Annotated in this window: 56 protein-coding genes, 2 tRNA genes and 1 pseudogene; 42 read left to right on the forward strand and 17 right to left on the reverse strand. The window is 68.2% G+C overall.

The annotated features are described in order from the left end of the window. The 8 genes and pseudogenes from B4M62_RS07300 to B4M62_RS07335 all read left to right on the forward strand — a co-directional run. A pseudogene (locus B4M62_RS07300) lies at positions 1–405 on the forward strand (hypothetical protein); the annotation flags it as partial. Continuing rightward, a complete protein-coding gene (locus B4M62_RS07305) occupies positions 402–1,298 on the forward strand; it encodes a sugar phosphate isomerase/epimerase family protein (RefSeq protein ID WP_290706314.1) in 897 nt (298 codons plus the stop codon). The pseudogene B4M62_RS07300 and the gene B4M62_RS07305, both read left to right, overlap by 4 nt. Further along, positions 1,295–2,167 (forward strand): thioesterase family protein, encoded by an 873-nt coding sequence (locus tag B4M62_RS07310; protein WP_290706315.1) that lies wholly within the window; start codon positions 1,295–1,297, stop codon positions 2,165–2,167. Before B4M62_RS07305 ends, B4M62_RS07310 begins: the two co-directional genes overlap by 4 nt. A gap of 35 nt (positions 2,168–2,202) precedes the next feature. Beyond that, positions 2,203–3,060: a pyrroline-5-carboxylate reductase gene (proC, locus tag B4M62_RS07315; RefSeq protein ID WP_290706316.1), complete on the forward strand. Its 858-nt coding sequence runs from the start codon at positions 2,203–2,205 to the stop codon at positions 3,058–3,060. Positions 3,061–3,262: 202 nt separating this feature from the next. Beyond that, positions 3,263–3,487, forward strand: a complete 225-nt coding sequence (locus B4M62_RS07320) for a helix-turn-helix domain-containing protein (RefSeq protein WP_290706317.1) — start codon at positions 3,263–3,265, stop codon at positions 3,485–3,487. A 179-nt stretch (positions 3,488–3,666) separates the two neighbouring features. After that, positions 3,667–3,768: a 30S ribosomal protein bS22 gene (locus B4M62_RS07325; protein ID WP_003402602.1), complete on the forward strand. Its 102-nt coding sequence runs from the start codon at positions 3,667–3,669 to the stop codon at positions 3,766–3,768. A gap of 37 nt (positions 3,769–3,805) precedes the next feature. Next, a complete protein-coding gene (locus tag B4M62_RS07330; protein WP_290706318.1) occupies positions 3,806–4,864 on the forward strand; it encodes an NAD-dependent epimerase/dehydratase family protein in 1,059 nt (352 codons plus the stop codon). Positions 4,865–4,982: 118 nt separating this feature from the next. After that, a complete protein-coding gene (locus B4M62_RS07335) occupies positions 4,983–6,113 on the forward strand; it encodes a lysophospholipid acyltransferase family protein (protein ID WP_290706319.1) in 1,131 nt (376 codons plus the stop codon). Between the two features lie 15 nt (positions 6,114–6,128). On the opposite strand, the gene B4M62_RS07340 is transcribed toward B4M62_RS07335, so the two are convergent. Next, complete coding sequence (locus B4M62_RS07340) at positions 6,129–7,271, reverse strand: HAD family hydrolase (RefSeq protein ID WP_290706413.1); 1,143 nt, start codon at positions 7,269–7,271, stop codon at positions 6,129–6,131. 80 nt (positions 7,272–7,351) lie between these two features. Between B4M62_RS07340 and B4M62_RS07345 the strand changes: the two genes are divergently transcribed. The 8 genes from B4M62_RS07345 to B4M62_RS07380 are packed head-to-tail and all read left to right on the forward strand — an operon-like array spanning position 7,352 to position 14,667. Beyond that, positions 7,352–7,600 (forward strand): glutaredoxin family protein, encoded by a 249-nt coding sequence (locus B4M62_RS07345; protein WP_290706320.1) that lies wholly within the window; start codon positions 7,352–7,354, stop codon positions 7,598–7,600. Between the two features lie 51 nt (positions 7,601–7,651). Beyond that, entirely contained in the window at positions 7,652–8,308 is a 657-nt protein-coding gene (locus B4M62_RS07350) for a redox-sensing transcriptional repressor Rex (RefSeq protein ID WP_290706321.1), read from the forward strand. Between the two features lie 7 nt (positions 8,309–8,315). Beyond that, a complete protein-coding gene (locus tag B4M62_RS07355) occupies positions 8,316–9,692 on the forward strand; it encodes a glutamyl-tRNA reductase (protein WP_290706322.1) in 1,377 nt (458 codons plus the stop codon). Then, a complete protein-coding gene (gene hemC / locus B4M62_RS07360; protein ID WP_290706323.1) occupies positions 9,686–10,618 on the forward strand; it encodes a hydroxymethylbilane synthase in 933 nt (310 codons plus the stop codon). Before B4M62_RS07355 ends, hemC begins: the two co-directional genes overlap by 7 nt. A gap of 43 nt (positions 10,619–10,661) precedes the next feature. Continuing rightward, entirely contained in the window at positions 10,662–12,305 is a 1,644-nt protein-coding gene (locus B4M62_RS07365) for a bifunctional uroporphyrinogen-III C-methyltransferase/uroporphyrinogen-III synthase (protein WP_290706324.1), read from the forward strand. Between the two features lie 42 nt (positions 12,306–12,347). Continuing rightward, positions 12,348–13,346, forward strand: coding sequence for a porphobilinogen synthase (hemB, locus tag B4M62_RS07370; RefSeq protein ID WP_290706414.1), 999 nt, complete (start codon positions 12,348–12,350; stop codon positions 13,344–13,346). 24 nt (positions 13,347–13,370) lie between these two features. Then, a complete protein-coding gene (locus B4M62_RS07375; RefSeq protein ID WP_290706325.1) occupies positions 13,371–14,090 on the forward strand; it encodes a hypothetical protein in 720 nt (239 codons plus the stop codon). Then, positions 14,083–14,667, forward strand: a complete 585-nt coding sequence (locus B4M62_RS07380; protein ID WP_290706326.1) for a DUF3093 domain-containing protein — start codon at positions 14,083–14,085, stop codon at positions 14,665–14,667. Before B4M62_RS07375 ends, B4M62_RS07380 begins: the two co-directional genes overlap by 8 nt. On the opposite strand, the gene B4M62_RS07385 is transcribed toward B4M62_RS07380, so the two are convergent. Beyond that, positions 14,664–16,631: an acyl-CoA dehydrogenase gene (locus B4M62_RS07385; RefSeq protein ID WP_290706327.1), complete on the reverse strand. Its 1,968-nt coding sequence runs from the start codon at positions 16,629–16,631 to the stop codon at positions 14,664–14,666. The genes B4M62_RS07380 and B4M62_RS07385 overlap by 4 nt on opposite strands. A 59-nt stretch (positions 16,632–16,690) precedes the next feature. Between B4M62_RS07385 and B4M62_RS07390 the strand changes: the two genes are divergently transcribed. The 7 genes from B4M62_RS07390 to ccsB all read left to right on the forward strand — a co-directional run bounded on the left by B4M62_RS07390 (position 16,691) and on the right by ccsB (position 23,692). Then, entirely contained in the window at positions 16,691–17,596 is a 906-nt protein-coding gene (locus tag B4M62_RS07390) for an SGNH/GDSL hydrolase family protein (RefSeq protein ID WP_290706328.1), read from the forward strand. Positions 17,597–17,668: 72 nt separating this feature from the next. Further along, complete coding sequence (gene hemL, locus B4M62_RS07395; protein WP_290706329.1) at positions 17,669–19,006, forward strand: glutamate-1-semialdehyde 2,1-aminomutase; 1,338 nt, start codon at positions 17,669–17,671, stop codon at positions 19,004–19,006. Positions 19,007–19,018: 12 nt separating this feature from the next. After that, complete coding sequence (locus B4M62_RS07400; RefSeq protein ID WP_290706330.1) at positions 19,019–19,687, forward strand: histidine phosphatase family protein; 669 nt, start codon at positions 19,019–19,021, stop codon at positions 19,685–19,687. 3 nt (positions 19,688–19,690) lie between these two features. Further along, the gene (locus B4M62_RS07405; RefSeq protein ID WP_290706331.1) at positions 19,691–20,287 is read left to right on the forward strand and encodes a TlpA family protein disulfide reductase; all 597 of its coding nucleotides are present in this window, start codon (positions 19,691–19,693) and stop codon (positions 20,285–20,287) included. After that, positions 20,284–21,093, forward strand: coding sequence for a cytochrome c biogenesis CcdA family protein (locus B4M62_RS07410; protein ID WP_290706332.1), 810 nt, complete (start codon positions 20,284–20,286; stop codon positions 21,091–21,093). Before B4M62_RS07405 ends, B4M62_RS07410 begins: the two co-directional genes overlap by 4 nt. Further along, positions 21,048–22,709 (forward strand): cytochrome c biogenesis protein ResB, encoded by a 1,662-nt coding sequence (gene resB / locus B4M62_RS07415; RefSeq protein ID WP_414651805.1) that lies wholly within the window; start codon positions 21,048–21,050, stop codon positions 22,707–22,709. The genes B4M62_RS07410 and resB overlap by 46 nt, the downstream gene beginning before the upstream one ends. Before the next feature lie 5 nt (positions 22,710–22,714). Further along, positions 22,715–23,692, forward strand: a complete 978-nt coding sequence (gene ccsB, locus B4M62_RS07420; protein ID WP_290706416.1) for a c-type cytochrome biogenesis protein CcsB — start codon at positions 22,715–22,717, stop codon at positions 23,690–23,692. Between the two features lie 72 nt (positions 23,693–23,764). Here the strand turns inward: ccsB and B4M62_RS07425 are convergent, their stop codons facing one another. Then, on the reverse strand, positions 23,765–23,944 hold the full coding sequence (locus tag B4M62_RS07425; RefSeq protein ID WP_290706333.1) for a hypothetical protein: 180 nt from the start codon (positions 23,942–23,944) through the stop codon (positions 23,765–23,767). An 89-nt stretch (positions 23,945–24,033) separates the two neighbouring features. Then, the gene (locus B4M62_RS07430) at positions 24,034–24,273 is read right to left on the reverse strand and encodes a BldC family transcriptional regulator (RefSeq protein WP_290706334.1); all 240 of its coding nucleotides are present in this window, start codon (positions 24,271–24,273) and stop codon (positions 24,034–24,036) included. A 194-nt stretch (positions 24,274–24,467) separates the two neighbouring features. On the opposite strand from B4M62_RS07430, the gene B4M62_RS07435 reads away from it, so the two are divergent. From B4M62_RS07435 to B4M62_RS07450, 4 genes are read left to right on the forward strand one after another with little or no spacing between them, the layout of a single operon-like run. Beyond that, complete coding sequence (locus B4M62_RS07435; RefSeq protein ID WP_290706335.1) at positions 24,468–24,806, forward strand: DUF4229 domain-containing protein; 339 nt, start codon at positions 24,468–24,470, stop codon at positions 24,804–24,806. 12 nt (positions 24,807–24,818) lie between these two features. Beyond that, complete coding sequence (locus B4M62_RS07440) at positions 24,819–25,952, forward strand: PLP-dependent cysteine synthase family protein (protein WP_290706336.1); 1,134 nt, start codon at positions 24,819–24,821, stop codon at positions 25,950–25,952. After that, on the forward strand, positions 25,949–26,656 hold the full coding sequence (locus B4M62_RS07445) for an ABC transporter ATP-binding protein (protein ID WP_290706337.1): 708 nt from the start codon (positions 25,949–25,951) through the stop codon (positions 26,654–26,656). The genes B4M62_RS07440 and B4M62_RS07445 overlap by 4 nt, the downstream gene beginning before the upstream one ends. After that, a complete protein-coding gene (locus B4M62_RS07450) occupies positions 26,656–29,205 on the forward strand; it encodes an ABC transporter permease (protein WP_290706338.1) in 2,550 nt (849 codons plus the stop codon). The genes B4M62_RS07445 and B4M62_RS07450 overlap by 1 nt, the downstream gene beginning before the upstream one ends. Positions 29,206–29,302: 97 nt before the next feature. Here B4M62_RS07450 and B4M62_RS07455 read toward each other — a convergent pair whose 3' ends face one another. Continuing rightward, a complete protein-coding gene (locus tag B4M62_RS07455; protein ID WP_290706339.1) occupies positions 29,303–30,094 on the reverse strand; it encodes a YggS family pyridoxal phosphate-dependent enzyme in 792 nt (263 codons plus the stop codon). Between the two features lie 33 nt (positions 30,095–30,127). On the opposite strand from B4M62_RS07455, the gene B4M62_RS07460 reads away from it, so the two are divergent. From B4M62_RS07460 to B4M62_RS07470, 3 genes are all read left to right on the forward strand, one after another. Next, the gene (locus B4M62_RS07460) at positions 30,128–31,195 is read left to right on the forward strand and encodes an HNH endonuclease domain-containing protein (RefSeq protein WP_290706340.1); all 1,068 of its coding nucleotides are present in this window, start codon (positions 30,128–30,130) and stop codon (positions 31,193–31,195) included. Positions 31,196–31,275: 80 nt separating this feature from the next. Next, complete coding sequence (locus B4M62_RS07465) at positions 31,276–31,512, forward strand: helix-turn-helix domain-containing protein (RefSeq protein WP_414651806.1); 237 nt, start codon at positions 31,276–31,278, stop codon at positions 31,510–31,512. A 38-nt stretch (positions 31,513–31,550) separates the two neighbouring features. Next, positions 31,551–32,366 (forward strand): Clp protease N-terminal domain-containing protein, encoded by an 816-nt coding sequence (locus B4M62_RS07470; protein WP_290706342.1) that lies wholly within the window; start codon positions 31,551–31,553, stop codon positions 32,364–32,366. A gap of 33 nt (positions 32,367–32,399) precedes the next feature. On the opposite strand, the gene B4M62_RS07475 is transcribed toward B4M62_RS07470, so the two are convergent. Genes B4M62_RS07475 through B4M62_RS07500 form a run of 6 tightly spaced genes read right to left on the reverse strand, consistent with a single transcriptional unit; the run spans position 32,400 to position 36,838 of the window. After that, positions 32,400–33,326, reverse strand: a complete 927-nt coding sequence (locus tag B4M62_RS07475; protein ID WP_290706343.1) for a 1,4-dihydroxy-2-naphthoate polyprenyltransferase — start codon at positions 33,324–33,326, stop codon at positions 32,400–32,402. Positions 33,327–33,355: 29 nt separating this feature from the next. After that, positions 33,356–34,537 (reverse strand): o-succinylbenzoate--CoA ligase, encoded by a 1,182-nt coding sequence (gene menE, locus B4M62_RS07480; RefSeq protein ID WP_290706344.1) that lies wholly within the window; start codon positions 34,535–34,537, stop codon positions 33,356–33,358. A gap of 5 nt (positions 34,538–34,542) precedes the next feature. After that, a complete protein-coding gene (locus B4M62_RS07485; RefSeq protein WP_290706345.1) occupies positions 34,543–34,920 on the reverse strand; it encodes a DUF3349 domain-containing protein in 378 nt (125 codons plus the stop codon). Positions 34,921–34,978: 58 nt separating this feature from the next. Further along, complete coding sequence (locus B4M62_RS07490; RefSeq protein WP_290706346.1) at positions 34,979–35,278, reverse strand: DUF3349 domain-containing protein; 300 nt, start codon at positions 35,276–35,278, stop codon at positions 34,979–34,981. Positions 35,279–35,296: 18 nt separating this feature from the next. Beyond that, the gene (locus tag B4M62_RS07495; protein WP_290706347.1) at positions 35,297–35,569 is read right to left on the reverse strand and encodes a hypothetical protein; all 273 of its coding nucleotides are present in this window, start codon (positions 35,567–35,569) and stop codon (positions 35,297–35,299) included. Between the two features lie 27 nt (positions 35,570–35,596). Next, entirely contained in the window at positions 35,597–36,838 is a 1,242-nt protein-coding gene (locus B4M62_RS07500) for an inorganic phosphate transporter (protein WP_290706348.1), read from the reverse strand. A gap of 215 nt (positions 36,839–37,053) precedes the next feature. On the opposite strand from B4M62_RS07500, the gene B4M62_RS07505 reads away from it, so the two are divergent. Further along, entirely contained in the window at positions 37,054–38,115 is a 1,062-nt protein-coding gene (locus tag B4M62_RS07505) for an LLM class F420-dependent oxidoreductase (RefSeq protein ID WP_290706349.1), read from the forward strand. 24 nt (positions 38,116–38,139) lie between these two features. On the opposite strand, the gene B4M62_RS07510 is transcribed toward B4M62_RS07505, so the two are convergent. Next, positions 38,140–39,306, reverse strand: a complete 1,167-nt coding sequence (locus B4M62_RS07510) for a YncE family protein (protein WP_290706350.1) — start codon at positions 39,304–39,306, stop codon at positions 38,140–38,142. A 67-nt stretch (positions 39,307–39,373) separates the two neighbouring features. Then, the gene (locus B4M62_RS07515) at positions 39,374–40,324 is read right to left on the reverse strand and encodes a 1,4-dihydroxy-2-naphthoyl-CoA synthase (protein ID WP_290706351.1); all 951 of its coding nucleotides are present in this window, start codon (positions 40,322–40,324) and stop codon (positions 39,374–39,376) included. Between the two features lie 72 nt (positions 40,325–40,396). Between B4M62_RS07515 and B4M62_RS07520 the strand changes: the two genes are divergently transcribed. Next, complete coding sequence (locus B4M62_RS07520) at positions 40,397–41,032, forward strand: PaaI family thioesterase (RefSeq protein WP_290706352.1); 636 nt, start codon at positions 40,397–40,399, stop codon at positions 41,030–41,032. Positions 41,033–41,038: 6 nt separating this feature from the next. Here B4M62_RS07520 and B4M62_RS07525 read toward each other — a convergent pair whose 3' ends face one another. Together B4M62_RS07525 and B4M62_RS07530 are read right to left on the reverse strand one after the other, a co-directional pair. Continuing rightward, positions 41,039–42,277, reverse strand: a complete 1,239-nt coding sequence (locus tag B4M62_RS07525; RefSeq protein ID WP_290706353.1) for a saccharopine dehydrogenase family protein — start codon at positions 42,275–42,277, stop codon at positions 41,039–41,041. Positions 42,278–42,306: 29 nt separating this feature from the next. Beyond that, positions 42,307–42,924, reverse strand: coding sequence for a class I SAM-dependent methyltransferase (locus B4M62_RS07530; protein WP_290706354.1), 618 nt, complete (start codon positions 42,922–42,924; stop codon positions 42,307–42,309). Positions 42,925–43,050: 126 nt separating this feature from the next. Between B4M62_RS07530 and menD the strand changes: the two genes are divergently transcribed. The 5 genes from menD (at position 43,051) to B4M62_RS07555 (ending at position 48,612) form a co-directional block, all read left to right on the forward strand. Beyond that, entirely contained in the window at positions 43,051–44,694 is a 1,644-nt protein-coding gene (menD, locus tag B4M62_RS07535; RefSeq protein WP_290706355.1) for a 2-succinyl-5-enolpyruvyl-6-hydroxy-3-cyclohexene-1-carboxylic-acid synthase, read from the forward strand. 23 nt (positions 44,695–44,717) lie between these two features. Beyond that, on the forward strand, positions 44,718–45,179 hold the full coding sequence (locus tag B4M62_RS07540) for a hypothetical protein (protein WP_290706356.1): 462 nt from the start codon (positions 44,718–44,720) through the stop codon (positions 45,177–45,179). Between the two features lie 95 nt (positions 45,180–45,274). After that, entirely contained in the window at positions 45,275–46,450 is a 1,176-nt protein-coding gene (locus B4M62_RS07545; protein WP_290706357.1) for a glycosyltransferase family 4 protein, read from the forward strand. Positions 46,451–46,511: 61 nt separating this feature from the next. Further along, the gene (locus B4M62_RS07550) at positions 46,512–47,201 is read left to right on the forward strand and encodes a demethylmenaquinone methyltransferase (RefSeq protein WP_290706358.1); all 690 of its coding nucleotides are present in this window, start codon (positions 46,512–46,514) and stop codon (positions 47,199–47,201) included. A 10-nt stretch (positions 47,202–47,211) separates the two neighbouring features. Beyond that, complete coding sequence (locus tag B4M62_RS07555) at positions 47,212–48,612, forward strand: YibE/F family protein (RefSeq protein ID WP_414651807.1); 1,401 nt, start codon at positions 47,212–47,214, stop codon at positions 48,610–48,612. A gap of 59 nt (positions 48,613–48,671) precedes the next feature. Here B4M62_RS07555 and B4M62_RS07560 read toward each other — a convergent pair whose 3' ends face one another. Continuing rightward, positions 48,672–49,943, reverse strand: a complete 1,272-nt coding sequence (locus B4M62_RS07560) for a geranylgeranyl reductase family protein (RefSeq protein WP_290706359.1) — start codon at positions 49,941–49,943, stop codon at positions 48,672–48,674. A gap of 91 nt (positions 49,944–50,034) precedes the next feature. On the opposite strand from B4M62_RS07560, the gene B4M62_RS07565 reads away from it, so the two are divergent. The 3 genes from B4M62_RS07565 (at position 50,035) to B4M62_RS07575 (ending at position 52,264) form a co-directional block, all read left to right on the forward strand. Continuing rightward, entirely contained in the window at positions 50,035–51,054 is a 1,020-nt protein-coding gene (locus B4M62_RS07565) for a polyprenyl synthetase family protein (RefSeq protein ID WP_290706418.1), read from the forward strand. A 96-nt stretch (positions 51,055–51,150) separates the two neighbouring features. Further along, positions 51,151–52,005 (forward strand): zinc metalloprotease HtpX, encoded by an 855-nt coding sequence (gene htpX, locus B4M62_RS07570; protein ID WP_290706360.1) that lies wholly within the window; start codon positions 51,151–51,153, stop codon positions 52,003–52,005. 109 nt (positions 52,006–52,114) lie between these two features. Then, positions 52,115–52,264, forward strand: a complete 150-nt coding sequence (locus B4M62_RS07575) for a hypothetical protein (protein ID WP_290706361.1) — start codon at positions 52,115–52,117, stop codon at positions 52,262–52,264. Between the two features lie 36 nt (positions 52,265–52,300). Here B4M62_RS07575 and B4M62_RS07580 read toward each other — a convergent pair whose 3' ends face one another. Then, positions 52,301–52,792: a YajQ family cyclic di-GMP-binding protein gene (locus B4M62_RS07580; RefSeq protein ID WP_290706362.1), complete on the reverse strand. Its 492-nt coding sequence runs from the start codon at positions 52,790–52,792 to the stop codon at positions 52,301–52,303. Positions 52,793–52,897: 105 nt separating this feature from the next. Between B4M62_RS07580 and B4M62_RS07585 the strand changes: the two genes are divergently transcribed. Both B4M62_RS07585 and B4M62_RS07590 read left to right on the forward strand, forming a co-directional pair. Continuing rightward, positions 52,898–52,978: transfer RNA gene (locus tag B4M62_RS07585), tRNA-Tyr, on the forward strand. Positions 52,979–53,099: 121 nt separating this feature from the next. After that, positions 53,100–53,172 (forward strand) — tRNA-Thr (locus B4M62_RS07590). Positions 53,173–53,257: the final 85 nt, after the last annotated feature.

The following is a 53,257-nucleotide window of genomic DNA, read 5'->3' on the forward strand; positions in this document are numbered from 1 at the left end:
GCCGCGCAGGTGCAGCGCGCCAGTTCCCCGGCTGCTGAGCCGGCGCCGGAGTCCGGCCGTCCGAAGAAGCCGCGGCGCGCCCGGATCACCGGCGAGTCGTCCGATACGGCCGTCGTCGACGAGGCCCCGCTGGCATCGAGGTACTCGCCGGCGATGCAGTGGCTCATCATCGTGGGACAGGCGATCGCGGGTCTCATTCTGGGGGCGGCCGGATTCTGGGGATTCGTCCAGCTGTGGCGGTGGAACGTCTATTTCGCCCTGGTGCTGTCTGCTGTCGTCATCTTCGGCATCGTGACGCTCGTGCACCTCGTGCGGCGCCGCCACGACCTGCCCACCACGTTGCTCGCACTGGGGGTCGGCCTGTTCCTCACCCTGGGACCACTCATCTTCCTGGCCACCTCGTGATCCTCGAAGAGGTTCCGGTCGGGCTGTCGACGGCGTCGGTCTACCCGCAGAACATTGAAGCCGCATTCGCCTACGCCGCCGACCTGGGGTACGACGGTGTCGAAGTAATGGTGTGGGGCGACCCGGTCAGCCAGGACATTGGGCGGGTCGAGGCGCTGTCGCACGCGTACCAGATGCCGGTCCTGTCCGTGCATGCGCCATGTCTGGTGATCTCGCAGCGTGTGTGGGGCCGTGATCCGATCGTGAAACTCGCCCGATCAGTCGAGGCAGCCGAAGGACTGGGTGCGCCGACCGTCGTCGTGCACCCACCGTTCCGCTGGCAGCGTTCATACGTCGCGGCATTTGAGGACCTCGTCGGCGAACTCGAATCCGACAGCGACGTCGCCGTCGCCGTGGAGAACATGTTCCCGCTGCGCGCGGACCGCTTCTTCGGCGCGGGGGAGCGCTCGGTGAAGCGGCTACAGGCCCGCGGGGGCACCGCCGGACTCGCCGCGTCGGCGTACGGAAAGTCCATCGACCCGACAGACGACGGGTACGCGAACTACACCCTAGACCTGTCGCACACCGCCACCGCCGGGATGGACGCACTGGCGATGTTTGAGCGGATGGCGTCGGGGATGCGTCATCTGCATCTCACCGACGGCGAGGGCGCCGCTCACGATGAGCATCTGATTCCGGGCGACGGCAGCCAGCCCTGCAGCGAGATCTGCCGGCGGATCGCCGCGAGCGAGTTCGACGGGGCGGTGGTCCTGGAGGTAACGACGAGCAGCGCGCGCAACAAGATCGAGCGTGCCGCGATGCTGGCCCGGTCGCTCGATTTCGCCCGCACGCATCTGCGTCGCCCGGGACTGTCCGATGACGTCGTCGAGGTCACCTGGGAGCGACAGCCGTGACGCAGATCGATGATGTGCTGGCCCTGGCGGTCATCGGGCGCGACGAGGCGATGATCACCTATGCCGCGACTATCGACCCGGTGTACACGATTGGGCCGAAGGTGCACGGTGGCAGCGCGCAGATGCTCGCCGCCAACGCGGCGCACGCGGCGTTCCTGGAGTGGACCGGGTCGTCGGCGCCGCCGCTGATCCGTGCCGGCGCCGGCGACCCGGTGCCGGTTGCGCTGACCAGTACGTACCTCAGTGCGCCGAGACCTGACCGGGTCGAGTTGTGCGCCCGGCTGATCAAACGCGGTCGCACGGTATCGGTCGTCGAGGTGGATCTGGTGCAGGAGGGGCGCACCATGATCGCTACGACAGTGGTGTTCGGTGTGCTCGATCAGGGGAAGCCGCATCGGTCGGCGCCGATCCCGCTGCGCGATCTGCCACCCGCGCCGACAGCGGATGCCATTTACCTCGATCACTCGCCGATGAGCGAGATCATGCACCTCGGTCCGGTCCTCGACTACGCCATCGACCCGGAGACTTTTCCGGCGGCGATCGGCGGTCGGGGCGAGCCGGTCATCCGCGGGTGGGTGCGTCCGAAGGCCGGTGCGGCGCACCTGCCGTTCGTCACGACGGTTTGCGATGTCTCGCCGCCGGTCGTGATGAATCTGGGCATCTTCGGCTGGGCGCCCACTGTGACGCTCTCGACCTACCTGCGACGGGTCCCGGCCGGGGCGCCCGGTTCGTGGCTGCGGGTCGCGAATTCCAGCATCGAGGTTGGCCAGGGGATGTTCGAGTCCGACCACACTGTGATTGACTCAACCGGCGTCATCGTGGGGCAATCACGCCAGTTGGCACTCATTCCGGCCCCGGCCTTCGGCTGATTCCGAGCGCCAGCCAGTTCAGAATGGAGATACCCATGTCCGAGCGCGTAGCAATCATCGGCGCAGGCAAGATCGGCGAGGCACTGCTTGCCGGACTGCTGGCGTCGGGCAAGCCGACCCGCGACCTCGCGATCGTCGAACACTCGGCGGTTCGGGCTGCGGAGATCGCCGACGAGTACAAGGTGCTGGTCACCGACCTCGCCACCGCGGTGGAGCATGCCCGGATCGTCGTGGTCGCCGTCAAACCCGACGGGGTCGACGGTGTGTTGGCGGCATTGGGCAAGCTCGAGGACAACAACGATGTCGAGCGGGTGACGGTGACGCTGGTGGCGGGGATCCCCGCTGCGAAGTTCGAGAACGCGCTACCGGCCGGTTCGCCGGTGATCCGCGTGATGTCGAATATGCCGCTGTTGGTCAACGAGGCGATGAGTGTGTTGTCGACCGGACGGTATGCGACTGCCGAGCAGGTCCAGACGGTCAGCGCATTGTTGGCCACCGTGGGCAAGGTCATGGTCGTGCCGGAGAACCTGATGGACGCGGTCACCGCGATCTCCGGTTCGGGTCCGGCCTATGTGTTCCTGCTGGCCGAGACCATGATCGACGCCGGCGTCGCACTGGGCCTGACCCGCGCCCAAGCAGCCGCAATGGCCAAACAGACGATCCGGGGCGCGGGGGTGATGCTCACCGACACCGGTATGACGGCGACGGACCTTCGGGCGGCGGTGACCTCGCCGGCCGGCACTACCGCGGCTGCGATCACCGAGTTGGAGCGCGGGGGGGTGCGGTCGGCGATGTACGCGGCCACCGCGGCGGCCGCGGGGCGGAGCGCTCAACTCAGCCGTCGACCCGAGCTTGAGGGTTCTGCTGGTAACGATGGCGGCTTCCGCGGCTGACCCTATAGCATCACCGGGGGGTGAATGCCCTGGTGACTCGCCGGATTCGGCCACGCTCCGGCAACAAATCACTACCTGGGCGCAACTCCCGTCGCTATTTTCACATCAGCCACGCTAAGCTTGCTTCAGCACGTGCGTGTCAGATGTCCGTCGGAGGGGAAGCCAACGGCCACGACTCGTGCTGTGAGAGGTATGAGTATCAATGGCACCTGCAGATATGTCCGGTGACCGCACCGGCGGAAGCGCGACTGGTTCGCAGTTCCTCACCGTTGCCGAGGTGGCTGCGCTGATGCGCGTCTCCAAGATGACCGTCTACCGCCTGGTTCACAACGGCGAGCTCCCGGCTGTTCGCGTCGGCCGCTCGTTCCGCGTTCACGCCAAGGCGGTACACGACTACCTGGAGACGTCGTACTTCGACGTCGGCTAGGCGACAGCGCTGGTTCAGATTTGGTCAGATCCCCGGCCGAATGGGTTCGGCCGGGGCTTCGTCGTGAGGTTTGCGCGGACGCGATTAGGGTCGGTCCGCGCCAGCCCGGTAAAGTAGCGTCATTCCCGCCGCGGCCGCCTGTCGGTCCGGAGAATGAGCAAAGTAAGGAAAATTCCCTCATGGGTTCTGTCATCAAGAAGCGTCGCAAGCGCATGTCGAAGAAGAAGCACCGCAAGCTGCTCCGTCGCACCCGAGTGCAGCGTCGCAAACTCGGCAAGTAGTCTCCGCACCGGGATCGTCTGAGTAAGGGAGAGGGTCATGGCGCAGGACAGCGGCACCACTGCCACCCCGCGCGTCGTACTCGTCACGGGTGCGTCCACCTTCTTGGGCGGCTATCTGGTGACCCGGCTGGCCGCTAACCCGGAGATCGAGAAGGTCCTTGCGGTCGACTCGCGAGTCCCCGGCAAGGCACTCCTCCGCCGGATGGGGCGGGCCGAGTTCCTGCGCCTCGATATTCGTCGCCCGACAATCGCCAAGACGATTGCCGTGCACGAGGTGGACACCGTGGTACACGCCGCCACATCGATCATGGACCTCTCCCCACATTCGGCGGCGATCAAGGAATTCAACGTCGTGGGCGCGATGCAGGTCTTCGCGGCGTGCCAGCGCAGCCCATCGGTGCGGCGCGTGGTGCTGCGCTCGACGGCGATGGTCTACGGCGCGAGCAGCAAGGACCCCGCGTACTTCAGTGAACGGGATCGTGCGGTGCGCGAGCCGACCAGCGGCTACGGCCGCGACCTCCTCGATATCGAAGGATATGCGCGCGGCCTGGCTCGTCGTCGACCCGACATCGGCGTGACGATCGCGCGTTTCCAAGCCATACTCGGCCCGCGAATCCAGACACGAACGGGCGCCTACCTGTCGACACCGCTGGTGCCGACGGTGTTCGGATTTCAGCCCCGCCTCCAGTTCCTGCATGAAGAGGATGCACTCGGAGCGCTCGAGCACATCACTTTGTCTGCGCCGTCCGGCACCTACAACATCGCCGGGGACGGAGTCGTTTCGCTCACCCAGGCGATCCGCCGCGCCGGGCGCATCGAATTGCCGGTGCCGAGCGGCCTCGTGACGCCGATCTCAGGGGTGTTCTCCGACGTTCGCACCGCCCGATTCCGGTCCAGTCAGATGGACTTCCTGACCTTCGGTCGGGTGCTGGACAATTCGAGGATGCGGACCGACCTCGGGTTCGAGCCCAGATTCACGACGAGCGAAACACTCGACGACTTCATCGAACGGGGAGCCTCGGACATGGTGATCAGTCCGCAGCGCTGGCGTGATCTGGAGCAGCGTCTCGCGTCGGCGGTCCACCAGCTGCGGTAGCGCACCGCTGTGATGTCGGGCACACCTGTGTATCGCGCGCGGCCAGCCCGTAAGCTGAAGCCCAGCGCCTGAGTACGTCAGCAATCCGAACAGCCACACAACGGGGGGGGGGAATCGCATGTCCGGTCGTCGCGCCTCCGATCCACGAACGGCGAAAGTCATCCAGCTCTATTCGACGCCCGGCGGGGCGCAGACCCCCGACGTTGCGGCCCGCCGACAATCGGGCAAGTTGCGCCACCCGTCGCAATCGGGGGCCGACGGCCACCCGAACACCGATGGTTTCGGGACCGGGCCGGCCGCGGTCACCCCGATCAGTGACGACGCGAGGATCCACAACGAGGCGCTCGGCGTCGAGCACGTCGGGCCGCCGAGGCCGAGCCCGCTGCTCAGCCTGAACGGACTGCGCGAGGGAGTGGCCGACGCACTCACCGGCACCGCCGGATATCTGCGTGAGCGTCTGGCCGGCGAATACGAAGTCGACGACTTCGGATTCGACCCGCATTTCACCGAGAACGTCTGGTTCCCCGCCATTCGGCCTGTCTATGAGAAATGGTTCCGTGTTGAGGTTTCCGGGGTGGAGAACCTTCCGGTTGAGGGCGGCGCGTTGCTCGTCGCCAATCACGCCGGCAGCATCCCCATCGACGCACTGATGACCTCGATTGCCGTGCACGACAACCACCCCACTGGGCGCTACCTGCGCGTGCTCGCCGCCGACATGGCCTTTGACTCGCCGATCATCGGCGAAACCGCGCGCCGCATCGGGGCAACGCTGGCGTGCACCAGCGATGCCGAGTACCTCTTGAAGGCCGGCGAACTCACCGCGGTGTGGCCGGAGGGATACAAGGGCATCGGCAAGATGTACAAAGATCGCTACAAGTTGCAGCGCTTCGGCCGCGGCGGCTTCGTGACGACGGCGATCCGCGCCGGTGCTCCGATTATCCCGGTGTCGATTGTCGGGTCCGAAGAGATCTACCCGATGATCGCTGACCTCAAACCCCTTGCGAAGGTCCTCGGACTGCCGTATTTCCCGGTGACGCCGCTGTTCCCGTGGTTCGGTCCGCTGGGCATGATTCCGCTGCCGTCGAAGTGGCACATTCATTTCGGCAAGCCGATCCCCACCGAAGGGTACGACGAGGCCGCGGCCGACGACCCGCTGGTCGTCTTCGACCTGACCGATCACGTGCGCGAGGAGATCCAGCAGACCCTCTTCCGCATGCTCTCCCGCCGCGGCAGCGTCTACCTGGGATAGCGCGCCCGCCGCAGGCTAGTCTTTGCGGCCCCGCCGCAGTGCTGCGGCAGCGCCGCCGCCGACAGCGCCGAGCGCGATCGCCGTCGGCACCCCGTACTTGGCGGCCTTGCGCGCGGTCCGGAAGTCATAGCTCTCCCAGCCGCGCACCTTTGCGATCTCCTTCAAATCCGAATCTGCGTTGATTGCGACCGCGGTGCCCACCAGCGACAGCATGGGAACGTCGTTGTGCGAGTCGGAGTACGCGGTGCAACGCTGCAGGTTCAGCCCTTCACGAATGGCCAGGGAGCGCACGGCCTGGGCTTTGCCGAGGCCGTGCAGCACGTCGCCGACGAGTCGCCCGGTGAAGATGCCGTCCTCGCTCTCAGCAACGGTGCCCAACGCGCCGGTGAGGCCCAGCCGGGTCGCGATGGTCTGCGCCAGTTCGACCGGGGTCGCGGTCACCAGCCAGACCTGCTGGCCGGCGTCGAGATGGCGCTGGGTGAGTGCGCGCGTTCCAGGCCAGATCTTATCGGCGATGTACTCGTCGTAAATCTCTTCGCCGAGTTCGACCAGTTCGGCGGTGGGGCGGCCGGCGATGAACGACAGCGCCTTGTCGCGTCCCTCGGCCACGTCGTCGGCATTCTCGCGGCCGGTGACCCGGAATTTGATCTGGGCCCACAGTGCGCTGATGACATCGTTGTAAGAGAAGTACCGATGGGCGGCGAGACCGCGTGCGAAGTGCACGATCGAGGCGCCCTGGACGAGTGTGTTGTCCACGTCGAAGAACGCTGCCGCGGTCAGGTCCGCGCCATCGGGCCGCGACTCCGACCGGGCGGCCAGCGCGTCCAGGGCGGCCTTCGCCGCCGCCTCACCGGCGAGGCTTTGCCGCAATTCGGCCGCCGTCTGCCGGAACCGCCCGCTGGCCGAGGAGACCCAGACGCGGACGCGGCGGTCGAACTCGACGTCAGCGCCGCTGTCGTCGACGCCGCCCCTCTGCTCGGCGGTCAGTCCGGGTGCGCCCTCCGGACTGGAGGTGTCGTCTGGATCGGCTTCATCGGACGGTGTGTCCGGTTCGAAGTCGGGGTCCGAGTCAGGGTCGTAGTCCGGGTCGGGTTCGGGATCTAGGTCCCGGTCCCGAATGGGGAAATCACCCGGTACCACGTTGGCGTCGTCACTCACGTTGCTCACTCCGGTCTCGCTGCGGCCTGGCAAGTCAAGACTAACCACAATGGCAGACTGTGGGGCGTGAGGAGGGTGACATGCGAATCGTGTTGCTGAGCCGGCGCGGGTGTAGTGCGTGCGCGGCCGCGCGTGCGGACCTGGCCCGGATTCGTGACGAGGTGGGCGAGGGCTTCGACGAGGTCGACGTCGACGAGCGGGCCGGCGCCGGTGACCCCGAACTGCGGGTTGAGTACGGCGACCGGCTGCCCGTGGTCCTCCTCGACGGTGTCGAGCACAGCTACTGGGCCGTCGACGATCGGCGCCTGCGCGCTGATCTGGCTCCGTGAGCGTCGATACCTGCGTCTCGCCGCACGAACCCCGCCAGATACGCTGAGCGCATGACGTCGCTGTCTCCAAGTCGGCCGGCCGCCAGGATTCCTGGCCCGTCGGTCGCGCGTCTGGCGTCGTACCTGACCGCGCTGCGCGACCGCGCCGCCAACGGTGTGACGGTTGTCTCCAGTGCTGAATTGGCCGAAGTTGCGGGCGTCAATCCACTCATCCTGCGCAAGGACCTGTCGTACGTCGGCGGGCACGGTGTGCGCGGTGTCGGCTATCAGGTGCACAAGCTGATCGCGACCGTCGCGATGGCGCTGCACAGCGATTCTGCTCAACTGGTGGCGCTGGCCGGGGTCGGTTCACTCGGACAAGCCCTGATCGCCCACACCGGTCGCGACCGGCGCTTCACCGTCGGCGCCCTCTTCGACGACGAGCCGGGCCTGGTCGGTGCGCGGTTGTCCCCGGACGGTCCGGTGATCGCCCCACTGCACGACATCGGCGGCACCGGCGACGACGGCGAGCCCTTTGATATCGGCGTCATCGCCACCCGCGACGAACTCGCCCAGGAAGTGTGTGATGCGTTCGCGACCGCCGGGGTCCAGCAGATCCTCAACGTCACGCCGGTTTCCCTGACTCCCCGAGACGGCGTATCAATCCGACAGATTGACCTAGCCTTGGAACTACAGTTGCTGTCGTTCGCAGCGGCGGGGAAAAGGTGAACGTGTTGTGAGTGTGCTGTTGTTCGGCGTATCGCATCGCAGCGCTCCGGTGGGAGTGCTGGAACGGTTGGCGATTTCGGAGCATGATCGGCCGAAGATCGTCGATCGTCTCCTTGCGGCGCCCACCATGTCAGAGGCGATGGTCGTCTCCACCTGCAACCGCATCGAGATATACGCCGTGGTCGACGCCTTCCACCCGGCACTCGAAGCCGTGGGCGACGTGCTCGGCGAGCATTCCGGTCTGACCATCAACGAAATGACTGCACACGCCTACGTGCGGTACTCCGAGGCGGCGGCCGAACACCTCTTCACCGTCGCCGCCGGGCTGGACTCCCTGGTCGTCGGCGAGCAGCAGATTCTGGGTCAGATCCGCGGTGCCTATGCCAGCGCCGACGCCAACCGGACAGCCGGCCGGGTTCTACACGAGCTTGCGCAGCAGGCGCTGCGGGTCGGCAAGAGGGTGCACAGCGAGACCGGGATCGACCGCGCGGGCGCCTCGGTCGTGTCGGTGGCGCTGCACCGGGCACGGGGAATCCTGGCGGCCTCGGATGCTGAACTGCGGCGCGGTGTAGTCCTTGGCGCAGGCGCCATGGGAGGCCTGTCGGCGGTGCACCTGGCGCGCGAGGGCGTCGCGGAGATCACCGTGGTCAACCGCAGTGTCGAGAAGGCCCGCCGCCTCGCCGACAACGTCGCCGCCAACCATCCCGATGTGGTGGCGGTGGGGGTCGGCCTCGACGGGATGTCCGAGGCGATGGCCGCCGCCGACGTCATGATGACCTGTTCCGGATCGGTCGGATCGGTGGTCAGCGTCGCCGAGGTGCACCATGCACTCGCCGCGCGCACTGCCGCAACGCCGCTCGTGATTTGCGATCTCGGCCTGCCTCGCAACGTCGATCCGGCGGCCGGCCGCCTACCGGGAGTCGAGCTGATCGACATCGAAGGTTTGCGCGGCGATTCACAGACGCAGGCGGCCGAGACCGACGTCGTGGGGGCGCGTGCGATCGTCGCCGCCGAACTCGCCGACTACCTCGCCGCGCAGCGCCGTGCCGAAGTGACGCCGACGGTGACGGCACTGCGTCAGCGGGCCAGCGAGGTCGTCCAGGCAGAGATGCTGCGCCTGGAGTCGCGGCTGCCGGCGATGTCTGACGCCGAGCGCGACGAAGTCGCCAAGACCGTGCGGCGCGTCGTCGACAAGCTTCTCCATGCCCCGACGGTGCGGGTGAAGCAACTCGCGGCTACGGCCAACGGCGACCAGTACGCGCAGGCGCTGCGCGAGCTGTTCGAACTGCGGCCCGGCGCCGCCGAATCGGTGTCGATATCCGACGTTGAAGCGATGCGGCTGCCCGATCCAACCGTCCGGCGCAGCCAGGAAGGGCAATGGTGACCCCGGCGGTACTCCGGGTCGGAACCCGTGGGTCACTCCTCGCGACCACTCAGGCCGGCCACGTCGCGCAGGCCTTGACCGATGCCGGGCACCCCGCAGAACTGGTAATCATCAAGACCGAGGGAGACCTGTCGGCCGCACCTGTGGCCGAGATCGGTGTCGGTGTCTTCACCACCGCGTTGCGCATCGCGCTGCGAAACGATGAAATCGACGTCGCGGTGCACTCGTACAAAGATCTCCCGACCGCCCCCGAGTCAGATCTCGTAATAGCCGCCGTCCCGCCACGAGAGGATGCCAGAGATGCGCTGGTCAGCGTAGGAAACCGGGTCCTTGGCGAGTTGCCCGTCGGGGCGACGGTGGGCACCTCGGCGCCCCGCCGGATCGCACAGCTTAGAGCATCGGGTCTCGGTTTGGAAATTCGCCCCCTAAGAGGCAACCTTGATTCTCGGTTGGGCAAAGTCGCCAACGGTGAACTCGACGCAGTCGTGGTTGCCCGGGCCGGGTTGGCCCGCATCGGCAGGACCGAGGTCATTGCCGAGGCGTTCGACCCGGTAGTGCTACTACCGGCACCGGCCCAGGGTGCCCTGGCCGTCGAGTGTCGTGCCGACGATGCCCAGCTGGTGAGCACGCTCGCCACGTTGGACGATCCGTCCTCTCGTGCCGCGGTCGATGCCGAGCGCGCACTGCTGGCGGCCCTGGAGGCCGGCTGCACCGCGCCGGTGGGAGCCTACGCCGAGGTCGTCGAGTCACTCGATGACGACGGTCGGGTCTTCCTCGAGCTGTCCCTGCGCGCAGCGGTCGCAGCCGTCGACGGATCAGATGTGATCCGGAGTTCGGCGGTCGGACCGATCGGGCAGGCAGCGGACGTGGGGCGCGCGCTTGCTGCGGAAATGTTGGAGTCGGGAGCCGCATCGCTTCTGGCCTAGCTGACGAACTACCACCCCCGCGGGGGTAGGAGAGTGCGAGTAGATGAGCCGGACGAAAAAGGTCACCCCGGGGCGGATCCTGTTCGTGGGCGCCGGGCCCGGCGACCCCGACCTGTTGACAGTCCGGGCGCGCAGTGTGCTGACCAACGCGACAATCGCCTACATCGATCCCGATGTGCCGCCGGGCGTCGTGGACCTGATCGGTTCAGCCCACCGGCCCGAGGTCGCACCCACGCCCCGTCGGACCAAGGCCGCCGAGGTCGAGCGCGTCCAGGATGACGACGGGGACGTCGCAGTCGAGGAGGGCGCCGAGGATCCGGTCAGCGTGCATCCCGCGCTCGGGGACCCGGCCGATGTCGCCAAGACCCTCGTCGCGTCGGCGAAGGCCGGCGTCGATGTCGTCCGGGTCGTTGCCGGTGACCCGCTGACATCCAACGCAGTGCTGGCCGAGGTCACCGCGGTCACGCGGACCTCCGTCGCATTCGAGGTGCTGCCCGGGCTCCCGGCCGCGGCCGTCGTACCGAGCTACGCGGGCATGCCGCTGGGTTCGGGCTACACCGTCGCCGACGTGCGCGGCGACGTCGACTGGGCCGGTCTGGCGGCCGCCCCCGGACCGCTGGTGCTGCACGGCACCGCCAGTCACCTGGCGCAGGCCGCGGCCGCTCTGATCGAGAGCGGGTTGGCGGCGGGTACCCCGGTGGCGATCACGATTAACGGCACGACCTGTGCGCAGCGGACCATCGAGGCAACGCTGGAGACCGCCGCCGAGCACGGTGGCGAACTCGCTGGACCGCTGTTGCTCACCGTCGGCAAGGTCGTGGCGCAGCGCGGCAAACTCTCCTGGTGGGAGTCGCGCGCGCTGTACGGCTGGACGGTGCTGGTGCCGCGCACCAAGGAACAGGCCGCGGAGATGAGTGAGCGCCTCGTCGGGCACGGCGCCATCCCCAAGGAGGTGCCGACCATTGCGGTGGAGCCGCCGCGGTCGCCGGCGCAGATGGAGCGTGCGGTCAAGGGACTCGTCGACGGCCGCTACCAGTGGGTGGTGTTCACCTCCACCAACTCGGTGCGCGCCGTGTGGGAGAAGTTCGCCGAATTCGGTCTGGATGCCCGTGCGTTCTCCGGTGTGAAGATCGCCTGCGTCGGTGAGGCCACCGCGGAGCGCGTCCGCGCCTTCGGCATCGAACCCGAACTGGTGCCGTCCGGCGAGCAGTCGTCGCTGGGTCTGCTGGAGGACTTCCCGCCGTATGACGAGGTATTCGACCCGGTCAACCGGGTGCTGCTGCCGCGCGCCGACATCGCCACCGAGACCCTCGCGGAGGGCCTACGCGACCGGGGCTGGGAGATCGATGATGTCACCGCCTACCGCACGGTCCGCGCTGCACCACCGCCCGCGCAGACCCGGGAGATGATCAAGACCGGCGGGTTCGACGCCGTGTGCTTCACGTCGAGCTCGACGGTGCGCAACCTCGTCGGTATCGCCGGCAAGCCGCACGCCCGGACGATCGTCGCCTGTATCGGCCCGAAGACGGCAGAGACCGCCGTTGAGTTCGGTCTGCGCGTCGACGTCCGCCCAGAGACGGCGTCCGTCGCGGACCTGGTCGAGGCGCTGGCCGCGCATGCCGCGCGACTGCGCGCCGAGGGGGCGCTGCCCCCGCCGCGCAAGAAGTCGCGCCGGTCGCGGTCATAGGTTTCTACACTCGACTCTGTGACGCCACGTGATAACAGTGCGATGACTCATCCCGACGGCATTGCCGGGCCGAGGGTGCGTCCGCGACGGCTGCGGTCGACGGCGGCCATTCGTCGCCTCGTCGCCCAGACCGATGTCGCGCCGAGACACCTGGTGCTGCCCATGTTCGTCGCCGACGGACTTGCCGAACCCAAACCGATCGTGTCGATGCCGGGGGTCGCGCAGCACACGATGGATTCGCTGCGCGTGGCCGCAGACCAGGCCGTCGCCGCCGGGGTCGGGGGCCTGATGCTATTCGGCGTACCGTGCGCACAGGACAAGGACACCATCGGCTCTGGTGCCGACAGCGCCGATGGGATCCTCAACCGGGCGCTGGCCGCATTGCGCGCCGACCTCGGTGATGACACCGTCCTGATGGCCGATACCTGTCTCGACGAGTTCACCGACCACGGGCACTGCGGGGTCGTCGATGCGGCCGGCCGGGTCGACAACGACGCCACCCTGGACCGTTACGGTGCGATGGCTGTTGCACAGGCCCGGGCCGGTGCGCACATGCTCGGGCCGAGTGGAATGATGGACGGTCAGATCGCCGCCATCCGTGCCGCGCTCGACGAGGCCGGCCACCCCGACACCGCAGTGCTGGCGTACACCGCCAAGTACGCCTCGGCGTTCTACGGGCCGTTTCGCGACGCTGTGGATTCGTCGCTGGTGGGCGACCGCCGCACTTATCAGCAGGACCCGGCCAACCGTGCCGAAGCGCTGCGCGAACTGGAACTCGATCTTGCCGAGGGGGCCGACGCGGTGATGGTGAAACCGGCGATGGGATACCTCGACGTGCTCGCCGACGTCGCGGCGTCGACGACGGTGCCGGTGGCGGCCTATCAGGTCAGCGGCGAGTACTCGATGATCACCGCCGCGGCCGAGCGGGGGTGGATCGACCGTCGTGCGGCGATCCTGGAGTCGCTTACGTCGATCCGGCGGGCCGGCGCGTCGGTAGTCCTGACGTACTGGGCTGCCGAAGTCGCCGATTGGCTGCGGTGACGCGCCGGTAAGTAGCCTGAACCCATGACGTACCCCCAACTACCTCAACCGGTGGGCGCTGCCGCGCCGGAGCCGCCGCAGCGGCCCGCCCTGGCCGCTTCGGTCGCCATCGCTACCGAGCTGTGGCTGGTGGTCATCGCGGCCCTGGCGGTGGCGCAGCTCGGCAGCTATCCGCTGGCCCGTGATGCGATGGACCAGCACCTGGCCGGCCTGCCGAAAGACGCGAGCGAATCTGCGCGCCGGTCGGCGGAGCTGATGACCAACCCGGGACTGATCATCGCCACCCTCGTCGTCGCCGTGCTGGTGGGCGCGGTGATCGCGCTGATCGTCATGTACTTCTTGCGGGCCGGCCACAACTGGGCCCGCCTCATCCTTTCCGGGTTGAGTGCCTACGTGCTGGTAGGTGCGGTGATGGCGTTCACCGGGCAGCCGACGTGGACACAGGCGCCGCAGATCATCGCCGCGGGCTGCGCCGGCGGTGCCCTGCTCCTGTTGATGCGCCGTGATTCCGATACGTACTGTCGGGAAATGGGTGAATTCCGCGCTCTGGTCAAGGCGCCGGCTGTGTCGGCCGCAGGGCAGCCCGGAGGATGGTCCCAGCAGGGTCCGGCCCAGCAGGGTCCGGCCCAGCAGTATCCGGCCCAGCCGCATCCGCCCCAGCAGTACCCGAATCATCCGGGCGCCCACCGGCCACCGCCCACGTCACACCAACCGCCGGACGGGTCGGGAGGCACGCGTGAGTGAGGCTGACGAGACTGGCGCAGCCGGGTTTGGCGAGGACGTCGTCGAGGACGCCGCGCCGGGTGACGACGAGGTCGCCGAGGCCGGGGACGGACTGTCGCCGCTCCCCGAGGACGTGGGCGAGGTTTTGCTCGCCGAGTCGGGCAGCGGATGGTGGCCGATCGCCATCGGCCCGCTGCTGGTCGGTGCGGTCCTGACGATGGAGGCGCTCGGCCCCGGGCAAATCCACTGGCCGGTGATGATGATCTTCCTCATCGTCATCACCGGGCCGGTCTACCTTTTCATCACCGCGGCGCGCAAATATGCGAGTGTCGAACTGACCGAGAAGACGCTGCGTTGCGGGACCCGCCGGATCAACCTGTCCGATATCGGCACGATCTACCCGCCGAATAACGGCGGTGAGTACAAGGACTGGGAGAAGGCGCCGGCGCTCGGTGAGCTGCCCGCCGTCCCCCGCGGGCGCAAGGGCATCGGCGTCAAGATGGTCAACGGCAAACTCGCGCAAGCCTGGGCCCGCGACGTGGACCGTCTGCGCACCGAGCTCACCCAGGCGCATCTTGCTGTACAGCTGGGGCTCTAACCCTGCTCCAGCATGGGGGCGACGAGGAGTTCCTCGGGGATGCCGAAGGCCTCGACCAGGGTCCGCGCCTGGGGCCGCAGGTCTGCGCACAGCTGGTTGACCCCGCGCCGGATCGCCTTGGCCCGCTCCACCGAGACATGCCGGTGCATGAGGAACCAAGACAGGTCGGCTTCGAGCGCGGAGTAGACGAACAGGTCACACACTGTGCCGAGGACCTCGGCCGCGGACTTCGAATCGCACTCGTCGATGGCCTGGATGAAGGATTCGAGGACCTGGCGCTCGATGCCGGCGGTGGCCGCCGCGAGGAGGTGGTCCTGCGCGTCGTTGAACACGGCGAACGGGTCGTCGGCGTCGGCGGCTCGGCGCAATCGCTGTGCACAGGTGCGCTGTAGGTGGTCTTCGCGATTGCGGAGCAACCGGACCTGGGTCGCCCGGTCGGTCAGGTCTGACTTGTCCGGATCCTCGTCGGAGGAGTCGAGCAGGGTCTGCACGACCTGCCGGACGGCGGTCTTCTCCGCGACGACGTCGCCGACCAGGCCGGCGACCAGGCGCACCCATCCGACCGTGCTGAGTCCGCGCATCTCGTCGGAGTACATGCCGAGCATCTCCTTGCCGACGAGCTGGGTCAGTACCGTGTTGTCGCCCTCGAAGGTGGTGAACACGTCGATGTCGCCGCGCAGGATCGACAGCTGGTTCTCAGCCATGTAACCGGCCCCGCCGCAGGCTTCGCGGCATACGTTGATGGTGTGGCTGGCGTGGGCGCTGCCGTAGGACTTCAGGCCGGCGGCCCAGCTCTCCAGCAGCCGCTGGCGATGCGGTTCGACGCCGTCCGGCTCCTGAGACTGCACGTCGTGCAGCTCAGCGGTCAGTTCATTCTGCGCAAAGGCCAGCGCATACGATTTGGCGAGCAGCGGCAAGAGTTTGCGCTGATGGGCGCGGTAGTCCATGATCGTGATCTCCTGCGCCCCGTCGGGTGCGTCGAACTGCCTGCGAACCAGCGCATACCGCACGGCCAGCGTCAGTGCTTTGCGGGCGGCGGCCCCGGCGGTGGCGCCCACCGAGACACGACCGCGGATGAGGGTGCCGAGCATGGTGAAGAAGCGCCGGTTGTCACCCTCGATGGGGGAGCTGTAGGTGCCGTCGGCGGCGACGTCGGCGTAGCGGTTCAGCAGATTCTCGGCGGGAATGCGCGCTTCGTCGAACACGATGCGGCCGTTGTCGACGCCGCGCAGCCCGCCCTTGTACCCGCAGTCGGAGGTGGTGACGCCGGGCAGGTCGTTGCCGTCGGCGTCGCGAAGCGGCACGAAGAAGCAGTGCACACCGTGGTCGCGGGGCTCTTCGCCCGGACCCGCGGTGATCAGCTGGGCGAACACCGCCGAGACGGTGGCGTGTTCGGCTGCGCCGCCGATGTAGTCCTTGCGGGCCAGTGGCGTCGTCGACGCGATGACGAACTCCTGCGTGGCGGGATCGTAGGTGGCGGTGGTTTCCAGCGCCTGCACATTGGAGCCGTGCCCGGTCTCGGTCATGCCGAAGCTCCCGAGCAAGTCGAGGTTGATGATGTCGGCCACGTAGCGCCGATGATGACGCTCGGTGCCGAGGTTCTCGATCGCGCCGCCGAACAACCCCCACTGCACACCGGATTTGACCATCAGGGACAGGTCCGCATAACCGAGCATCTCGATGCCGGTGATCGCCGTGCCGACATCGCCGGTGCCGCCGTGGTCGGCGCGAAAGCCGGCGGCGGCGAAGTCGGCGGCGGCGAGTTCGGTCATCTCCGCCAGGATCTTCGCGCGCGACGCACTGAGATCCAGGGACGGGTCGGGCAGCAGATCGCGCCGATTCAGTGCCGCGCGAAGCTCGTCGCGGGTGGCCTGCCACCGGCCGTCGAGCGCAGCCCGCAGTCCGTCGAGGGTGGTCGTGTCGTCGAGTTGGCCGGGACCGGTCGGATCTGTCTGCGCCGCCATGGTTCCACCATAGGGGTCAGGCAGCCCGCCGTTGTGGAGTGCGGCCTAACCTCGAACGCGTGTGGATCAAACGAGTGGCCGCGGCGGTCGCCCTGTGCGCAGTCGCCGCGCCGATGACCGCATGTGGGCGCGACGGACCCCCGATCCGCAGTGCCCCGTCGGCCAGCACGTATCCGGGTTTCCATCCCGGTGTGCGTTATGCCCACCTCGGTGACAGCTTCGCCGCCGGATCCGGGATCGACCCGATCGTCGCGGACTCGCCGGCCATGTGCCTGCGTAGTCGGCTCGACTTCGGGCAGCTGGTCGCGGCCCGGCACCCGACCGGATTCGGTGAATCGGCGTTCGCAGACATGTCGTGTGCCGGCGCGGGCACCGCAGATCTTTCGGCCGCGCAATATTTCGGCGTCCCCCCACAGGCCGGCGTATTGGGGCCGGCGACCGAGCTGGTCACGATGATGATCGGCGGCAATGATGGCCGGCTCTTCGCCGATGCTGTCGCCCAATGCTCGGCCCTGGCCGGCCGTGACGTCGCCGGCGCACCCTGTCGTCAGGCCCACGAGGCGCAGGTCGACGCCCAGATTGCCGGCACGATCGCGCCGGCGCTGAGTGGAGCGGTCGCGCTGGTCACGCGGCGCGCGCCCCGGGCCCGCGTCCTCATCGTCGGGTATCCGCGCCTCCTGCCACCCCGGCACGGCTGCTACCCGACGATGCGCATCGCGGCCGGTGACGTCGACTACCTCAACCGAGTGCAGCTCCGGCTCAACGGCGCGATCGCCGGCGCTGCCCGGGCGCATCGCGCGACGTACCTCGATCTGTGGTCTGCGTCGCGCGGTCATGATGCCTGCGCGCCACCGGGCGAGCGCTGGATCGAGCCAATGCTCGGATCGCGGATCCGCACGACGGTGCACTCCAACGCGGCAGGCCAACGAGCGATCGCCGAGGCCGTTCTCGCCGCACTGAACTGACCGGGCCGGGCAACCTTACAACCGGCTGAGCCGAATTGGGGTTTGCCGAGTGACTTTGCCACACTGGAAGCCGTGACTGCCTCCCCCGATCGCCCGGCGCGCGCCGCTGCCGTCTCGGCCGAGCTGTTCACTCGGGCCGCACACGTCATTCCCGGCGGAGTGAACTCGCCGGTGCGGGCGTTCTCCGCTGTCGGCGGCACCCCGCGTTTCATTGCCTCGGCGCAGGGGTGCCGGCTCACCGACGTCGACGACAACGTGTACGTCGATCTGGTGTGCTCGTGGGGTCCGATGATTCTCGGCCACGCCCATCCGGCGATCGTCGACGCGGTGCGCACCGCCGCCACCGGTGGCCTGTCCTTCGGCGCGCCCACCCTCGCCGAAGTAGAACTCGCCGAGGAGATCGTCGCCCGCATTGATCCGGTGGAGGAGGTGCGACTGGTCAATTCGGGCACGGAGGCGACGATGTCGGCGGTGCGCCTGGCCCGCGGCTTCACCGGGCGCCCGAAGATCGTCAAGTTCGCCGGCTGCTACCACGGTCACGTCGATGCCCTGCTGGTCGCCGCGGGTTCGGGTGTCGCGACGCTGGGTCTGCCGACCTCGCCGGGCGTCACCGGCGCGGCCGCCCACGACACGATTGTGCTGCCCTACAACGACCTCGCCGCCGTCGCCGACGCCTTCGCCGACTACGACGGGCAGATCGCCGCGGTCATCACCGAGGCGGCCGCCGGGAACATGGGGGCGGTGGCACCGGTCCCGGGCTTCAACGCCGGATTGCGGCAGCTGTGCAACGACAACGGCGCGCTGCTGATCATCGACGAGGTGATGACCGGGTTTCGGGTCAGTCCTGCCGGGTGGTTCGGCCTCGAGGGTATCGGCGCAGACCTGTACACCTTCGGCAAGGTGATGAGCGGCGGGCTGCCCGCTGCCGCTTTCGGCGGTCGTGCCGACGTGATGGATCACCTCGCTCCGTCGGGTCCGGTCTATCAGGCGGGCACCCTGTCGGGTAACCCGGTGGCGGTGGCCGCCGGGCTGGCCACGCTGCGCACGGCCGACGCCGCGGACTACGCCACACTTGATGAGAACGCGCAGCGGATCGGCGGGCTACTCACCGAGGCGCTCGCCGCCGCCGGTGTCAGCCACCGGGTGCAGTATGCGGGGAACCTGTTCAGCGTCTTCTTCACCGACGATCCGGCGACGCCGATCACCGACTACGAACAGGTGCGCGCCACACAGACCTACCGGTTCGCCCCGCTGTTCCACGCGCTACTCGACGCGGGCGTGTACGCGCCGCCGAGTGCGTTCGAAGCCTGGTTCGTCTCGACTGCGCTCGACGACGATGCCTTCGCCACCATTGCTGCCGCGCTGCCCGGTGCGGCCGCCGCAGCCGCAGCCGCCACCGGCGGGGAGTAGGACCACAGTCTGATGAGCGACAAGACCATTCGGAGCAGCGGTGTGCGTACCGGCGAACACACCGTCGTACACATGATGCGGCACGGCGAGGTGCACAATCCCGAGGGAATCCTGTACGGGCGACTGCCGGGCTTCCAGTTGTCCGAGACGGGCCGGTTCCAGGCCCAAGCCGTCGCCGATTCGCTGGCCGACCACGACATCGCCGCGGTGTTCGCCTCGCCGCTGCAGCGCGCGCAGGAGACCGCGACCCCGCTCGCCGCGGCGCACGGCCTTGAGATCCGCACCAACGCCGACCTGATCGAGGCGGACAACGTCTTCGAGGGGCTCAAGGTGTCGGTCGGCGACGGCGCCCTGTCCAAGCCGCGGCACTGGCGCAAGCTGCGGGACCCGTTCACCCCGTCGTGGGGTGAGCCGTACCTCCAGCTCGCGCACCGCATGCTCGGAGCGGCGACCACCGCCCGCGACGCGGCGCGCGGCGCCGAGGCCGTGTGTGTGAGCCACCAGCTCCCCGTGTACACGCTGAGGCGTTTCTTAGAAGGTCAGCGACTGTGGCACGATCCGCGCCGGCGGCAATGCTCGCTCGCCTCGGTGACCAGCCTTATCTACGACGGCGACGCACTCATCGACATTGTTTACTCCGAGCCCGCGGGCGAGACCGACCCACTGGTCCGGGGAGCCTGACCCGTGGCATGGTGGACCTTCTCCGCAGCGCGGACTGCGGCGGCGGCAACGGCCGCGGTGATTGCCGTGGCGCTAACCGGGTGTGCCACCGGGAAGGACGCGGTCCGGCAGGGTGACACCTGGCAGTTCGTCTCGCCGGGCGGGCAGACCGTGATCACCTATGAGCCGGCGCACCGCAAGCCGGTGGCGCCGCTATCGGGGCCGGAACTGGTCACCGACAAGCCGGTCGCGCTCGCGGACTTCGCTGGGAAGGCCGTCGTCGTCAACGTGTGGGGCTCGTGGTGCGGACCGTGCCGGGGCGAGGCCGACCTGCTGCTGCGTACCTTTCACCAGACCCGGGACCGGGGCGTGGCGTTCCTGGGCATCAACCTGCGCGACGACCGTGGCTCGGCGCGTGACTTCGTCACCGATCGCGGCATCGACTATCCGTCCATCTACGACTTCACCGGGGCCCGGCTGGCCGCGCTGACCACCCCGACGTCGGTCGTTCCGACGACCATCGTCCTCGATCGGGCGCACCGGCCGGCGGTCGTGTACCTGCGGGCGGTCGAGGCGGTCGAACTCAAGGCGGCCATCGACAAGGTGCTCGCCGACCAGTGATCACCGCCAGTGCACTTTCCGACGCAGCGGCCTCCGGGCCATTGCTGCTGGCGCTCGGCGCGTGCGCGCTCGCCGGTTTCCTGTCCTTCGCCTCGCCGTGCGTGGTGCCGCTGGTGCCCGGCTATCTCTCCTTCTTGGCCGGTCTCGTCGGGGCCCAGGCGCCGGCGGTCTCCGTCGCGGAGTCACGTGAACTCCGGCGCGAGGGTACCCGGCGGGTGGTCGGCGCCGCGATACTGTTCGTCCTCGGCTTCACCGTGGTATTCGTGCTGGCGATGGCCACGGTCTTCGGCATCACCGATCGGTTCAGCGGCGCCGGCGGGCGGCCGCTGCAAATCGTCGGTGGGCTGGTGACCATCCTCATGGGCCTGGTGTTCATCGGCTTGGTGCCGGCGCTGCAAACCGAGCGCCGGTTGTCGCCCGAGCGGGTGAGTGGGAGTCGATCCGGCGTGTTCGCGGCGCCGCTGCTGGGTGCGGTGTTCGCGCTGGGCTGGACGCCGTGCCTGGGACCCACCCTGGTCGCCATCGTCGCCACCGTTACCGGGACCGAGGGGGCGACCGCCGCCAAGGGGGTCGCGATGATGGTCGCCTACTGCGCGGGATTGGGCATCCCCTTCCTCGTGCTGGCGTTGTCGTCGACGTGGGCGGTCCGCAGTTGGGGCTGGCTTCGCCGGCACACGCGGACCATTCAGATCATTGGCGGCATCGCCCTGCTGCTCGTCGGCTTCGCGCTGGTGACCGGTATGTGGGATCACATCATTGCGTGGCTGCAGACGCGGTTCACGCCCGACGCCGGACTGCTGTTGTGACCGCGCCGGTGCGTCCGTCGCCGCTGCGCCGGTTCGTTGTCGCCCCGGTGCGCAATCTGTGGCGCTCGCTCACCTCGATGCGCACCGCGCTGGCCCTGCTGTTCCTACTGGCGGCGGCGGCAATCCCCGGCGCACTGTTGCCGCAGCGGCCACTGAATGCAAGCAAGACCCAGGACTACATCGACAATCACGGCTGGCTCGGGACCGTCATGGACCGGCTGCAACTATTCGACGTCTTCGCCAGCAGCTGGTTCACCGCGATCTACGTCCTGCTGTTCGTATCGCTCGTCGGTTGTCTCTTGCCGCGGCTGGCCGAGCATCTGCGCAGTCTGCGCGCCCGCCCGGTACCGGTGCCGCGCAACCTCGCGCGAATGCCGCGCCACGAGGAGATCGAGGTCGACGAGGACATCGAACCGCAGGCGCTGGCGCAGCGTATCGAAGCCAACCTGCACGGCTGGCGGACGACGGTATACCCGCCCGAGCAGAGTAGGGCCGGGACCTACGAGGTGTCGGCGGAGAAGGGCTACCTGCGCGAGTTCGGCAACCTGGTGTTCCACTTCGCGCTGCTGAGCCTGCTGGTGGCGCTGGCGGTGGGCAAGATGTACGGCTACGAGGGCACACGCATTCTTGTCGCCGACGGCGAGCAGGGCATGTGTAACACCTCGACGGCCGTCTACGATTCGTTCCGCGCCGGGCGTTTGGTCGACGGCACCGAACTCCAGCCGTTCTGCATCCGGGTGGATGACTTCACCGCATCGTTCCTGCCCAACGGACAACCCGACATGTACACCGCGGCGATGCGCCACACCGAGGGGGCGCCGGCCACCGATCCGGCGACGTGGCCGGTCGCCACGGTGCGCGTCAATGAGCCGTTGCGGCTGGCGGGTAGTCGCGTCTACGTCTTGGGAAACGGCTTTGCCCCGACATTCACCGTGACCTTTCCCGGTGGCCAGAAGCGCACGCAGACGGTGCCGTTCGCCCCAGAGGTGATGAACACGATGCTGTCGTCGGGGGCGGTGCGTGTCGACCCGCCGGCCGGAATGTATCCGGTGGAGAAGGCCCGCCGACGCAATCAGATCGGTATCGACGGGATATTCGCGCCGACGGCGAAGTTCGACGGCACGCTCCTGTCCTCGTCGTCGCCGATTCCGAAGGACCCGTACGTCGCGATCCGCGTCTACCGCGGTGATACCGGATTGGATTCGGGCCGTCCGCAGAACACTTATGCGCTGGACACCGGACTGATGCACAGCGGCCAGTTGAGCCGGGTCGGACAGGCGAATATGAAACCGGGCGGCGTCCTGCGGCTCGACGACGGCACGACGGTGAGCTTCGACGGATATCGGCGCTGGGTGTCGGTGCAGGTGTCCAACGATCCCGCCCAGAAGTGGGTGCTGGTGTCGGCGATCGTAATGTTGATCGGCCTGCTGGTGTCGCTGCTGGTGAAGCGCCGGCGCATCTGGGCCAGGATCGTAGTGGTCGATGGCGGCCCGGACGGGCAACGACGTACCGTGGTAACGGTGGCCGGCCTGGCCCGCACCGATTCGGCGGGGTGGGGCGACGGATTCTCCGAGCAGGCGCGTGCCCTCGTGGCGGATGAGAACGATAAGAGGTGACGGGTGTGAACCAGGTGTTGGCAGATACCGGCGAAGTGGTCGTCCACATCGATCAGACCGTGGCGCGCTACTCCGACCTGCTGTACGGCACCGCGATCGGCGTCTATGCCATCGCGATGCTGCTGCTCTTCGCCGGCTATGCGGCGAGCCTGGACCGATTCGCCAAACAGCGACCGGCACGCGAGCTGGCCCACGTCGGCGGGCCGGTGGTATCGGCCGATGATTCCGGTCCCGGCCGCGTTGTGCCACCGGAAGCTCGCTCCAATAGCCAGCGGTTCGTGAACATGGGCTACGCCGTCGCCGTCGTCGGCGTCCTCGCCCAACTCGGTTCGATCGTCACCCGTGGGATCGCCACCGATCGCATGCCGTGGGGCAATATGTACGAGTTCATCTCGTTGACGATGATCGCCTGCATGGTCGGCGGCATCGTCGCGCTGCGTGCGCCCGCCAACCGCAAGTACCTCGGATTCGTGACACTGGCCGTGGTCTTGATGCTGTTCATCGGCGGCAAGTACCTCTACACCCAGGCCGCCCCCGTGGTGCCGGCCCTCAAGTCGTACTGGTTGATGATCCACGTCTCGATCATCTCGATCAGTTCCGGCGTGCTCCTGGTGTCGGGGATCGCGAGCATGCTGTTCCTGCTGAACAACACGTTCGGCATCTTCGGCGAGCAGGCCGCCGACCGGTTGGACCGCATTGCCTACCGGTGCGTGGTGTTTGCGTTCCCGCTATTCGGCCTCGGTGTGATCTGCGGTGCCATCTGGGCGGAGGCCGCGTGGGGCCGATTCTGGGGCTGGGATCCCAAGGAGACGGTTTCGTTCATCGCTTGGGTGATCTATGCGGCGTACCTGCACGCACGGGCAACGGCGGGCTGGCGCGACAAGGCGGCGGTCATCAACATCATCGGGTTCGTCACGCTGCTGTTCAACCTCTTCGCGATCAACCTCGTCGTCGCCGGGCTGCACTCCTACGCCGGCGTGTAGCGCAGCGCGGACGATCCCACGCCGGTTCGCCCATCCCACTGCGATTGATGGGGGATGGGCGAAACACGGGGGCTAGGTATCCCGATCCCGGTTCTTCCGTCGCAGGTCGAGGAGAAAGTCCGGATCGTCGTCGGGCCCGATCGGGCGCTGTGGGCTGTGGTGGTGCGGTGCGGCGTCGCCCGGCGTGCGGGTCATGCGCCACAAGACTAGGCCGAGGGCGACGACAAGGGCGAGCAACAGTACGTAGTGCACGGCAAACCTCCTGTACTCCTCCACGATACGTGAGGTTCACCGGCGATGGTCGTACTGGGCCGCCCCGGTGGGAAGAACCGGGGGCGGGCCTACGCGGGCAGGTCGTCGCGGTTGTTCAGCAGTGCGACGACGTCGGTCTCGCGGTAGCGCCGGTGCCCGCCCGGGGTGCGAATCGACTGCAGCAGGCCCGAGGAGGACCAGCGGGCCACGGTCTTCGGGTTGACGCTGAACATTGCGGCCACGTCGGCGGGCTTGAGGTTGAACTGGCCTGCGTTGGCCGCGGTGATGGTCGACAGCCCGGTGGTTAGCGGTGCGTGGATGGTAGTCATGGAGGTCCTTCGTCGCGGATAGTCGGAATTCACTGCTTGGGACCGTTTTACCCGCTGGTCGGCCGGTTGTTCGAACCTTCAACAATCAGTAAAGAGATGGTCAAATTGTCGGGTTTGGGAGATTGGGGGCTGGTTGCGGGTCGGTATGACGGTCCGTGGCACGCGGCTCCATCGACGGCAGATAGGGTGACAGGGTGACTGAGGAAGACGCTCCGCGGCCGTTGCCGGACTCCGCCGGGTCTGAGCCGGTGAGCCTCCCCGCACTGATCGCCGCGGTCGCCGCCTACATCGGGGCGCGGCTGATCCTGGTCGCCATCATCACCGGCGCGATCCTGGGGGGCGGCGCACTCCTGGGTCAGACGGTCCCGGTGATCGTCGCCGCGGCGTTCGGCGTGCTGATCGCCCTTCCGCTGGGCCTGCTGCTTTTCAAGTCGTTGCGGATCAAGGTCAACAGCCGAATCGTCGCCTACGACGACGAGCGGGCGCGCCGGCGCGACGAATTGCAGCGCCGGCTGCGCAAGCCCGGTAGCTGACTCCGGGCTGACATGACTCGCAGCGTCGATCATCGTGCCAATCGGGACTGGGTGCGTCGCGCCGTACGCGTCATCGAGGCCGACAGCCGTCGTTCGGCAGATACCCACCTCCTGAAGGTCGCGCTCCCGGCGTGGGCGGAGTGGACCGGCAACGATGGATGTCGCGTCGGGGTCGACCTCTACGTGAAGGACGAGTCGACCCATCCGACCGGATCGCTCAAGCATCGGCTGGCCCGGTCACTGTTCCTTTACGCGCTCAGCAACGGCTGGATAAATGAGGCGACGACGGTCATCGAGGCGTCGTCAGGGTCGACAGCGGTTTCCGAGGCATACTTCGCGAAACTGATCGGCGTGCCGTTTGTCGCCGTCATGGCCTCGAGCACATCGGCGGAGAAGACGCGACTGATCGAACGGGAGGGTGGGCGCTGCCATCTGGTCGACAATCCTGCCGACGTCTACGAGGTCGCCGCACGGTTGGCGCGCGACCTCGGCGGCCACTACATCGACCAGTTCACGATGGCCGAGCGCGCAACCGACTGGCGCGGCAACAACAACATCGCCGAGTCGATCTTCGACCAACTCGCCGATGAGCGGTATCCGATTCCCGCCTGGGCGGTGGTCGGCGCGGGCACCGGGGGGACCTCGGCAACCATCGGCCGCTACCTTCGCTACCGCGGCTATGACACGGGTCTGTGCGTCGTCGACCCGGAGTACTCCGTATTCTTTCCGGCCTACTCCTCGGGGGACGGCGCGCTGCGCAGTGAAACCGGGTCCCGCATCGAGGGCATCGGCCGGCCGCGGGTGGAGCCGTCGTTCGTCTCGCAGGTCATCGACCGGATGCTCGCGGTGCCCGACTCCTCGTCGGTTGCGGCGATGCGCTTCTTCTCCGAACTGCTCGACCGGCGCGTCGGCCCGTCGACCGGGTCCAACATCCATGGTGCGCTGCTACTCGTCGCCGAAATGGTCGCCGCCGGTGAACCCGGTTCGGTGGTGACGTTGCTGTGCGATCCAGGGGAGCGCTACGGGGCAACATATTTCGACGACGACTGGCTGGCGACTGCCGACCTGCACATTGCGGAGCCGTTGACGGCGCTGCGGCAGTTCTGGGCGGACGGCAGCTGGCGGGAGGCCGGCGAGACCACATGAGCGCGAACATCACCCCGCACGGCGAGCGGGCGCCACTGGTCCATGCCCGGAATCTGGTGCGAGAATATGCGTTCGGCGATACCACGGTCCGCGCGCTCGATGGTGTCGATCTCGACCTGCCCGGGGGACGTTTCGTCTCGATCGTCGGCCCGTCGGGCGCGGGCAAGTCGACGCTGCTACACATTCTCGGTGCGCTCGACCAGCCGACTTCGGGCGAGATTGTCGTCGACGGCGTCCCGCTCACCGGTCTCGGCGATGCGCAAGCCTCCGAGTTCCGCCGCCGTCGCGTCGGATTCATCTTTCAATTCTTCAACCTGGTCCCGACGATGTCGGCGTGGGAGAACGTGGCGCTGCCGCGGTTGCTCGACAACCAGTCGCTCCGGAAGGCGAAGCCGGAGGCCGTCGCGCTTCTCGAGCGCGTGGGCCTGCACGATCGCGTCGACCACCGGCCAAATGAACTGTCCGGCGGTCAAATGCAGCGCGTGGCGATAGCCCGCTCACTCATCATGGACCCCGCCATCGTGCTCGCCGACGAGCCGACCGGCAATCTCGACAGCCGAACGGGTGCCGCGGTTCTGGAACTTCTCGCGACCCTCGCACACGACCGCCCGGATCGCCTCGTGGTCATGGTCACCCACGATGCGACCGCGGCGGCGGCTACCGACCAGGTGATCACGGTCCGCGACGGGCGGGTCGTGATCTGATGCGTGCAGGCGCGGCGCTGACGCGGGTGCGGCTGCTGAACCTGCGGGAGATCGTCACCCACCGGTTGCGGGTGGCGACGTCGCTGTCGGTGATCGTGGTGGCTTCGGCGCTGTTGGTGGCGGTTTTCGGCACCTTCGGGTCGCTGACCGGGTCGGTGCGGGACTTTACTGCCGCGCTGACCGGCAATGCCGCCCTCGAGGTTGCAGCCATCTCCGACACCGGTTTGCCCGCCGGCATCGCCGGGGAGCTGCGACGAGGTGTGCCACAAGCCCAGGCCGTCGTACCGATGATCCGCGCGCAGGTCCGGCTCGACCCTGTCGGCGCTCCGGCGTCCACCGATCCGAAACTGAGCCTGCTGATCGGCTCGGACCAGCGGGTGACGCAGATGTCGCCGCAATTGCGGGACGCGCTGCGCAAATCGGGTGGCGAGATCGATCTTGCCGACCTCGAGACCGGCGTGGTCGCCGGACCGGGGGCCGGCCTCGCGAAGGGTGACCGGGTCCGGCTCAACGGCGTCGAGGTCACTGTGCTGCAGGTGGCCCCCGCCGCGGGCACCGAGGTACTGAACCGCGGCAACTTCCTGTTCGCCTACCTGCCCTTGGCGCAGCAGATAGTCGGCTTGCCCGACCGGGTCGACTCGCTGCTGATCGTCGCGAAGCCGGGGGCCAACCGGCAGCAGTTGCGTCGTGACGCCGAGCAGATCGTGGGCGGGCGCGCCGTGGTCGTCGACCCCCGGTTCCGGCAGAAGCAGGCTGAAGTCGCGACCGCCGTCACCCGCGATTCGACACTGCTCGTGTCGGTGATCTCGCTGGTGATCGCCGGGTTTCTCGTCTTCAACACGATGAACATGGCGGTCGCGTCGCGGCGCTCGTCGCTGGCCATGGTGCGCGCCCTCGGGGCGCGACGCGGCCAGTTGGTCAGTGACATGCTGGGCGAGTCGGCGATCTACGGTCTAGTGGGCGGCGCGCTGGGCATTCCGATCGGAGTCCTCGCGGGGCGCTGGGCGATCGGCCGGCTGCCAGAGATGACGCTGAACTCGGTCGGTGCCGCGGTGAGCTATCACTTGCCGGTGTACGCGCCGTTTGTCGCGTTGGGAGCGTGTGTTGCGGCCTGCGTCGGGGCGACCGCATTGGCGGCGCGAACGGTGTTCTCGGTTTCGCCGGTGGAGGCGATGTCGGCGGCCGGCGGCGACGTCGACAAACCGTTGTCGCGACGGGTTGTCGCGGTCGCCGGTGCAGGCGGACTGGGCGGGATTGCGCTGTCGTGGGTGCTGGCCACGTCGGTACCGGGGCGGGGCGCGATCATCGCCGGTGCGGTGTTCGGCGTATGCGGACTATTGCTGTGTTTCGCGCTCACCGGGATTCTGGTGCGTGCGGCCGCCTGGGTGGCCGGACGTTTTGGGCCCGCCGGAACGCTGGCGGCGGTGAACACCGAACGGGCGTCGCGGCGGGTGTGGGCGACAGTCATGACAGTGGCCGTTGCCATTGCGGTCGGCATGGGGACGTCGGGCGCGTTGCAGAACCTGGTGTCGTCGATCTCCGGCTCGTTGCAGGGTCTGGGCGATCCGGCATTTTACCTGTCGACCTCTAACAAGGACGGTATCCCGACGGGCCCGGCGTTCGGGGACGAGGTGACCGCGGCGGTCCGGGCGGTACCCGGCGTCGCGGCCGTCGCCGGTTCGCAGTGGGCCACCGTGAACGTCGGGGATGCGCGAATCTTGGTGCAGGGCTTGGCGGTTGGGCTGAGCGCCCCGTTTATCGCGAAGACCAAGCCGACCGCCCTCCGGCAGGTTCTCGCCGGCGATGGGATCGTGCTGTCCTCCGTGGCGGCCCGCAACCTCGGACGCAAGACCGGCGACGTCGTGCGACTTGCGACACCGACGGGGTATCACTCGCTGATCGTGCGCGACGTCGTCGACTACGTGGCCATCGACTCGGGCAGCGCGGCGATCTCGCTGGACGGGCTGCGCGACTGGTTCGACCGTCCGGGCGCCACTTTTCTGCAGGTGGGCCTGAAGCCTGGGGCCGACGCCGAGGACGTCCGCGCGGACCTTGAGGCCGTCGCGCAGCGATACTCGGCGGGGCGGCTCCCCCTGCACGTCTATTCCGGCGCGGAAGCGGTGCGGGCCACCCAGCAGTCCGCTGAGCAGTCCGGTGCGTTCACCGTCGCCATCCAGTGGATCGTCGCGGTGGCGGCGGCTGTCGCGCTGCTCAACACCCTGCTGCTGAGCGTGATCGAGCGACGCCGCGAACTCGCCGTCCTGCGCGCGCTGGGGGCGTCCCGCCGTTTCGTCTTCTCGATGGTGCTGTCCGAGGCGGTAGGGATTGCGGCGGTCGGCTCCATCGTGGGCGTCGTCCTGGGCGGCTTGTTGCATCTGCTCAGCGACAAGATTCTCACGGCGAGCACCTCGATCGCCATTCACTACTCGCCGCAGGCCTCGACGCTGCTCTATGTCGCGGTGTCGATGGGGCTGTGCGTCGTCGGCGCCCTGACCCCCGCGGTCCGTGCCGCGAGGATGAACATCTCGGAGTCGATCACGGCCCAGTAAGTCTCCCGCGAGCTGATTCTGGTCCCGCGTGGACGGCTGTGCCCGCTCGACCCGAATATGCCCGCGCGACCCAGCGTTAGCGCTGGTTCGGCCAGCGCTAGTTCGGCCAGTAGTGAGTGTCCGGGGTGGCGCGGGCACCGAAAACGGCCTGCCCGACGCGGACGCAGGTCGACCCCTCGGCGATGGCGAGCTCGAAGTCGCCGGACATGCCCATCGACAACTCGCCGGGGCCGAGCAGCTCGGGGTCGTCGTCGCGCACCCGGTCGCGCAAGTCGCGCAGGAGGGTGAAGCAGCCGCGCACCCGGTCGGTGTCCGACGACAACGCGGCCAGGGTCATCAGTCCGCGCACCCGCAGCGACGACAGGGGAGCCAATTCGCGGATGAAGGCTGGTACTTCGCCGGGGGGGAGGCCGAACTTCGACTCCTCGCCGGAGGTGTTGACCTGCACGAAGACGTCGAGGCCGCGGCCGAGCAGCTGCAGCCGACGGTCGAGTGCCTCGGCGATGCGGAGACTGTCGAGGGCCTGGAATTCGTCGGCGATTGACGCCACATCCTTGGCCTTGTTGGTCTGTAGGTGGCCGATCACCGACCACTTGACACCGGCGCCGGGAGCATCGTGAGCGGACCGGATTGTCTCGACAGCGGAGAGTTCGGCGTGTTTGCGTTTGGCCTCTTGGACCTTGTTCTCACCGAACCACGTGCAGCCGGCGGTGACGGCGTTGCGCAGTCGATCGACCTCGACGGTTTTGGACACCGGGAGCAGCCGCACGCCGACGGGATCGCGGCCAGCCGCTTGAGCGGCGGCGTCGATGCGTGCCTGGACGGTGGCAAGATTTCGGCGGAAGTCCTCGACGGTATGCGCGGGGGCGTAGTCGGTCACGATCCTCATTGTCCACTAGTGGTTCTCCACTAGCCTTGCGGCATGACAGCGTCGGACGACCCGCTGGCCGTTGGACAGCAGTTGGTGGCGATCCTCGACGAGGGGCGCCGGACGGGCACGTACAAGCTGGCGGTCGCCGTCGCGCTGCTCGACTTGGCCGTCGAGCAGGTGCCGGCCGACCCGGCCGCCGTGGTGTCCATCAACCTCGGCCAGCTGACCGAGCGGGTGATGGATCTCTATTGGGGACAGTTGCGGCCATTCCTGGGCAGCGATCTCAAACAGTCCACCGATGGGCGCAGTGTGCTGTTGGGGGCTGTTGCCGGGTTGCGGGCAAAGGTTCCCGGCCGACGCGAGGTCCCCCTCGAAACCGCGCAGCGGCTGGTGCCGCACGAGTACCAGCGGTGTGCGGACAAAGTCTTACGGTTCTTGGTGCGGTACCCGCTGAAGCGGCTCCAGCGGGCCGGCCGCAGCGATACACATGAGTGTTTCCTGTATGACGATTCGTGGCTGGGGTCTGATTCGGTCACGGTGATCGCGGACCACGGAAATCAGGTGGAGCTCTACCCCGGCATTGGTCACGCGTTGGCCCGGCTGGCGCCGCTGTTGAAGCCGGCGTTTCAGCTCGCGTGGGTGCACGACGTGCAGCGGATGAACAAGGCGGTTCTCGGAAACGAACCGGATATCGCCCACCACCTGTTCGGGGCCGACCGGGTATCGCTCGCCCGCCCGGCGGAGATCCTTGTCGAGGAATTCGGGTCCGTGTGCTTCTATTGCGCTTCCGTGGTGACGAAACACCGACACGTCGACCACGTTCTGCCCTGGTCGCGGGTGCCGTTGAACGGTTTGAGCAACCTGGTCATCGGGTGCCGGCGGTGCAATTCGGATAAGTCGGACTACCTGCCCGAACCCGTGCATGTGGCCCGCGCACTCGATCGCGGCCGGGAGCGCTTGCAAGGGCTTGCCGACAGCATCAACTGGCCGAGCCAGTTCGACCGCGTCGATTCGGCCGCGCGCGGGCTCTATTCGACCGTGACTGCTGTGACACCGGTCTGGCACGCGCCCGGGCGGATCGAGCCGCTTTCGCGGATCGACTTCGTCTGGCCGCGGTGAGTCAGGTGGTAACGGGTTCCCTGCGAACCAAACGCCCGTCAATAAGTATTGACACTCGGTAACTGTCAAGTTAACCTGACGTGGTGACTGAAGAAACAACCCCAGCCGCCGACGCGGTCGCCGACCCCGATCCCGCTCGTGGCCTGGCTGCGGTACGCGCCCTGCGCACGCTCGCCGATCGACTTGAGTGCATCCACGTGGATAACGCCCGCAGTGCCGGGTGGAGCTGGCAACAAATCGCCGAGGTGCTGGAGATCAGCCGCCAGGCGGTTCATCAGAAGCACGCCCGGCGACAGGGCGACTGCGCCACCGAATGACTGCACAACACGACCACACAACACGAAGGAGACGCCACATGTTTGGCTCACGACTCAACCGCGACGGGCGGATGGTCTTCCCGTTCGCCATTGCCGAGGCACAGGATCTCGGCCACGAAAGTCTCGCCCCCGAGCACCTGATTCTCGGAGTGCTCTGCAATGCCCGGGACCCTTTGATCGGCGTATTCGCCGAACACGGCATCACGTTGGAGGCCGCGCGCGAAGCAGTTCGGGGTGCCGCGGGGGCGGACGGCCGGCCCAGTTCCGAGCAGGACCGGTATGCCGAGGATCGCGACGCGCTGAAACTGCTCGGCATCGACTTGGATACCGTGCGCGCGGCGGTGCAAAAGAACTTCGGCGACGATCTGACCGCCGGCTGGGGTCGTCGTGCGGACCGTCGGGGACACAGCCACCGCGGCCACCGCGGCCACCGGGGGCGCCGCGGCGGGTCGCCCGAGTTCGCCGGTTGCCGACCCGGAATGGACCCGCGCGACGGCGAGCGGTCCGGCGGCCGCGGTCCGTGGCGCGGTGGTGATGAGCAGCCGTGGAGCGACGGGCCCGGGAGCGAGACTGTCGGTCCGGGCGATGGTCCGTGGGACTACGGGCGAGGGCGCCGCGGGCCACGCGGCCATGGTGGGCGAGCCCGATTCGCGCTAACCACCAAGCGGGCGCTTGCCGACGCGGTGCGCATGGCTGATGACGATGGCGGCGGCGCCGTGTCGACTGCGCACATTGTGGCCGCGGTGCTCGACGTCGACAGGCCGGTCGTCGCCGCGATCATCGCGCTCGCCCCGGATGCGGACGCGTTACGGCGCGCCGTCACCGACGTGACGAGTGCCGATGCGACGACCTAGCCGCGGCTTGACGCCGCGACCCGCCCCGGCGGTCTAGAGGCCGTGCGTATGGGGTACCCCGTTCACACCCCACGCGAAGACCGCGGCGATGATGATGGCCCAGCCCAACATGATCAGGCCGGTCTGACCGAGCACGCGGACCAGGTCGGCGCCCTTGGCCGGCGCATGCTCGGGTCCCGACCCCTGTCCGACCACCGAGCGGCCCAGACCGTTGGCGAACGGTGCCAGCCCCAGCGCGGTCAGCGCCCACGGGTGGTGCAGGGACAGGACCAGGGTCGTTACGAACGGGAGGGTGATCAGTAGTGCGAACAGGTACCGCGTCGAGTAATCGCCCAGACGGACGGCCAGCGTTCGTTTGCCGGCATCCGCATCGGAGTCGATATCGCGGAGATTGTTGGTGACCAGCACCGCCGCCGAGAAGGAACCGATCGCGATGCCGATCCCCACTCCGACGGCATCGATTCGGCCGCCGGCCACCAACTGTGTGCCGCACACGGCGACGAGCCCGAAGAACACGAACACGGCGATCTCGCCGAATCCGGCATAGCCGTACGGTCGTGAGCCGCCGGTGTAGAACCAGGCGGCGAGAATGCACACCGCGCCGATGATGATCAGCCACCAATGCGTCGCCAGCGCCAGCCAGACGCCGGCGATCGCGGCGATGAGGAATGAGATCACCGCGGCCGCGCGGACTGCCGCGGGCGAGGCGGCGCCCGATCCGACGAGCCGCTGCGGGCCGACCCGGTCGTCGTCAGTGCCGCGCACCCCGTCCGAGTAGTCATTGGCGAAGTTCACGCCGATGACCAGTGCGATTGCGACGACGAAGGCCCCGCCGATGCGTGCTGCGCTGGGCGTCTCGGTGACGTGATTGGCAGCGCCGATCCCCGCGATCACGGGCGCGAGCGCGGTGGGCAGGGTGCGGGGTCGAGCGCCGTTGATCCATTGCGCAAACGTGGCCATTCGGTCATTCAACCATGTGGGCGCGACGGTCAATCCACCGCGGCGGGCTCGGTTTCGCCGGCCTCGGAACGCAGTAGTGCCCGTACCGCGGCGCGGTTGATCTTCCCTGGTCCCAGGAGCGGAAGCCGATCGACGACGACGATTCGCCGGGGTGCGGCGAATCGGTGCACCTGGTCGGCAACGCGGCTGCGCAGGCCGGCCACGTCGGGGGTGCGGCCGGGGGAGGCGACGACGGCGGCGGCCACCTGTTCCCCGAGTCGCCGGTCTGGCAGGCCCACCACGACGCACTCGGCGACGGCCGGGTCGGCGGTCAGTACCGCCTCGACGACGTGCGGTGCGACGGTGAGCCCGCCGGTGCTGATCGCCTCGTCGGCGCGCCCCTCGATCTGCAGGACGCCGCCGTCGATGGTCCCGAGGTCATCGGTGCGGAACGATCCGGGCGCGCCGAACGCCGGGTCGGTGCGCCGATGGTAGCCGTGGGCCACCATCGGTCCGCACAGGACGACGCGACCCTCGTCGTCGATCGACACCGAAACCCCATCGAGTGGCTGGCCGTCATAGACGCACCCGCCTGCGGTTTCGCTCATCCCGTAGGTCCGGACAATCGGGATGCCCGCGGCGCGCGCGCGGTCGTGCACCGACCGCGGGGTCGCCGCCCCACCGATGAGCACGGCGTCGAGTCCGGCCGCTGCAGCAGTCGCCGCCGGTGACGCCAGGATGGCGATGAGCTGGGGGGGGACCAGTGAGGTGTACCGACGCGGCCCGCGCAGGAGCGCAATGTCGGCGGCGAACCGATCGGCGTTGAAACCGCCGCGTAGATCGGTGATGACGGGGGTGAACCCGGCACGCAGCGCCCGCAACAACACCTGGAGGCCCGCGATGTGGTGCGCGGGCAGTGCCAACAGCCAGTTGCCCTCGCCGCCGAGGCGGGCGTGGGTGGCGTCGGCGGAGGCGGCGAGCGTCGCCGGCGTGTGGATGGCGCCCTTGGGCCGGCCGGTCGACCCCGATGTAGCGATGACCAGGCACGCCTGCGGATCCTCGACGACTGACCCGACGCCGAGCGACGATTCGAGCAATCGTCGGTCGGCGGCTCGCGGATCGTCGCCGACGGGCAGGAAACAGTGGGCCCCGGCGGCCATCGCGACCAGGTCGCCAAGGGAATCGCGCAGCGCGAGTCCGGTTGCGAGGGGCAGTGCGCGCAGGACCGGCACAGCGGCTACTCGGGGGAGTCCGCGTCCTCGTCCGAGTGGGATTCGCCCGAGCGGACCGGGCCCTCCTCGAACGGCCAGCCGGCTCCGGCGAGGACCGCGCGGACACGAGCCAGATCGGCCTCGCTGGGAAGTTCATCGGTGAGTTTGTTGATCTCGACACCGGCATCGACCCGACTGATCTCGGGTATCTCCGGAGCGGACTCGACCGCCATCTCCACCGCGGCATCGGTGGCCAGCGTGTTGGCGACCTCGCGGACCTCGTCGTCGGAGAGCTGCCTGCGCAAGATTGCGGCGAGTGGGATGTAGTCGTCGCGTGGGACCCCATTGGGGTATCCGGCGCGCAGCCAGCGGATCACTGAGGCCAATAGCTGGGGGCGGTCCACGGCAATCCTCCTCCCGGGGTGCAGTGCCATGATTATAGGTCCCCGGCTACGCGTGCGCTCAACGGTCGGACAGGGAGACGGCCAGGGGCCACCCGGCCGACGCTAGTCGCGCCGCGACCTGATTGGTCTCCTCGGTGGTGGGGGTTTGCTCGGTGACGCCGGCGATCGCGTCTTGGATCTGCTGCTCGGTGACCGCGGGAATCCCGGCCTCCTGGGCGAGCGTCTGCGCCACCCGGGTGATCTCTTTCTCGTCGAGGACGCGCGTGAGGAGCGCGAGCAGCGGGGGGAAGTCGGTGCGGTCCACGCCTTGCGGGTAGCCGGCGCGAATCCACCCGACGACCGAATCGAAGGGGTTCACAGGGTCTCAGCTTTCGGGTTACTTGTAGCCGAACGGGAAGATTTTGACGTCGAAATGGTAGTAGATCGTCTGCCGGGTGATCCACAGGATTCCGACGATGATGGCGAGGCTGACGAAGACGAACAGGACTGCACCGAGGGCCTTGAGGGCCGGGTTGTGGCTGGTGACCGTGCCGTCGGCGTTGTAGCCGTTGGCCCACAGGCGCAGACCGAGGGCAAACAGTGCCGGCAGTCCGGCACCGAAGATCAGGCCGATGAGGAAGACGCGGAAGATGGACTCTACGACGGACATATCAGGTTTCCTTTCCGATGTCCGAGATCAGGCTTCCGCGCGCTCGCGCTGGGCCTTCGGGGCAGCCGGGGTCTCGTCGGCGGGGATGAGGCCACGCTCGGCGTCCCAGTCGGCGTTGACGTTGCTGTGGTCGATCTTGTTCTGCTGAGCCCGCCAGTACATGTACCCGGAGAGGATCACCAGGAGGGTGAAGATGACGATCGCCCCGCCGAGATTGCCGAACAGGTGCGCCAGGCCGAAGCAGACGGCGCCGACGATGGCTGCGGCCGGGAGGGTGGTGACCCAGGCGACGGCCATGCGGCCGGCGACCGACCAGCGGACCTCGGCGCCCTTGCGGCCGACCCCGGTGCCGAGGATCGAGCCGGTCGCGACGTGGGTCGTGGACAGCGGCATGCCGGCGGCGCTGGAGGTGAGGATGATTGCGGCGGAGCTGGCCTCGGCGGCCATGCCCTGCGGCGGAGAGATCTCGACCAGGCCCTTGCCGAGCGTGCGGATGATGCGCCAGCCGCCCAAGTAGGTCCCGAGGGCAATTGCGCCCGCGCAGGTGAAGACGACCCAGAAAGGCAGGCCGTGCGAGACGGACTCGGCGTTCAGGTGGCCGGTGGCGATGAGCGCGAGGGCGATCACACCCATGGTCTTCTGTGCGTCACCGGTGCCGTGGGCGAGCGAGACCAGCGACGCGGTGGCGATCTGACCGTAGCGGAAGCCGTCATCCTTCTGGTGTGACTCCAGGACGTCGGTGATCTTGTAGACCAACCAGGTGCCGCATGCTGCGACGATGCACGCGATGACCGGTGCGAGGAGGGCGGGGATCAGAATCTTGGCCGTGATGCCGCTCCAGTTGACGCCGGAGGTGCCGAGCGCGGCGAGACCGGCGCCGATCAGCCCGCCGAACAACGCGTGCGACGAACTTGACGGTAGGCCGAACAACCAGGTGAAGAGATTCCACAGGATGCCGCCGACGAGCCCGGCGAAGATGATCAGCAGCGCCTTGGTCGGGTCAAGGCCGGGAATCAGCTCGCCGGTGGACGAACCGGAGGTCTGCTGGATCTTCAGCACGTCCTTGGTGATCGTCGCGGCAACCTCGACAGAGAGGAAGGCGCCGACCAGGTTGAGGACCGCCGACAGGCCGACGGCCACCTTGGGCTTGAGTGCCCCGGTGGCGATCGACGTCGCCATGGCGTTGCCCGTGTCGTGGAACCCGTTGGTGAAGTCGAATCCGAGTGCGGTCATGACCAGCAGCACAAGGATCAGCATCTCTACGCTCATGCTCAAATAATGACCTGTGAGGACCCTTAGCGCATAGTTGGACCCTGGATTTTTGATCGCCCTGACCTGCGAAGATGCTGAATTCCGTGGCTGTTCACATGCTGTTAACCTCCGCGTCGGACGGAGTCCATCTCGGAGTCCGCGGGGGTGGGGCCCACGTGCCGAACGAGCCGTGTCCGCCGGTCGGCCGCGATGGGCATGTCAGAATCGGACCCATGACTCCGATCACGCTGGGCATGCCCATCAACTACGCCGGCGATTTCCGCGAGACCATTGCGAACCTCGCCGATTTCGAGGGCGTCGGCGTGCGCCGGATTGCCGTGCCGGAGGCGTACAGCTTTGACGCGGTCAGTCAACTCGGCTTCATCGCCGCCAAGACCGAGAAGATGGAACTGCAGACGGCGATCCTGCCGATGTACTCCCGCACCCCGTCGAACCTGGCGATGACCGCCGCCGGGTTGGACTACATCAGCGGTGGGCGCGCCATCCTGGGACTCGGTGCATCGGGTCCCCAGGTCATTGAGGGCTTCCACGGGGTGAAGTACGACTTTCCGCTCGGGCGGGCGCGCGAACACGCCCAGATCTGCCGGCAGGTGTGGCGGCGTGAGAAGGTCGAGTTCGCGGGCAAGCACTACACACTCCCGCTCGACGTCGAGCACGGCGGTAGCGGGCTGGGTAAGGCGCTCAAGATCATCAACCACCCGGTCCGCGAACGCATCCCCATGCTGCTGGCGGCGATCGGACCGAAGAACGTCGAGTTGGCCGCCGAGTTGTACGAGGAACTCCAGCCCTTCCTCTTCCATCCCGAGCATGTCGATGCGGCGTTCGGCGAGCCACTGGCCAAGGGCAAAGCGCTTCGGGATCCGTCGCTGGGTGATCTGCGGATCGTCGTGCAGGCGGCCGCGCTGATCACCGAGGACGACGATCTGATCGGCAATGCGCTGGCCGGCGTGCGGCATCACGCCGCGCTCTACATCGGCGGCATGGGTGCGCGGGGGAAGAACTTCTACAACTCGCTGGTGCAGCGCTACGGCTATGTCGACGAGGCGAAGCTCATCCAGGATCTCTACCTCGACGGCAAGAAGGAGCAGGCCGCCGAGGCCGTGCCCGATGAACTCGTTCGCGCGATGAGCCTGATCGGACCGAAGTCCTACATCGCCGAACGGATCGCGGCATTCGCCGCCGCCGGGGTCGGCGTGATGCTGGCCAGCCCCGTCGCGGGCACCCACGCTGACCGGGTCGCGACGATGGGTGCCCTCGCCGAGATCATGGCGTAGGGCCACCGCGGTCGACCGCGCCGATCAACCGACGCGACGGACCTTCCAGATGTGATCGGTGCCGCGGTTGCCCGTGTAGCCGCCGTCGACGATGATGCTCGACTTGTCGATCACCAGGAAGGTGTTGTGCTTCCAGCCCAGCAGCTGGTTGGGTGCGATGCCGGTGGTGAGCAGACGGCTGACGCCGAGGGTGCGTTGGTCGATGACCGAGAGGTAGCCGGCGAAATAGTTGGCCGCGTACACCTTGCCGCCGAAGACGAGCAGCGAGTTGGTACCCGGGCCGGTGAAGACATCGCTGATGTGGCGGCCGGTGCGCAGGTCGTGGACGGTGACGAGGCCCTGATACAGGTCGTTGACGTAGACGCGATTCGTGCGGGGGTCCGCCACGATGGAGCCGTGCCCCTGCTCGCTGATCGTGGTGTTCCAGGTGATGGTGCTCTTGACCGCACCGCCACCGGGGCGGGTGATCCGGAACTGGGTTAGCGAGCTGTAGTACGACGGGAGCGTCACGGTCGCGCCGACCGCAGAGACGTCGGTGATCGCGATGCCGGCGCCCATCTGCTTGGGGCCGCCGGGCATCACCGCGCGGCCGATGGGCTGCAGCGTGTTCAGGTCGAAGAACACCAGCCCGCCCGGCCTGGTGGTGGAGATGATGGCCACTCCCATCGCCTCGGCGAAGACGATGCCGTGTGCGTGCTGCACACCGGCGAACGTCTTGAGTAGCCGGCCGGTGTGCTTGTCCCAAACGTTGACCTCGTTGGCGGCCGCGCCCGTCGTCCATACGGTGTTGCCGGTCCTGGGGACGCCGATCTCGTACTGGGCGGCGATCGAGCCGTGCCCGGTGTTCGTGATCTTCTTGGTGACCGGAATTCGCTTGCGGACCTCCATGCTGTTCGGATCGACCTCCAGAATCGACGACTCCGAGGCGCCGTCGAAGGGGGAGACGTTGGTCAGCCACAGGCTGCCGGTCTGGGGGTCGATGGCGCCGCGGTAGTTGCCCTTGCCGACGTTGTACCCGGTGATCTGGTAGCCGGGTTGCTGCGGCACGGCGGGTGCCGGCTGTGACTTCCAGAAGCGATCGGCCGGATCGGTCGGTACGGCGCTCGCGGCGGGGGCGGCGATCGTGCCGAGGAACAATGCGGCGGCCAGCGCCGAGGTGGTCGTGCGGGCGAGGAGCGAGTGCGGAGGCATGATGGTCAGGTTAGCCTAAGCTGAAATTTGGAGGCAGGCCGAGGCCGACGCACAGCACTTACGGCGCTCAGTAGTAGTAGGGGTAGCCGTCCCAGTCCGGTTCGCGCTTCTCCAAGAAGGCATCCCGGCCCTCGACGGCCTCGTCGGTCATGTAGGCCAGTCGCGTCGCCTCCCCGGCGAAGACCTGCTGACCCATCAGACCGTCATCGGTGAGGTTCAGCGCGAACTTGAGCATGCGCTGTGCCGTCGGGGATTTACCGTTGATCGTTCGGGCCCACTCAATGGCGGTGGTCTCCAGCTCGGCGTGGCCGGCGACGCGGTTGACCGCCCCCATCCGGTGCATCGTCTCCGCGTCGTAGGCCTCGCCGAGGAAGAAAATCTCCCGCGCGAACTTCTGCCCGACCTGCTTGGCGAGGTAGGCGCTGCCGTACCCGGCGTCGAAGGAGCCGACGTCGGCGTCGGTCTGCTTGAACCGGGCGTGCTCGCGCGAGGCGAGGGTGAGGTCGCAGACGACGTGCAGCGAGTGCCCGCCGCCGGCGGCCCACCCGTTGACCACAGCGATGACCACCTTCGGCATGGTGCGGATCAGGCGCTGCACCTCGAGAATGTGCAGCCGCCCGCCCTCGGCTTTGACCCGGGCCTCGTCAACGCCGTCCGAGTCGGCGCCGGCGACGTCGGTGTCGTGGCTGGCCGCGTACTGGTACCCGGACCGGCCCCGGATGCGCTGGTCGCCGCCGCTGCAGAACGCCCAGCCGCCATCCTTGGGCGACGGGCCGTTGCCGGTCAACAGCACCGTGCCGACATCTGGGGAGCGACGCGCGTGGTCGAGGGTGCGATACAGCTCGTCAACGGTGTGCGGCCGGAACGCGTTGCGCACCGCCGGCCGGTCGAAGGCGATCCGCACGATCCCGTTGGCCCGTCCCGGCCCGGTGTGGCGGTGATAGGTGAGGTCGGTCAGGTCGTCGAATCCGGGGACCCGCCGCCAGAGCGCCGGATCGAACGGGTTGGCATCGGTCATGACGTCCAGCGTAGTGAGGCCGCGGGGCGGGGCCGCGGCGGTACCGATCGGTGGTGGGGATACCGTGGGGAAATGAGTGACTCGCAGCCTGCCGCCAGCACCGCCCACGAAGGCGGGTTCCGGCCGGATCTGGCCATCTCCACCAAGCGCGGTGGTCCGCACTACGCCGACTTCAACGAAGAGGTCCGGACCCTGATGGACAAGGTCCGCTATGCGTGTCCCAGCGACGAACTCGCCCTGGACGCCATTGCCACGCTGCGCGACCTCAACGCGAAGCTCGACGAGTACCTGGTCGACGAGTGGACCACCCCGGCCGGCACCCGCGTCGACCTGCCCGCGCGCGGCAACATCACGTTGCCGCCCTATGAGATCTCTGCGGCCGGGCCCGACGGGGTGGTGGCCACTGTCTGGTTCCGGCCCTACCACCTCGGTGGCAACGGCGTCGCGCATGGCGGCCAGGTGGCCGTCGCGTTCGACGACCTCGGTGGCATGGCGTCGGCGGTAGCGGTCAACGGCGTGTGCCGCACCGCATTCCTGAAGGTGAACTACCGGTCGCTGACCCCGCTGAACACGCCGCTCCAGATGCGGACCCGGGTAGACCGCCGCGACGGCCGCAAGATGTTCGTGGCCGGCACACTGCACGATGGTGATCGGCTGTGCGCCGACATCGAGTCGTTGTTCATCGAACTCAAGCCGGGGCAGGCCTGACCCGCATCACAGTTCGCGGACGCTGATCGCGAACCCCGCCGCCGTGAGCCGATCGGTGAGCGCATCGCCCATGGCGACCGCCGGGGTGAGGACACCGGCGCGATCGGGAAGCCGGTCGCGGTCGAGGGCCAGCGCGAGCGCTGACTCGCCCAGCATGACCGCCGTTGCTTTGTAGCCGGGGTCGCCCTGGGCGACCATCTCGCTGCGATAGCGGCGTCCCGACGATGTCGTCGTGAAGGTCTGGACCGTGAAATGACCCTTGTCGCGTGCCTTTTCACTCGGGCCCTCGCCGGGCTTGGGCAGGACGCGGTCCAACAGTTTGCGAGTTGGTTTGAAAGACATCGCCCCCAGCCCGATACCCAGTCCGGCCGCGACGACTGCGGAGGCGATGGTGGACACGATCGGTACGGCGCCGACCGACATCGCCTCGCCGTACCGGAAGGCCGGGCCATAGTCGAGTAGCGCGTTGGAGCGCCGCACGATCCGGGTGTTGAACGAACTCATGAAGAACGGTGCCAGGGTGCCGCGCAACGAGGGGTCGACGCTGGCGGCCCGCACGAGTGCGGCGTCACTCGGCTCAGCGCGTCGATCCCCGCGTGCGAGTTCGCCCGGGCCGGACGAGAGTGCCTGCGGGTTGAGCAGAATCGACCGGGTCGACGCATCGTGCGCCTGTTCGGCGATCACCCGGATCGAATCGACGGTGCCGCCCGAGGCGGCGCCGCGCATCGAGATCACAACCATCGTCGTGGTGCCCAGGGTGCCGGCGCCATCGGCCTCCGCTCGGCGGTACAGACCGTACGCGCCGAGATCGGATGGGACGGAGTCGAAGCCACACGCGTGCACGATCCGCGCACCGGTCGACGCGGCGGTGTCGCCGACCTTGTCGATGGAGTAGCGGACGAACGGGACCTCGCCGGTGAGATCGACGTAGTCGGTGCCCGCACTCGCAGCAGCGGTAACCAGGGCCTCGCCATATCGCAGATACGGGCCGACAGTCGTGCAGACGACCTGGGTGCGGGCGACCATCGCGTCCAACGTGGACGGCCGGTCGGCGTCGGCGACGATGAGTGGCCACGTCGCCGCACGCTTGCCGAGTCGCCTGCGGACGGCGGTGAGTTTGACCTCTGAGCGTCCCGCCAGCGCGACTCGCGTGCCGCTCGGCGCGGCATCGGCAAGGTAGCGGGCGGTCAGCTCACCAACGAAACCGGTGGCGCCGAAGACAACGATGTCGAACTCGCGGCTCATAGTGCCAGCGTAGCCGCTCTGCCCGGCGGTCAGGTGGCCCGGGCGACGCCAATCGACAGGGCGCCGAAGGCCTTCGGCGCCCCCGTCGCGTAATACTGCTCGAGCTCGACCGGATCCCAACCTGATTCGGTCAGCAACGCCGGGATGTCGCGGGTGAGGTGACATCCGCCGCCCAGGCGCTTCTGTGCCGGCTCGATCCGGCGTTGCCATCGGCGCACCTTCTCATCGGGGGCGCTGCCGTGTTCCAAGAAGTGCAGCGTCCCGCCCGGCTTCACAACGCGGCGCAGCTCGGCCAGGGCGGCGGGAAGATCCGGGATGGTGCACATCGTGTAGGTGGACAATGCCGCGTCAAAGGAGTCGTCGGCGAAGGGGAGCCGCTGACCGTCGAGGCCGCCGCGGGTGATGGGTATCGGACTGTCCGCGACGGCGTCTTCGGCCATTGCCCAGGCAGTGTCGGACGGCTCGATCGCCATCACCGAGGTCACGTCGGCGGGATAGCAGCCGACGTTGGAGCCCGAGCCGAACCCGATTTCGACGATATCGCCGTGCAGACCGGCTGTCGCGGTGCGCCGGACCTTGCGCATCGCCGGCATCCCGCAGGTGAATTTCACGATGTGCGGCAGGATTCGATCCTCGTAACAGCCCATGGGTCGATTGTGCCCCGATGGTGCCGCAAGTCCCGCAGCACCATTGTCATAGGGCATCCCCGATCGGCGCTGCGCGATGACATTGGCGCTGCCCGGGCCATTGTGAGTGCGTGACAGACTGGGTCCATGCCACTCAATCCGTCGACGCTGCAGGGCCGGGTCATCGTTGACGAAATGATCCGGGACGGGGTGACCGAGGCGGTGCTGTGTCCCGGATCGCGCAACGCGCCCCTCGCGTTCGCGCTGCACGCCGCCGACGCCGCCGGGCGGCTCCGACTGCACGTGCGGATCGACGAGCGGTCGGCCGGCTTCCTCGCCCTCGGCCTCGCGGTGGCCTCCCAGCGTCCGGTCCCGATCGTCTTGACCAGTGGAACCGCCGTCGCCAATGTCAGTCCGGCGGTGTTCGAGGCGAACTACGCGCGGATCCCGCTCGTCGTGGTCAGCGCCAACCGGCCGTACGAACTACTCGGATCCGGTGCCAATCAGACGGTCGAGCAGTTCGGCCTGTTCGGCACCCAGGTGCGCGCGGCCATCAGCATCGGACTGGCCGAGGACGGTGTGGACACCAACAGCCAGTGGCGCTCGGCCGTCGGGCGCGTGCTGGCGGCGGCCCGGGGCGCCCGCACGGGCAACGCCGGACCGGTCCAGTTCGACATTCCATTGCGCGAGCCCCTGGTCCCCGGTCCGGGGACGGCGGTCGACGACGACCTTGCCGGGTTCGGCGGCCGCGAGGACGGACTGCCGTGGACACAGGCTCCCGCGGGCCGGCTCGACATCCCCGTGGCGGTCGACCTGAGCCTCGACACGGTCGTCGTCGCCGGGCACGGGTCCGGCGTCAACCCCGAGTTGGCCGGTCTTCCGACCGTTGCCGAGCCCACGGCGCCTCGGCCGGCCGTGCCACTGCATCCGCTGGCGCTGGGCGGGATCAAGCCGCACCAGGCCATCATTTGCGGCCGGCCTACTCTGCACCGCGGGGTGGCGCGCCTGCTGGCCGATCCGCAGGTCCGCGTTCACGCGATCACCACGGGCCCGCGCTGGCCCGACGTTTCGGGCAACGTCTACTCAACCGGCACCCGGGTCGAACCGGCGGGTGCGCCCGGTGCCGGCTGGCTGGCGCAGTGTGCGACCGAGAACGACCGGGCGGTCGACGCGGTCGCCCGGGTCCTCGCCCAAACGCCGTCGACTACCGGCCTGCACGTCGCGGTCGCCGTCGCCGGCGCTGTCGGGCCGGGCCGCCAATTGTTCCTCGGCGCCTCCAATCCGATTCGCGATGTCGCCCTGGCGGGCACCGTCGGCGAGCAGGTCCGGGTGCTGTCGAATCGGGGGGTCGCCGGGATCGACGGTGCGAACTCGACGGCGATCGGCGTCGCGCTGGCCGGCGGGCCGACCGTTGCACTGCTCGGCGACCTCACCTTCATCCACGACTCGACCGGATTGATCATCGGTCCCGACGAGCCCACCCCGGCCGACTTGCGCATCGTCGTCGCCAATGACGACGGCGGAGGAATTTTCGGCCTCCTCGAACAGGGCGACCCGCGCTTTCAGGGAGACGCCTATGCGGGCGCATACGAGCGAATTTTCGGCACCCCGCATCGCACCGATCTCGCCGCGTTGTGCGCCGGCATGCACGTCGCGCATCGCCGCGTGCCCGTCGATGGGCTCCGCGCGGCGCTCACCGGTCCGGCGGCGGGGATCCAGGTCCTGGAAGTCGCCACCGACCGCACCGGTCTGCGGGGCGTCCATGAGAGCATCGCGGCCGCGCTGGCGTAGCAGCGCCCCGGTAGCCTGGAGTCATGAATCCGACCGCGCAGCGCATCGTGCAGGTCGCGCTGCTGGTGGTCGGCACAATCCTGACCCTGATGGCGGTCTTCCTGTTTGCCGGATGCGTCAAGAACGACGCGCGGATCAATGCGAACAAGGCTGTTGCGGTTGCCGAGGTGTCCGCAGCGGACCGGCTGCACGCCGCAGTCGGCTTCTTCACTCCCGACGGGAAGTTTCACAGCCCGCAACTCGGCCTGCTGTACCCGACGGAGCTTTCGCTGGGGGAGCGGATCTCGGTGGACTATGACGCCTCCAATCCCGACGGGCTGGTGCGCCCGACCGGCCGCAGCGCGTCCCTGGCCGTGATCCCGGTGCTGTCGGTGATCGTCGGCGGCTGGGCGGTCGTGGCCGGGCTGATGGTGCTCGTGGCCGAACTCGGGCGCCGCGGGCGGGGCGCGCACACGGCGGTCCGCGCGCAGCTCCCGTCACACTGAATGCCGTTCGGCGCCAACACGAATTCGCTGTTCGTTCACCGCGATTTCGCGTTCGCACCATCGATGGGCCGCACGCGCCGCGAAAACTGAGGACCATGCGAGTGGCTATTGTTTCGGAAAGCTTCCTCCCGCAGGTCAACGGTGTGACCAACTCGGTTCTGCGCGTCGTCGATCATCTTGAGGACCACGGGCACGAGGCGCTCATCGTCGCGCCGGATACCCCGCGCGGCGAGGCGTCGGGGCCGACGCGGGTGGGCCGTGGCACGCCGGTGCACCACGTCCCGGCAATCATGTTCCCCGGGGTCCGGTCGCTGCCGGTCGGCGTCCCCACCCCGAAGGTCCACCGCGCGCTGCGCGAATTCAACCCCGACATCGTCCACCTCGCATCACCGTTCGTCCTCGGCGGTGCCGGTGCATACGCAGCGCACCGGCTCGACTTGCCGACGGTCGCGGTGTTCCAGACCGATGTCGCCGGCTTCGCAGCCAGCTACCGGGCCGGCATCGCCTCGCGCGCGGCATGGCGTTACCTGCGCCGATTGCACTCGTCCTGTGATCGCACGCTCGCGCCGTCGTCGTCGAGTGCCGCCGACTTGCGCGCACACGGCATCCCCCGTGTTCACCGCTGGGGCCGGGGGGTGGACCTGGCGCAGTTCGGCCCGGAACATGCCGATGCCGACCTGATCGCCCAATGGACGGGAGCCAGTCACGACGACGACCGGGAACGCAAGCTGATCGTCGGCTTTGTCGGACGCCTCGCGCCGGAGAAGGATGTGCACAAACTGGCGCCCCTGGTGCGGGACCCGTCGGTCCAACTCGTCATCGTCGGCGACGGTCCGCAGCGTGACAAGCTCGCCCAGCAGTTGCCCGGCGCGATCTTCACCGGCGCGCTGTACGGTGCCGAACTGGCGCGGGCCTACGCCAGCTTCGATGTTTTCGTCCACGCCGGTCGCCACGAGACGTTCTGCCAGACCATCCAGGAGGCGATGGCCAGCGGCGTGCCGGTCATCGGGCCGCTCGCGGGTGGTCCTCGCGACTTGATCGCCCACTGCCGCACCGGCTTCCTGCTCGATCCCGACCAGTTCGAAGCCGGCCTCCCCGGTGCCCTCGAGGCCCTGCGCGACCCGGCGACCCGGGCGCGGTTCGGCGGATCGGGGCTGGCCTGGGTGCGCACGCGGACGTGGGCCTCGGTGTGCGACGAGCTGCTCGGACATTATCGGGCCGCCGTCGGCGAACGTGCGGCCAGCAGCGCTGCCGGGCAGCTGGCCAGCTGACGGTGGCCGTCCACTGCCCGCGACTGGGTGCGGCGCGCCTGCGCCGACTACGGTTTGAGGAATGAGCGACGAGCGCGCAGATCTGAGTAAGCGCCCCGAGGATGTGGCCACGATGTTCGACGGCGTGGCCAAGCGCTACGACATCACCAACACCGTCCTGTCTTTCGCCCAGGACCGTCGCTGGCGGGCCGCGACGCGGCGCGCCCTCGGGCTGCGCCGTGGCGAGGTGGTTCTCGACCTGGCCGCGGGCACCGCCGTGTCAACCGTCGAGCTGGCCAAGAGTGGGGCCCAGGCGGTGGCCGCGGACTTCTCGCTCGGCATGCTCAAAGCCGGCGCGAACCGCGCCGTGCCGAAGGTCGCGGCGGACGCACTCGCCCTGCCGTTCGCCGACGAGTCCTTCGACGCGGCCACCATCTCCTTCGGGCTGCGCAACGTCAACGACGTCGGCCGCGCCCTGAGGGAGCTACGCCGGGTCTTGCGCCCGGGCGGGCGGCTGGTGATCTGCGAGTTCTCCACCCCGACGTGGGCTCCGTTCCGGACCGTGTACCTGGAGTACCTGATGAAGGCGCTGCCCGAGGTGGCCACGCGCGTTTCCAGCAATCCGGCGGCCTACGTCTACCTCGCCGAGTCGATACGCGAATGGCCCGACCAGCAGATGCTGGCCGGGCTGATCCGCGAGGCCGGCTTCCGGGGCGTGCACTGGCACAACCTCACCGGCGGGATCGCGGCCCTACACAGCGCCGTCAAGTAGCGTTGGGCGCGTGACTCGACCAGGCGGCCGCCACACGCAACCGGTGCAGCACGAGGATGGGCAGCGCAACGTCGTCGTCCACCGGGACCCGCCAACGGCGCATGGGCATCAGCACGGCGCGGGTCCGGTGCCGATCGGTGCCGCCGCGCGGTGGGTGGTCGTGACGGTGCTGTCCCTCGCGGTGGCCGCCGTCGCCATCGGCCTGGCGGTGCTGTGGCCGTCGGCGGCGGGCGAACACCCGATCCCCATACAGTTCCGCTCCGCCGACGGTGGGGCGATGCGCACCGATACCGCCACCGTCGTCGCGCAGGCGCGGGCCGAGTGCCAGAACCCGATGACCGGCGTGGCCGTCGATGCGCCGCAATCGCTGGGCGTGGCGCCCGTGGTCGACGGACCGTGCTACGCGACGACGGTCCGCCTCGACAGCGGTGCAGACAAGGGCAGGTTCGTCTTGCTGCAGGTCCCGACGAATCGCGCGCAGTCCGGCGACGGCCCGGGCCAGCCCCGGCTAGACCCGGCCACCGCGGACAATCCGGCACCGGGCCAGCCGACGCTGCGCGTGGACAACACCATCCGGGTCAGCGCGGTGCCCGGTATTGACGGGTCGCTCCGTTACAGCTTCTTCGACTTCGCCCGCGGTCCGGCGATCATCGTGTGGGCGATCCTGTTCCTGGTGGCGATCGTCGTCGTCGCGGCGTGGAAGGGGCTGCGATCGATCATCGGGCTGGTGTTCGCGTTCGCCGTCCTCGGCGTGTTCACCCTGCCGTCGATCCTTAGCGGTCATTCACCGGTGGCGGTGGCGATCACCTCCTCGGCGCTCATCCTGATCGTGGTGCTCTACCTGGCGCACGGCGTGAGTATGCGGACCTCGGCGGCGTTACTGGGCACCCTGGTCTCGCTGCTGTTCGCCGGGGTGTTGAGCTGGCTGGCGATCCGCACCATGGATATCGCTGGTCTGTCCGGTGATCAGGCCATGAACCTGCAGTTGTACTCCGGCACGATCTCGATGACGGGGCTACTGCTGGCCGGCTTCATCATCGGGGCGCTCGGCGTGCTCAATGATGTGACGATCACGCAGGCGTCGGCGACGTTTGAGCTGGCAGCGGCCGGCGAACCGTCGCGGCTGGCGACGTTTCGCGCCGCGATGCGGGTGGGTCGCGACCACATTGCGAGCACCGTCTACACCCTTGTCTTCGCCTATGCCGGCAGTGCGCTCCCGCTCCTGCTGCTGTTCTCGGTGGCCGCACAGCCGTTCGGCTCGCTGGTCACCACCGATCAGGTGGCGATCGAGTTGGCCCGCGCCTTCGTCGGCGGTATCGCCATCGCGCTGTCGGTTCCGCTGACGACGGCGGTGGCGGCTGCGCTGGTCACCATCTCCCCGCGCGACGGGGCGGTGCCGGCCGGCCGGTGATGGCCGGGCGGCGCCGCCGGCCGAACCAATCCCGCTCCGCCGGGCATGCCCGGCTTGGGCTAGCGGAACGGCGGCCGCTCATCGACGCGAACCGACATCCGCCCGGCGGTGCGCCAGGCGCGTGCGACGAGGTCAGCGTCCTCGTCGGTGATGAGGTTGCCCATGACGCGCACGACGGTCGACATCAGCGCGCGTGACCGCAGTCCCGGGCGGCCCAGCAACGGCACCGCCGCGGGCACGGTCAGCATCGCGGCCAGGCGCCGTGCCGCAGAGAATGCGAGCGCATAGTGCTCGGTCAGCACATCGGGCCACCGCTCGCTGAAGTCGCCGCCGCGGTCGGTGATGAGTTCGACGGCCAGCCGGGCGGTCTCCAGCCCGTAGTCGATGCCCTCGCCGTTGAGTGGGTTCACACATGCCGCGGCGTCGCCGATCAACATCCAGTTCCGGCCCGCGACGCCGCTGACCGCTCCGCCCATCGGCAACAGCGCCGAAGCGATCCGCTGCGGTTCCCCGGTGATCTGCCAGTCGTCGCGCACCATCTCCGCGTAGTGGCGCAGCGTCGGGCGGAGTTCGACATGAGCCGGCCGCCGGGCGGTCGCCAGCGCGCCGACGCCGACATTGAGCGTGCCGTTGCCCAGCGGGAACACCCAGCCGTATCCGGGTAGCAGGGCCCCGTCGGCGCCCCGCAACTCCAGGTGCGAGCCCATCCACGGATCATCCGAGCGGGCCGACGACACATAGGCGCGGCCGGCGACTCCATAGGCGGTGTCGCGGTGCCATTGGCGACCCAGGATCTTACCCAATCCGGAACGCACCCCATCGGCGACGATGACCGTCGACGCCCGGATCGCCCGCCGCCCGGCGGAGCCCTCGACGATGACGGCGGCGATCCGGTCGCCAGCCCACTCGACGTCGACGGCCTTGGTGCCCAGGATCATTCGGGCGCCCGCGTCCTGAGCGAAAGCGCGGATCTGTTCGTCAAGCTCCAGTCGCGTCACCGCGCTGCCGTGATCGGCGAAGCGTTTGCCCGGCCACAGCACCCGCTGATCGGCACCCCAGCCGTGGAGGTGCAGCCCGGCGATGCGCGGGCGGTCGGCGAGGTAGTCGCCCAGGCCCAGTTCCACCAGCGCGGTGACCGCGCGCGGGGTGAGACCGTCGCCGCACGTCTTATCCCGGGGGAAGGAAGCCAGGTCGAGCACCGTCACATCGCGTCCGGCGCGGGCCGCGCGGAGGGCGGCAGCCGATCCCGCCGGCCCGGCGCCGACTACGAGGATGTCGGTGGCGTCGACAGGTGCCGAGATGCTGGGATCGGCGTCGGTGGAGTGTGTCACCCGACCAGTATGTCTTGGGCCCTGGTCGGATACGCTCAGCGTGTCGGGCGCGACCGCGCTGACTCCCCGAAAACTTGTGCAGGTGCATCACGTGAAGTCGACCATCGCCGGCTTGAATCTGGGTTCGGACGAGTTCTCGCTTGCCGTGAAGTCGTCGTTGGCGCAGGTAGAGGATTTGCTGCTCACCGAGCTCGGGTCGGGAGACGACTTGCTCACCGAGGCGGCCACCCACCTCGCCAAGGCGGGGGGCAAGCGCTTCCGGCCGATGTTCGCCATTCTCGCCGCCCAGTTCGGACCGCGGCCGGACGCCCCCGAGGTCATCACCGCGGCCACAGTGGTCGAGATGATCCATCTCGCGACCCTCTACCACGACGACGTGATGGACGAGGCGCCGGTTCGACGCGGTGCACCGTCGGCCAATTCGCGCTGGGGCAATTCGGTGGCCATCCTGTCGGGCGACTTCCTGTTCGCCCGCGCCTCCCGGTTGGTGTCGACCCTGGGCCCGGAGTCGGTGCTGATCATTGCCGACACATTCGCCGAGTTGGTGACCGGCCAGATGCGCGAGACCGTGGGCGTCACTGCGGGCAAGGACCCGATTGAGCACTATCTCAAGGTCGTGTGGGAGAAGACCGGTTCGCTGATCTCCGCCTCCGGCCGGTTCGGTGCGATGACGTCGCAGGCCGACCCGGAGACGATCGAGCGGCTCGCCCGGCTCGGCGACGTCATCGGCACGGCGTTCCAGGTCTCCGACGACATCATTGACATCGCCTCGGTGACCGACGACTCCGGCAAGACACCCGGTACCGACTTGCGGGAAGGCGTGCACACCCTGCCGGTCCTGCTGGCGCTGGCCGACCACGACGACACCGCCACCGAGTTGCGCGCGCTCCTCGTCGATGCGCGGACGGGCAAGCCGAGGCCGCTCACCGAGGACGCCGAGGTCGAGCGGGCGCTGGTGCTCCTCCGGTCGTCCGCCGGAATGGTCGCCGCGCACGAGAGACTGCGCGGGTATCTGCGGGCCGCACAGGATGACCTCGCCCACCTGCCCGCCGGTCCGGGGCGCGACGCGCTGTCGGATCTGGCCGAGTACACCATCGAGCGCACCGGCTGACCGATCGTCTGGGAACGATCCGGTCGGCCTCGACGTTTGGCACTATGCAAGGTGACGACCGCAGTGGGCGGCCGACAGTGCAGAACGAGGTGGGGAATGCATTTCAACGGTCTGAAGACGGCCGCGCTGCTGGGCTTGATGTCGGCGATCATCGTGGGTATCGGCGCCACCTTCCAGAATCAGACGATCCTGATCGGTTCGGTCCTGCTCGCCATCGGGACCAACGCCTACGTGTACTTCAACTCCGCGAAGCTGGCGCTGCGGTCGATGCATGCACAGCCGGTGACCGAGGTGCAGGCGCCCGAGTTGTACCGGATCGTGCGGGAGCTTGCCACCGATGCCCGCCAGCCGATGCCGGCGCTCTACATCAGTCCCACCGAGTCGCCGAATGCGTTTGCGACCGGGCGCAACCCGAAGAATGCGGCCGTGTGCTGCACGTCGGGGATCATGCGTCTGCTCGATGAACGCGAGTTGCGGGCCGTCCTCGGCCATGAGTTGTCCCACGTCTACAACCGCGACATCCTGATCTCCTCGGTCGCCGGGGCGCTGGCCGCGGTCATCACCGGACTGGCGCAGATGGCGATGTGGTTCGGCGGCGGCAACCGCAATGGCGGCGGCCCCGGCATCGTCGCCGTCCTGGCGATGACCCTTCTCGGGCCGCTCGCGGCGACGGTGATCAAGATGGCCGTGTCGCGCTCGCGCGAATACCAGGCCGACCAGTCTGGCGCGGAGTTGACCAAAGACCCGTTGGCGCTCGCCTCGGCGCTGGCAAAGATCTCCGGCGGTATTGATGCCGCGCCGCTGCCACCCGAACCGCAGATCGAGTCGCAGGCGCACATGATGATCGAGAACCCGTTCCGCGGCGCCGGGATGCAGAAGATGTTCTCGTCCCACCCGCCGACCGCGGACCGGATCGCCCGCCTGCAGGAGATGGCCCGGAAAGGCGTGTAGCCCGATTCGAGTAGTGCGCTACTCGTGCCGACGGCGTGGCCCCCGTCAACACTTGACCCCGTCCCGGTGACAACCCGTCATCGGCCGGGGCCAAGTCAATGGAGAAGTCATGGGAGCGTCGTCCGGAGTCCTCATTTTCATTGCGGTGATCGCCGCGATACTCGGCCTCTGCTATCTCGGCGGAACGGTCTTGGTGAGAGGATTCGATCTCCTCACGACTGTTCTGGACCGGGTGTTCCGAGTGATCTACGGGCGATGAGCCTTCCTCGCCACGATGGCCGGATTGGGCGCAGGCTCAGCGGTAGTTGACGAACTGTAGGGCGACCTCGACGTCGGCCCCCTTGAGGAGGGCGATCACCGTCTGCAGATCGTCGCGCTTCTTGCTCGACACCCGGACCTCGTCGCCCTGAATCTGCGCCTTGACGCCCTTGGGTCCCTCGTCGCGAATGATCTTGGTGATCTTCTTGGCCTGTTCGGAGTCGATGCCCTGCTTGAGGGTGCCGGTGATCTTGAAGGTCTTCCCCGACGCGGCGGGCTCGCCGGCTTCGAAGGCCTTCAGCGAGATGTCGCGCCGGATCAGCTTTTCCTGAAACACCCCGAGGGCCGCCTCGGCGCGCTCTTGAGCGTCGGAGGTGATGACTATTCCATCGTCGCCGGACCACTCGATCCCGGTATTGGTGCCGCGGAAGTCGTAGCGCTGGGATAGCTCCTTGGCGGCCTGGTTGAGCGCGTTGTCGACCTCTTGGCGATCGAACTTGCTGACCACGTCAAACGATGAATCTGCCATGGCCACAGCCTAGCCTGAGCAGGGGGTTTGCGTTGGCACCGGGGATTCGTTGTATTCTTTGCGGCGTTGCCCTTCGTCGCTGCGCCAAGCGCGGGGGAGTGCACCGGCAGGTTGCCCGAGCGGCCAAAGGGAGCGGATTGTAAATCCGTCGCGCAAGCTACATAGGTTCGAATCCTATACCTGCCACGACGCGGAGTTTCACCGGGAAATTCGGGCTTCGACCAGCGATTTGGCCGACCCGCTCATCGGTGTGTAACCTCGTCATGTCGTATTTTGATCGGGTTCGTCCCCGGGCATTGACGACGACGCCCCCTTAGCTCAGTCGGTAGAGCGTTTCCATGGTAAGGAAAAGGTCGACGGTTCGATTCCGTCAGGGGGCTCGCTGGACCCGACGAACGGTTCGGTCCGCGCGGCGGTGTAGCTCAGCTGGTTAGAGCGCACGACTCATAATCGTGAGGTCGGGGG

Origin of the sequence: Gordonia sp. UBA5067 (assembly GCF_002414845.1) — a bacterium.
GTDB classification, from domain to species: domain Bacteria; phylum Actinomycetota; class Actinomycetes; order Mycobacteriales; family Mycobacteriaceae; genus Gordonia; species Gordonia defluvii.

Coding starts and splice junctions, on each gene's coding strand:
- B4M62_RS07530 (WP_290706354.1), bottom strand. CDS start 42,924: ATGGGCTGTTACGAGGATCGAATCCTGCCGCACATCGTGAAATTCACC.
- B4M62_RS07575 (WP_290706361.1), top strand. CDS start 52,115: ATGGGAGCGTCGTCCGGAGTCCTCATTTTCATTGCGGTGATCGCCGCG.
- B4M62_RS07550 (WP_290706358.1), top strand. CDS start 46,512: ATGAGCGACGAGCGCGCAGATCTGAGTAAGCGCCCCGAGGATGTGGCC.
- B4M62_RS07320 (WP_290706317.1), top strand. CDS start 3,263: ATGGCACCTGCAGATATGTCCGGTGACCGCACCGGCGGAAGCGCGACT.
- B4M62_RS07455 (WP_290706339.1), bottom strand. CDS start 30,094: ATGAGGATCGTGACCGACTACGCCCCCGCGCATACCGTCGAGGACTTC.
- B4M62_RS07545 (WP_290706357.1), top strand. CDS start 45,275: ATGCGAGTGGCTATTGTTTCGGAAAGCTTCCTCCCGCAGGTCAACGGT.
- B4M62_RS07445 (WP_290706337.1), top strand. CDS start 25,949: ATGAGCGCGAACATCACCCCGCACGGCGAGCGGGCGCCACTGGTCCAT.
- hemB (WP_290706414.1), top strand. CDS start 12,348: ATGACTCATCCCGACGGCATTGCCGGGCCGAGGGTGCGTCCGCGACGG.
- B4M62_RS07325 (WP_003402602.1), top strand. CDS start 3,667: ATGGGTTCTGTCATCAAGAAGCGTCGCAAGCGCATGTCGAAGAAGAAG.
- B4M62_RS07500 (WP_290706348.1), bottom strand. CDS start 36,838: ATGAGCGTAGAGATGCTGATCCTTGTGCTGCTGGTCATGACCGCACTC.
- B4M62_RS07540 (WP_290706356.1), top strand. CDS start 44,718: ATGAATCCGACCGCGCAGCGCATCGTGCAGGTCGCGCTGCTGGTGGTC.
- B4M62_RS07525 (WP_290706353.1), bottom strand. CDS start 42,277: ATGAGCCGCGAGTTCGACATCGTTGTCTTCGGCGCCACCGGTTTCGTT.
- B4M62_RS07330 (WP_290706318.1), top strand. CDS start 3,806: ATGGCGCAGGACAGCGGCACCACTGCCACCCCGCGCGTCGTACTCGTC.
- B4M62_RS07580 (WP_290706362.1), bottom strand. CDS start 52,792: ATGGCAGATTCATCGTTTGACGTGGTCAGCAAGTTCGATCGCCAAGAG.
- B4M62_RS07335 (WP_290706319.1), top strand. CDS start 4,983: ATGTCCGGTCGTCGCGCCTCCGATCCACGAACGGCGAAAGTCATCCAG.
- B4M62_RS07505 (WP_290706349.1), top strand. CDS start 37,054: ATGACTCCGATCACGCTGGGCATGCCCATCAACTACGCCGGCGATTTC.
- B4M62_RS07470 (WP_290706342.1), top strand. CDS start 31,551: ATGTTTGGCTCACGACTCAACCGCGACGGGCGGATGGTCTTCCCGTTC.
- htpX (WP_290706360.1), top strand. CDS start 51,151: ATGCATTTCAACGGTCTGAAGACGGCCGCGCTGCTGGGCTTGATGTCG.
- B4M62_RS07345 (WP_290706320.1), top strand. CDS start 7,352: ATGCGAATCGTGTTGCTGAGCCGGCGCGGGTGTAGTGCGTGCGCGGCC.
- B4M62_RS07350 (WP_290706321.1), top strand. CDS start 7,652: ATGACGTCGCTGTCTCCAAGTCGGCCGGCCGCCAGGATTCCTGGCCCG.
- B4M62_RS07400 (WP_290706330.1), top strand. CDS start 19,019: ATGAGCGACAAGACCATTCGGAGCAGCGGTGTGCGTACCGGCGAACAC.
- B4M62_RS07460 (WP_290706340.1), top strand. CDS start 30,128: ATGACAGCGTCGGACGACCCGCTGGCCGTTGGACAGCAGTTGGTGGCG.
- menD (WP_290706355.1), top strand. CDS start 43,051: ATGCCACTCAATCCGTCGACGCTGCAGGGCCGGGTCATCGTTGACGAA.
- B4M62_RS07440 (WP_290706336.1), top strand. CDS start 24,819: ATGACTCGCAGCGTCGATCATCGTGCCAATCGGGACTGGGTGCGTCGC.
- hemC (WP_290706323.1), top strand. CDS start 9,686: ATGGTGACCCCGGCGGTACTCCGGGTCGGAACCCGTGGGTCACTCCTC.
- B4M62_RS07385 (WP_290706327.1), bottom strand. CDS start 16,631: ATGGCGGCGCAGACAGATCCGACCGGTCCCGGCCAACTCGACGACACG.
- proC (WP_290706316.1), top strand. CDS start 2,203: ATGTCCGAGCGCGTAGCAATCATCGGCGCAGGCAAGATCGGCGAGGCA.
- B4M62_RS07475 (WP_290706343.1), bottom strand. CDS start 33,326: ATGGCCACGTTTGCGCAATGGATCAACGGCGCTCGACCCCGCACCCTG.
- B4M62_RS07495 (WP_290706347.1), bottom strand. CDS start 35,569: ATGTCCGTCGTAGAGTCCATCTTCCGCGTCTTCCTCATCGGCCTGATC.
- B4M62_RS07515 (WP_290706351.1), bottom strand. CDS start 40,324: ATGACCGATGCCAACCCGTTCGATCCGGCGCTCTGGCGGCGGGTCCCC.
- B4M62_RS07430 (WP_290706334.1), bottom strand. CDS start 24,273: ATGACTACCATCCACGCACCGCTAACCACCGGGCTGTCGACCATCACC.
- B4M62_RS07510 (WP_290706350.1), bottom strand. CDS start 39,306: ATGCCTCCGCACTCGCTCCTCGCCCGCACGACCACCTCGGCGCTGGCC.
- B4M62_RS07365 (WP_290706324.1), top strand. CDS start 10,662: ATGAGCCGGACGAAAAAGGTCACCCCGGGGCGGATCCTGTTCGTGGGC.
- B4M62_RS07450 (WP_290706338.1), top strand. CDS start 26,656: ATGCGTGCAGGCGCGGCGCTGACGCGGGTGCGGCTGCTGAACCTGCGG.
- B4M62_RS07520 (WP_290706352.1), top strand. CDS start 40,397: ATGAGTGACTCGCAGCCTGCCGCCAGCACCGCCCACGAAGGCGGGTTC.
- B4M62_RS07375 (WP_290706325.1), top strand. CDS start 13,371: ATGACGTACCCCCAACTACCTCAACCGGTGGGCGCTGCCGCGCCGGAG.